We start from the raw sequence: 48,285 nt of genomic DNA on the forward strand, positions 1-48,285 counted from the left end.
GCCACGATCAGGGTGATCAGGCCGATCGGGATGGTGAAGATGCCGCTGATGATGGCGAAGGCGCCGTAGACGATCGAGCAGACGCTGACGCCGTGCGAGCGCAGGTACGCGACGGGATCGATGTCGGAGCCGTAGTCCGCGGTGGTCCGGGCCTCGAAGTGCAGGTGCGGGCCGGTCGAGTTGCCGGTCGAGCCGGAGAGGCCGATCTGCTGGCCGGGGGTGACCCGCTGGCCCACGGAGACGCCGATGGACGACAGGTGGCCGTACTGCGTGTAGGTGCCGTCGTTCATGCGGATGACGATGTTGTTGCCGTACGCGCCGCCCCAGCCGGCCTCGACCACGGTGCCGGAGCCGACGGCGACGACCGAACTGCCGGAGGCGGCGCGGAAGTCGACGCCCGAGTGGCTGCCGGAGGACCACAGGGCGCCGCCGGTCTTGTAGCCGGTGGTCACGGAGGAGCCGGCGATCGGGAGCCGGAAGGAGTTCAGGCGCTTGCGCTCGGCCTCGCGGGCGGCGCGCTCCTTGGCCTCGCGGGCCGCCTTGGCGCGGGCCTCGGCCTTGCGCTTCGCCTCGGCCTCGGCCTTCGCCTTCGCCCGTGCCTTGGCGGCGGCCTCCTGGGCCTCCTGCTCCTGGGCGGCGGCCTGGTCGGCTATCTCGTCGGCGATCGACCCCATGGAGACGATCTGGGTGAGACCGGTGTCCTCGACGGGAGTGGCCTCGGCGTCGGCGGCGAGCGCCGGGGAGGCGAAGCTTCCGATGACGCCGGTGGTGGCGAGGGCAGCGACGCCCGCGAGGTTCGCGCTGCGGCGCGTCAGGCGGCTCGGGGCACGGTGCTTCCCGGTGGCACGGGTGAACGCCATGAAGAGGCTGGTCCTTTCCTTCCTTCTCGCCTACCGGGTTAGCTGACGGGTTCGGAGCAGGAAGGTCTCCTACGGGCCCCTCCGCGCGGGCGAAGGCGTCCGATTCACCCCAGGGACTGCGTGGGTCCCCGGCTCCCCAGGCTCGCGCCTGACGGGGACTCGGCGATGACTGTCCGATGCCGCGGGTGCGGCGATCTTCTGGCGAACAGCCGGATCGACGCTAGGCAGCTCATCTGTCATTCACCAAACGGACAGCCCATTTTGTAGCGCATGCCACAGGGCAGAATGGCCACCTTCCCCGCAAAACAGACAAAGCACGGAACCCCGGCAGACGATCAGAAGCCGGGGTTCCATTTGGGCACCATGTACCCATTTCAAGCCGTATGCCCGATAAGATACTTTCAATCAGCCCGTGACGACGGTCACTTCACCGATGCCGAGGGCCTTGACCGGCTCCTCGATCTGCGCCGCGTCACCGACGAGCACGGTGACCAGCCGGTCCACCGGGAAGGCGTTGACCACCGCCGCAGTGGCCTCCACCGTGCCCGTCTCCGCCAGCCGCACGTACAGCTGCGCCTGATAGTCGTCCGCAAGGTGCTGCTCGACCTGATCGGCCAGCGTGCCCGCCACGGACGCCGCCGTCTCGTACTTCAGCGGGGCGACGCCCACCAGGTTCTGCACGGCGACATCGCGCTCGGTGTCGGTGAGCCCCTCGGCCGCGAGGGTGCGGAGCACCTTCCACAGGTCCTCGAGCGCCGGGCCGGTGTTGGGGGTGTCCACGGAGCCGCTGATGGCGAGCATCGAGGCGCCCGAACCGTCCGGCGCGGAGCGCAGCACCTGGGCGAAGGACCGCACGCCGTAGGTATAGCCCTTCTCCTCGCGGAGCACGCGGTCGAGGCGGGAGGTCAGGGTGCCGCCGAGGCAGTACGTGCCCAGCACCTGGGCGGGCCAGACGCGGTCGTGGCGGTCCGCACCGATACGGCCGATGAGCAGTTGCGTCTGCACGGCGCCGGGGCGGTTGACGATGACCACCCGGCCGGTGTCGTCGGCGCTGACGGCCGGCACGGGCCGGGGCTCCGCGCTGTCGCCCGTCCAGGAGCCCAGCGTCTCGGCGAGGACGGCGTCCAGATCGACGCCGGTGAGGTCACCGACGACAACCGCTGTCGCAGTGGCGGGGCGCACATGCGCGTCGAAGAAGGCACGCACGGCCACCGAGTCGATCCGGGCCACCGTCTCCTCTGTGCCCTGTCGCGGGCGCGAGACACGCAGCTCGGCCGGGAAGAGCTCCTTGGACAGCTGCTTGGCGGCCCGGCGCCCCGGGTTGGCCGTCTCGTGCGGGATCTCGTCGAGGCGGTTGCGGACCAGCCGCTCGACCTCGCCGTCCGCGAAGGCGGGGGCGCGCAGCGCCTCGGCCAGCAGGCCGAGGGCCTTGGGCAGCCGGGAGACCGGAACCTCCAGGGAGACCCGGACACCGGGGTGGTCGGCGTGCGCGTCGAGGGTGGCACCACAGCGCTCCAGCTCGGCGGCGAACTCTTCCGCGGAGTGCTTGTCGGTGCCCTCGGAGAGCGCGCGCGCCATGATCGTGGCGACACCGTCGAGGCCCTCGGGCTCGGCGTCCAGCGGGGCGTCGAGGGAGATCTCGACGGCCACCACCTGCTGGCCGGGGCGGTGGCAGCGCAGCACCGTCAGGCCGTTGTCGAGCGTGCCGCGCTCGGGCGCCGGAAAGGCCCAGGGGCGGGGGTCGCCCGCCTTGGGCTGCGGGTGGAAGTCCATGGTCACGGCAGCGTCGCTCACTGGTCCGTCCCCTCGTGCTCGTATCCGTCGGCCGCTTCGGTCTCTTCGGCGATCGGTTCGTAGACCAGCACCGCCCTGTTCTCGGGGTGCAGCCTGGCCTTGGCGACCGCCTGCACCTCCTCCGCGGTGACCTCGAGCACCCGCTTGACAGCGGTGAGCGCCAGCTGCGGGTCGCCGAACAGCACCGCGTAGCGGCACAGTTCGTCCGCGCGGCCGGCCACGGTGCCGAGCCGGTCCAGCCATTCACGCTCCAGCTGGGCCTGTGCGCGCTCCATCTCCTCCGCCGTGGGGCCCTCGGCCGCGAAACGCGCCAGCTCCTCGTCGACGGCCGCCTCGATCTGCGGCACCTCGACGCCGCCGGACGTCTTGACGTCGAGCCAGCCCATCGACGGGGCGCCGGCCAGCCGCAGCAGACCGAATCCGGCCGCGACGGCCGTCCGGTCCCGGCGGACCAGGCGGTTGTGCAGCCGGGAGGACTCGCCGCCGCCGAGAACGGTCAGAGCCAGGTCGGCCGCGTCGCACTCGCGCGTGCCGTCGTGCGGGAGGCGGTAGGCGGCCATCAGGGCGCGGGCCGGAACCTCCTCGACGATCTCCTCGCGCAGCTGCGCGCCGATGTTCTCGGGCAGGCTGCCGTCCCGGGGCGGCTGCTTGCCGTCGTGGGACGGGATGGACCCGAAGTACTTCTCGATCCAGGCGAGCGTCTGCTCGGGGTCGATGTCACCGACGACCGACAGCACGGCGTTGTTGGGCGCGTAGTACGTACGGAAGAAGGTGCGGGCGTCCTCGAGGGTCGCCGCGTCCAGGTCGGCCATCGAGCCGATCGGGGTGTGGTGGTACGGGTGGCCCTCCGGGTAGGCGAGGGCGGTCAGCTTCTCGAAGGCCGTGCCGTACGGCACGTTGTCGTAGCGCTGGCGGCGCTCGTTCTTGACGACGTCGCGCTGGTTCTCCATCGACTCCTCGTCAAGGGCGGCCAGCAGCGATCCCATACGGTCGGCCTCCAGCCAGAGCGCCAGCTCCAGCTGATGCGTGGGCATCGTCTCGAAGTAGTTGGTCCGCTCGAAGCTGGTGGTGCCGTTCAGCGAGCCGCCGGCTCCCTGGACGAGCTCGAAGTGACCGTTTCCCTGCACCTGGCCCGAGCCCTGGAACATCAAGTGCTCGAAGAGGTGGGCGAGTCCTGTACGGCCCTTGACCTCGTGGCGTGAACCGACGTCGTACCAGAGGCAGACCGCGGCGACCGGGGTCAGGTGGTCCTCGGAGAGCACCACGCGCAGGCCGTTGGCCAGGCGGTGCTCGGTCGCTGACAGGCCGCCGGAACCGGCCTGCGCTGTGGCCGTGTGACCCATGGGCATGTACGTCCCTTCGATCGCGAAAACTGGATTTGCTCCCAGACCTGCCACTGTATGCAAGCGTGCTGACACCTGGCGAAGTTCCCGGGCCGCGATCTGCACTGTTCCCCCCTGGGGGCGGGTGGTATTCCGGGTCGCGGTCGGGGTTGTCAGCGGCACGGTCCACAATGGTCCGCGTCAGATGCCCAACCTGGTACGTGAAGGAGCAGCAGCCGCGATGGCCCGCCGCAGCACGAAGACCCCGCCGCCGGACGATTTCGAGGAGAGGATCCTCGACATCGACGTCGTGGACGAAATGCAGGGCTCCTTCCTCGAGTACGCGTACTCGGTGATCTACTCCAGGGCCCTGCCGGACGCACGCGACGGCATGAAGCCGGTGCACCGCCGCATCGTCTACCAGATGAACGAGATGGGGCTGCGTCCGGACCGCGGCTATGTGAAGTGCGCGCGCGTCGTCGGCGAGGTCATGGGCAAGCTGCACCCGCACGGCGACGCGTCGATCTACGACGCGCTCGTGCGCATGGCGCAGCCGTTCTCGATGCGTCTGCCGCTGGTCGACGGCCACGGCAACTTCGGCTCGCTGGGCAACGACGACCCGCCGGCCGCGATGCGGTACACCGAGTGCCGGATGGCGGACGCCACCAGCCTGATGACCGAGTCGATCGACGAGGACACGGTCGACTTCCAGTCGAACTACGACGGCCAGGAGCGCGAGCCCGTCGCCCTCCCCGCCGCCTATCCGAACCTCCTGGTCAACGGCGCTTCCGGCATCGCGGTCGGCATGGCGACGAACATGCCGCCGCACAATCTCGGCGAGGTCGTCGCAGCGGCACGCCACCTCATCAGACACCCGGGCGCCGACCTCGAGACGCTGATGCGCCATGTGCCGGGCCCCGACCTGCCGACGGGAGGCCGCATCGTCGGTCTCAGCGGCATCAGGGACGCGTACGAGTCCGGCCGGGGCACGTTCAAGATCCGCGCCACCGTGTCCGTGGAGAACGTGACCGCGCGCCGCAAGGGCCTCGTCGTCACGGAACTGCCCTTCACGGTCGGTCCGGAGAAGGTCGTCGCGAAGATCAAGGACCTCGTCGGCTCGAAGAAGCTCCAGGGCATCGCGGACGTCAAGGACCTCACCGACCGGCAGCACGGACTGCGTCTGGTGATCGAGATCAAGAACGGCTTCATCCCGGAGGCCGTACTGGAGCAGCTCTACAAGCTGACGCCGATGGAGGAGTCCTTCGGCATCAACAACGTCGCGCTGGTGGACGGGCAGCCGCTCACCCTCGGTCTGAAGGAACTGCTCGAGGTCTATCTCGACCACCGCTTCGACGTTGTCCGGCGGCGCAGCGAGTTCCGCCGCACCAAGCGGCGTGACCGGCTGCACCTGGTCGAGGGTTTGCTGGTGGCGCTCCTCGACATCGACGAGGTCATCCGCCTCATCCGCTCCAGCGACAACTCGGCGCAGGCCAAGGAGCGGTTGATCCAGCACTTCTCGCTCAGCGAGATCCAGACGCAGTACATCCTGGACACACCGCTGCGCCGGCTCACCAAGTTCGACCGGATCGAGCTGGAGAGCGAGCGCGACCGGCTTACCGGAGAGATCGACGAGCTGACGGGCATCCTCGAGTCGGACGCCGAGCTGCGCAAGCTGGTCTCCTCCGAACTGGCCGCGGTGGCCAAGAAGTTCGGCACCCCGAGGCGCACCGTCCTGCTGGAGTCCGCGGGCACCCCGGCCCCCGCGGCGTCGCTGCAGGTGGCCGACGACCCGTGCCGCGTGCTGATGTCCTCCACCGGCCTTCTCGCGCGTACGGCGACGGGCGAACCGCCGGCGGACGAGGGCGGCAGGCGCACCAAGCACGACCTGGTCGTCTCCGCGGTGCTCACTACGCAGCGTGGCGAGGTGGGCGCGGTGACCTCGAGCGGGCGGCTGCTGCGCCTCTCCGTGATCGATCTGCCCCAGCTCCCGGACACGGCGGCCGCACCCAACCTTTCCGGCGGCGCCCCGGTCGCCGAGTTCCTGTCGCTGGAGGCCGACGAGACCGTCGTCTGCCTCACCGGTCTCGACGAGTCGTCGCCGGGTCTCGCACTCGGCACACGGCAGGGCGTGGTCAAGCGGGTGGTACCTGACTACCCCTCCAACAAGGAGGAGCTGGAGGTCATCACCCTCAAGGAGGGCGACCGGATCGTCGGCGGCGTCGAGCTGCACACCGGTGAGGAGGACCTGGTCTTCATCACCTCCGACGCCCAGCTGCTGCGCTACCCGGCCTCGCAGGTGCGTCCGCAGGGCCGGCCGGCGGGCGGTATGGCGGGCATCAAGCTGGCCGAGGGTGCGGACGTCATCTCCTTCACCGCGGTGGATCCGGCGGGCGACGCGGTGGTCTTCACCATGGCCGGCTCGCACGGCACGCTGGACGACTCGGTGACCACGGTGAAGCTCACGCCGTTCGACCAGTATCCGCGCAAGGGCCGCGCCACGGGCGGTGTGCGCTGCCAGCGCTTCCTCAAGGGCGAGGACGTGCTGGTCCTGGCCTGGGCAGGCGCCGCCCCCGCCCGGGCCGCGCAGAAGAACGGCGCCCCGGCCGAGCTCCCGGAGCTCGATCCGCGGCGCGACGGCTCGGGCACCCCTCTCGCGTCGCCGGTGGCGGTGCTCGCGGGACCGGGGAGCTAGTAGCCGTAGCTGTCGCTGTCGCTGTCGCTGTCGAAGGAGTCTTCGGACGGGTCGTCCGAAGGCTCCTTCGGTACGTACCGCAGGACACCCCACAGACTGTGCTCCTCAGGGACGTCGTCCGGGCCCCTGAGGCGCGCCGCGTCGAGTTCGCCCAGCAGCGCGTCGGCGTCGAGGCCGGACCCGATGAGCACCAGCTGGGTCCGCCGCTGCGTGTCGCCGGGGGGCCACGGCTGCGGGTAGAAGCGCAGGAATCGGCCGACGGAGTGCACCGCGTACCGGTTGCGCGGATCGAGCGCTCCGAAGTCGACGAATCCCTTGATGCGATAGAGCCCTTCGGGGCGTGAGTCGAGGAAGTCCAGCAGCCGGCGCGGATGGAGGGGCTCGCCGGCACTGAACGAGGCGGACTCGTAGGCGGCGTGCAGATGCCCGTCGTGGCTGCCGTCCCCGCCGGGATCGTGGCCTTCGTGATCGTCGTAGAGGTCCTCGAAGGACAGTTGTCCCACACGCTCCGTCCGCGGGCGCGGTTCGAAGAACAACTCCGCGTCCACCCGCCCGTACGACGCCGGGATCACGGCGGCCCGGTCGGTGAGGGCGGTGATCTGCTCGCGCAGCCTGCGCTCCGTCGCCTCGCCGACCCGGTCCGCCTTGTTCAGCACGACGAGGTCGGCGACGGCGAGGTGCCTGTCGATCTCCGGGTGCCGTTCACGGGTCCGCTCGAACTCCGCCGCGTCGACGACCTCGACCAGGCCGCCGTACACGATGCGATCGTTGTCGCTGGCGAGGAGCATCCGGACGAGCTCCTGGGGCTCGGCGAGACCGCTCGCCTCGATGACGATCACATCGAGCCCGGCGGCGGGCCGTGTGAGCTTGTCCAGGAACACGTCGAGTTCGCTCGCGTCGACGGCGCAGCACAGACAGCCGTTGCCCAGGGACACCGTGGAGTCGCCGAGCTGTCCGGCGACGGTCATGGCGTCGATCTCGATCGATCCGAAGTCGTTGACGATCGCGCCGATCCTGGTCCCCCGGCTGGTGCGCAGCAGATGGTTGAGCAGGGTCGTCTTGCCGGATCCCAGAAAGCCCGCGAGGACGACGACGGGGATCTGCGGCTTGCTCAAGGCGGTACCTCCGGGGGCTCACACGGGCGTGGCCCCAGGATATGGGCCGGTCAGAAGGGAGCCGGGAGCGGCTGCGGCGGGGGCGCACCCACGTAACGGGCCGCCGGTCGGATGATCTTGGAGTCCTCCGCCTGCTCCAGGATGTTGGCGCTCCAGCCCACGACGCGCGCGGCGCAGAACGTCGGCGTGAACATCTCGCGCGGCAGCCCGCAGAGCTCCATGACGACTCCCGCGTAGAACTCGACGTTCGTGTGCAGCTCACGTCCTGGCTTCAGCTCCGCGAGGATCGCCTCGACGCGTGACTCCACCTCGACGGCGAAGTCGACGAGTGGTCCCCCGAAGCTCTGTGCGATCCCGCGCAGCATCCGCGAGCGCGGGTCCTCCGTGCGGTAGACGGGGTGACCGAATCCCATGATCCGCTCCCCCGCGAGAACGCGTTCCCTGATCCACGGGTCGATGCGGTCGGGTGTGCCGATGGCGTCGAGCGTGTCGAGGGCCCGGCTCGGCGCACCACCGTGCAGCGGACCGGACAGCGCGCCGACGGCTCCCGTGAGGCACGCGACGACATCGGCTCCTGTGGAGGTGATCACCCGGGCGGTGAAGGTGGAGGCGTTGAACCCGTGGTCGACGGTGGAGATCAGATACTGCTCGACGGCGCGGGCGCGGGCCGGCTCCGGCTCCTGACCGGTCAGCATGTAGAGGTAGTTGGCGGCGTACGGCAGGTCCTGGCGCGGCTCGACCGGCTCGAGCCCCTGCCCGAGGCGGTGCAGCGCGGTGAGCAGGGTCGGTACGGCGGCGCAGGCGGCGAGTGCGTCCGCCCGGCGGCGCTCGGGGTCGAGGTCGTACACGGGGAGCATGCCCGCCGAGGCGCCCAGCAGGGACAGCGCCGTGCGGAGTCCGGCGAGCGGGCCGGAGGCGGAGCCGGCGCGCGCGATGGCCGGCAGTGCCGCCTTCACCTCCCCGGCGAGCCCGCGCAGCGAGGCGGTGTGTGCGACGAAGGCCGCACGCTCGGCGGCGTCCGGGAGCCTGCCGTGGAACATCAGGTGCCAGACGTCCTCGAAGGTGCCGCGCTCCGCCAGTTCGACGGCCGAGTACTGGCGGTAGTGGTAGAAGCCCTCACGTCCGCGGACGTCCCCGAGCGTGGTGTCGGTGACGACTACGCCGGCGAGTCCGCGCGGTACGGCCGGGTGTGCGGTGGGTGCGCTGATCGGCATGGTGCTGCCCTCCCTCTTTCCTGCTTGCACTGTCCATGCTTGACTGGATCACTGTCAATATTGATTGAATCAACATGGATAGGGTCTCTGTCATGACGGATCGCCCACCCGCCGAGAGCCGGCCCACCGAACCGCGCCTCACGACCCGCGAGGCGGCCGAGCGTCTCGGGGTGAAGCCCGAGACGGTGTACGCGTACGTGAGTCGTGGCCAGCTGACCAGTCGGCGCGGTGCCAACGGCCGTGGCAGCACCTTCGACGCCGCCGAGGTCGACGCTCTCGCGCGCAAGGGCAGGCGGGACGCCCAGCCCGCCGGCGACCTGGTGTTCCGCACCGGCATCACGCTCATCGAGCAGGACCGCTATTACTACCGCGGGGTCGACGCCGTCGAACTCGCCGACCGGTACATGTACGAAGAGGTCGTGGGGTGGCTGCTGACGGGCCGTCTCGAGCCCGGCCGTCGGTTCGTCACCCCGCGCGAGCCCCTCGAGGCGGCCCGCGACGCGGTCCGCGCGCTGCCCGGACACGCCTCGACGATGGACCGGCTGCGCGTCGCCGTCGTCGCCGCCTCCGTGACCGACCCGCTGCGTTTCGATCTCGACCCGGAGATGGTGGTGGGCACCGGCACCTGCCTCATCTCGACTCTCGTCGACGCAACGCCCGTGGTGGGTCGCAACCACCGGGGCGAGGGCCCGCTCGCCTGGCGGCTGTGGCCCCGTCTCACCGACCGGCCGGCCGACGAGGCGGTGCTCCGAGTCCTGGACAAGGCGCTGTGCCTGCTCATCGACCACGACCTCGCCGCGTCCACGCTGGCCGCCCGGGTCGCCGCGTCCGCCCGAGCACACCCCTACGCCGTTGTCTCCGCCGGGCTCGGAGCGCTGGAAGGGCCGCTGCACGGCGCCGCGAGCGGGCTCGCCCACCGGATGCTGACCGAGGTGCTCGAGCGGGGCGGCGCCGCACCCGTCGTGGCGGACCATCTGCGGGCGGGCCGCCGGGTGCCGGGGCTCGGCCACCGCCTCTACGCCGGCCGGGACCCGCGCGCCGAGGCGCTGTTCGCGGCCCTCGAGGACGTGCCGCAGGCACAGCCGGCCCTCGCGGCCGCCCGGGACGTGGTCGACACGACCGCCCGTCACACCACGCTGCACGCCAATGTGGACCTGGCGCTCGCCGTGCTGTCGGTGGCGTCGGGGATGCCCGCCGATGCCGGGGAAACGGTCTTCGCGGTGGCGCGCACCGCGGGCTGGATCGCGCACGCACTGGAGGAGTACGCGGAGCGGCCGCTGCGCATGCGCCCCAGCGGCCAGTACAACGGCCCCCGCCCGCCCCGGCCGCTGCCCTGAGGCGCGCCGACCGAGAGGGTTCGGCCCGCGGCCGTCACGTCCGCAGCCACACCGCGGTGTCACGCGGCAGTCGGCCGCCGGCGTCCAAGGGACCGCTGGCGAGCAGCACACGGGCGGGCGCCGGCAGTTCGGCGGGCTGCACGGCAAGGTTGACGACGCAGACCAGACCGTCGGTACGGGCGAAGGCCAGCACCCCGGGCGCGGCCGGCAGCCAGTGCAGCGGCCCGTCGCCGAAGCCGGGCAGGGCGCGGCGCAGCCGCAGGGCCTCCCGGTACAGCGCCAGCATCGAGCCGGGGTCGCCGGCCTGCCGGTCCGCCGCGTACGCCGACCAGCCCTCGGGCTGCGGCAGCCACGGTTCGGTCCGTGAACCGAAGCCGCAGTAGGGGGCGTCGGCGTTCCACGGCAAGGGGACCCGGCAGCCGTCCCGGCCCGGGTCCGTGCCGCCGGACCGGGAGTACATCGGATCCTGTATCCGCTCCGGCGGGATCTCGGCCTCGGGAAGCCCGAGTTCCTCGCCCTGGTACAGGTAGACCGACCCGGGCAGCGCCAGCGTGAGCAGGGCCGCTGCCCTGGCCCGGCGGGTGCCGAGCGCCAGGTCGGTCGGAGTGCCGAACGCCTTGGCGGCGAAGTCGAAGCCGGTGTCCTCACGTCCGTAACGGGTGACCGTGCGGGTGACGTCGTGGTTGCACAGCACCCAGGTCGCGGGGGCGCCGACCGGCGCGTGCTCGGCGAGGGTCTCGTCGATGGTGCGGCGCAGCCGCTCGGCGTTCCAGGGGCTGCTGAGGAAGTTGAAGTTGAAGGCGGTGTGGAGCTCGTCGGGGCGGAGGTAGCGGGCGAAGCGCTCGGAGTCCGGCAGCCACACCTCCCCGACGAAGATCCCGCCGTACTCGTCGGCCACCGCCCGCCAGGAGCGGTAGATGTCGTGGAGCTCGTCCCGGTCGATGTAGGGGTGCGGGCCCACGCTCTCAACGAAGTCGGGCAGCTCGGGGTCCTTGGCCGGCAGCGCCGCGGAGTCGATCCGTACGCCCGCGACACCCCGCTCGAACCAGAAGCGCAGCACCTCCTCGTGCTCCCGACGGACGTGCGGGTGGGCCCAGTTGAGGTCGGGCTGCTCGGGTGTGAAGAGGTGGAGGTACCACTCGCCGTCCTCGACCCGGGTCCAGGTGCTGCCGGAGAACTGGGAGGGCCAGTCGTTGGGCGGCAGTTCCCCGTTCTCGCCGCGGCCGGGGCGGAAGTGGAACAGCTCGCGCTCCGGGGCACCCGGTCCGGCCGCGAGCGCGGCCCTGAACCAGGCGTGCTGGTCGGACACATGGTTGGGCACGATGTCGACGATGGTGCGGATGCCCAGCCCGCGGGCCTCCGCGATCAGCTTCTCCGCCTCCGCCAGCGTCCCGAAGGCCGGGTCGATGGTGCGGTAGTCGGCGACGTCGTAGCCGCCGTCGGCCAGTGGCGAGAGGTACCACGGGGTGAACCAGATCGCGTCGACGCCCAGTTCCGCCAGGTACGGCAGTCTCGCCCGTACGCCCGCGAGGTCTCCGGTGCCGTCGCCGTCGCCGTCGGCGAAGCTGCGGGGGTACACCTGGTAGATGACGGCGTGGCGCCACCAGTCGTCGGTGGGGTGCGGATGACGGGCCGGGTGAAGGGCTGCCACGTGACGGTCCTTTCGGGCGGGTGGGACTCCACCGCCGACCCGGAAGCGGGGCGTCCGGTACGGGCCGGCGGCGGAGACGTGATGGACGGGCGGCCCGGCGGTGCGTACTCAGCCCTTGAGGCCGCCTGCCGTGAGTCCGCTCATGATGTTGCGCTGGAAGATCAGGAAGATCAGGAGCGTCGGCACGGACGCGATGGTGAGCGCGGCGATGAGAACGTTCTCCGGCACTCCGGCGGAGAGCGAGTAGATGCCGACGTTGAGGGTCTGTTTTGTCGGGTCTGGCAGGGTGAGCATCGGCCAGAGGAAGTCCTTCCAGACGCCGACCACCGCGAAGATCGAGACGACACCCAGGATCGGCCGGGAGATCGGCAGGACCACCGACCACAGGATGCGCATCGGCGAGGCGCCGTCGATCGAGGCGGCGTCGAGGAGCTCCCGCGGGATCGAGTCGAAGAACCTCTTGAGCAGGAAGATGTTGAAGGCGTTGGTGACGGACGGGAGCCAGATGGCCCAGGGCGAGTTGAGCAGGTTCCGCTCGACGACCGGCACGTCCAGCACCGTCAGGTACTGCGGTACGACGAGCACCGTGGCCGGGATCATCAGCGTGGCCAGCATCATCGCCAGGATGGCTTTGCCGAGGACGGGACGCAGTCTGGAGAGCGAGTAGGCGGCGGCCACGTCGAAGACGAGTTGGAAGGCGAGCGCGCCGAAGGCGTAGTAGAGCGTGTTGAACAGCAGCCGGGACAGGTCCATGACGTCCCAGGCCCGCGAGTAGTTCTGCGGCTGGAGCGACTCGGGGACGAGGGTGGGGGGCGACTGGACGATCTCCTGGGTGGTCTTGAGACCTCCGGTGACCATCCAGTAGAGCGGGCCGAGGAAGACCAGCGTGAACAACCCCACGACCAGGACGAAGGTCACCCAGTACAGGATCTTGCCGCGGGGCCTGGCCAGTTGGGCAGGTGAGATGAGCGTGCGTGTGGACATGTGTCGTCTCCCAGCGCCCTAATCGTCGTCGCTGCCGCGGTTGAGCCGCACGTACGCGGCCGAGAACCCGGCGAGCAGCACGAGCAGGACCAGTCCGAGCGCGGCCGCGCTGCCGTAGTTGTTGAAGTTGAAGGCGTACTGGTAGATGAGGTAGACGACGGTCGTGGTCGAGCCCTCCGGGCCGGCGCCGTTGGTGAGCAGGAACGGCTCGGTGAAGACCTGCATCGTCGCGATGATCTGCATCAGCAGCATCACCGACAGGATCAGCCGGGTCTGTGGAACGGTGACGTGCCAGATCTTGCGCAACAGGCCCGCCCCGTCGAGCTCCGCCGCCTCGTAGAGCTCACCGGGGATGCTCTGCAGTGCTGCGAGGTAGATCAGCGTGGCGCCGCCCATGTTCATCCAGGTGGCGGCGATGACCACGGAGAGCATCGCGGTGTCCGGGTCCTGGAGCCACTGCTGCTGCGGCAGGTGCAGGAAGGCCAGGAACTCGTTGAGCAGTCCGTGCCCCGGGTCGTACAGGTACTTGAAGAGGAGGACGGAGGCGACGGGCGGCAGCATCACCGGCAGGTAGACCAGCAGGCGGAGATAGCCCTGGGCGTGACGGAACTCGTTCAGCACGAGGGCCACGGCGAACGGCACGGCGAAGCCGAGCAGCAGCGCGAGCGCCGTGAAGAGGAGGGTGTTCTCCCACGCCTGCCAGAAGGCCGGGTCGTTGAAGACGGTGGTGAGGTTGGACCAGCCGGCCCAGGTGGTCCGCCCGTCCTCGGTCTTCTGGAAGGCCAGGAGGAACTCCCTGACCATGGGGTACCACGAGAAGAACGAGAAGCAGAGCACGGCGCCCATCAGGAAGCCGTGAGCGGTGAGATTGCGGCGCAGGGCCCGCTTGAGGGACCCGCCCGGCGGTCTGCCGCCGTGTTCTCCGGGCCGGGTACGGCGGGGCTCGGCCGCCTTGGCGGTCGACAGGGTGGGGGCCGACATCGTCGCTCCTTGCTGCTGTCGGGGCCGGACACTTTGGCCCCGCGTCGGCTACTGGTTGGCCAGGATCTGGTTGACCTGGGACTCGGCGGTTGCGAGGAGCTCGGTCACGTCCGCGTCCTTGTTGGTGAGGATTCCGGACATCACGTTGTCGAGGACCTTGTAGATCTCCTGGGCCTTCGGCGGCTCTGCCTTGCCCTTGACCGGGTTGTCCATGAATGCCTTGAAGTTCTCCACCGGCATCGTGGCGTGCTGGGTGCGGGCAGCGTCGTCCTCGGCCTTGGTGTCGTTCAGCCAGAAGTTCGGCTGCGGAAGACCGACGGGCAGCTTGTCCGCCTTCCTCCGCTCCCAGTCGAACTGGCCTTTGCCGGCGGTGAGCGTCTGGAAGTTCAGCCAGGCGACGGCGGCCTTGATCTTGTCGGACGAGATGCCCTTCTTGACCATGTAGCTGTTGCCGCCGAAGAGGGTCGCCTTCCCACCGGGGATCGGCCCCATGCCGAAGTTCTCGTACCGGGCGCCGAGTTGCTGGACCATGTAGGTCACGTCGTCGGGGGCGGCGAGGAACATACCCAGCTTGTCGGACGCGATCTGCTTCTGCAGGTCGCCCCATTTCAGCAGCTGCGTCTTGCCCATGCTGTCGTCCTCCCAACGCATGGCGTGGAGGTTCTCGGCGACCTGCCTGCCGAGCTCGTCGTTGAACGCGGCCTTCTCCCCGCTCGCGTCGACGATGTCCCCACCCAGGCTGTACATCTGGGCGGTGAAGTGCCAGCCGCCGGTGTTGGCGGCGCTGTACTCGCCGAAGCCGGCGATTCCCTCACCGAGGGCGGCGATCTTCTTCGCCGCGGACCGCACGCCTTCCCAGGTCGTGGGCGGGGTGTCCGGGTCGAGGCCGGCCTGCTGGAACAGCTTGCGGTTGATCAGCAGGCCCATGGTGTATCTGCTGGTCGGCAGACCGTAGAGCTTGCCCTCGTGCTTCAGGGAGTTCAGCACGTCGGGGTCGATGTCTCCGAGCGCGGGGACCGATCTCTTGTCGACGTAGGCGCTGATGTCGGCGGCTCCGTCGTTGTCGAGCACCTGCTTCAGATCGGTGAAGTACGTGTAGAACACGTCCGGTTGCGACTTGGCCTTCAACATCGCGGTGAAGCGGGGAGGTTCCAGACACTGGCCAGGGGTGGAGCGGCCCTCGATCCTGATGTTGGGGTACGTCCTGTTGAACTCCTTGACGTCCTCGTTCCACTCCTTGCGCTCGGCCGCCTTGGCAGTCGGCGGCATGCAGTCGATCGTGAGCGTCAGCTTCGTCTTCGGATCCAGAGGCGCCGACGGGTCGGACGAACCACTGCTGGACTCGGGCTCGTTGTCGCTGCTGCTGCTCGTGCCGCAGGCGGCCAGGGCGGTCAGGGCGAGCACGGAGACGACTGCGGTCGCTGTGGTGCGACCGGCACGGCGGAACCAGGCACTTCGCATCGAAGGTCCCCTTCGGCATGAGCATGGAGGACCCGCGGCAGACATGCTGCGGGGCGCGGCACACTCAACCACCGTCGATAGATGCCCGCAAGATGTCGCGCAGATTCCGCAAAAGTTTGGCAGTCACTTGTCAGGGGCTGGAACGCAGAAAAGGGCGAGCGCCACGCACCACGCCCCTGGCGACCGACTACCTCGGCGCCTGGCCCGTCGAGCCCCGCACCACCAGCTCCGGCTCGAACAGCAGCTCACCGGGGGGCACCTCGCCACCCTGGATCTGAGCGGCCAGCAGCTCGACCGCCGCCCGCCCCATGGCCTCGATCGGCTGCCGCACGGTCGTCAGCGGCGGCTCCGTGCAGTTCATGAAGGCCGAGTCGTCGAAGCCCACCACAGAGATGTCGGCGGGCACGGCGAGCCCCCGGCGCCGGGCCGCCCGCACCGCGCCGAGCGCCAGCGGGTCGCTGGCGCAGATGATCCCGGTGACCCCCTTGTCCAGCAGCCGCGCCGTCGCCGCCTGACCGCCCTCCAGGGAGAACATCGAGCGCTCCACGAACTCGTCGGGCAGGCCGCCGCCCGAAGCCCCGGCCACGGCGCGCGCGGCCGCGAGCTTGCGCCGGGAAGGCACATGGTCGCCGGGCCCGAGGACAAGGCCGATGCGTTCGTGCCCGAGCGAGGCGAGGTGCCGCCACGCCTGCTCCACGGCGACGGCGTCGTCGCACGAGATGCAGGGGAAGTCGAGGCCCTCGATGGAGGCGTTGACGAGGACGACCGGGATCCTGCGCTCGGCCAGCAGACGGTAGTGGTCGTGCGGCGCGTCCGCCTGCGCGAAGAGGCCGCCGGCGAACACGACACCGGACACCTGCTGCTGCAGCAGCAACTCGACGTAGTCGGCCTCGGAGACGCCGCCCTTCGTCTGGGTACACAGCACCGGAGTGAGGCCCTGCTGGGCCAGCGCTCCGCCGATCACCTCGGCGAAGGCGGGGAAGATCGGGTTCTGCAGCTCGGGCAGCACCAGCCCGACCAGGCGCGCGCGTTCGCCCCGCAGCTGCGTGGGACGCTCGTAACCGAGAACGTCCAGCGCCGTCAGCACGGACTGCCGGGTGGCTTCGGAGACCCCCGGCTTGCCGTTGAGGACCCGGCTGACCGTGGCCTCGCTGACTCCTACCTTCTTCGCCACCTGAGCAAGTCGTCGCGTCATGCGCGCAAGGTTAGCGCAAGCCCTGCAAGCCGCTTGCGTCAGTGTCCTCTGACCGTCCCGCACCCGCCGACTACGGATTGATGTTGATATGCCCCTCCGGAACCCATGCATCGGTACCGGCGGCATCCTTCGCTCCGGTCGGGAAAACGAAAGCTGGCCGCAAGGCCCGCAAGCGGTTTGCGCCCTCGCGGAAATTTCGTAAAGCGGACCGCTCCGCTTACCGTTCCTAGGCATGAGTCCCGTACCGACCGCCCGCGCCCGGCGACGGCGGTTCGGCTGGCCGCAGCGGGTGTTCTCCCAGGTCCTGCTGATGCAGCTGACGATCGTCACCGGTGTCACAGCCCTGGTCACGGGCCTGTTCCTCGCCCCGCTCAGCGCCCAGCTCGACGACCAGGCGATGCGCCGCGCCCTCGCAATCGCGGAGACCACCGCGTCCCCGGAGCTCGCGGAGGAGCTGACCGGCTCCCGCCCGACCGCCGACGGCCCCGTGCAGGCCGACGCCGAACGGATCAGGCAGGCCACCGGCGCCGAGTACGTCGTCGTCATGGACGGCCGCGGCGTGCGCTGGTCCCACACCTCCCCGGCCCAGATCGGCCGTATCGTCTCCACCGACCCCAGCGAGGCGCTGGCCGGGCGGGACGTGATGGAGATCGACAGCGGCACCCTCGGCCGCTCGGCGCGCGGCAAGGTACCGCTGCGCGACACGGACGGCCGGATCGTCGGCGCGGTGTCCGTGGGCATCGAGTACGACAGCGTGCGGGCACGGCTGCTGGCGGCGATCCCGGAGCTGCTCGCCTACGCGGGCGGCGCGCTGGCCGTCGGCGCCCTCGCCGCCTACCTCATCTCCCGCAGACTCCAGCGGCAGACCCATGACCTCGCCTTCTCCGACATCTCCGCCCTGCTCGCCGAGCGCGAGGCGATGCTCCACGGCATCAGGGAAGGCGTCGTGGCCCTCGACGCGGCCGGACGCATCCGACTGATGAACGACGAGGCCCAGCGGCTGCTCGGGGTCGGTCCGGAGGCCACCGGACAGGCGCTGGACGAGGTGCTCGGCGAGGGACGCACCACGGATGTGCTGGCGGGCCGGGTGAGCGGCGACGACCTGCTGACGGTACGGGGCAGCCGGGTACTGATCGCCAACCGGATGCCGACCGACGACGGCGGTGCCGTCGCCACGCTGCGCGACCGCACCGAGCTGGAACAGCTCGGCCGGGAACTGGACTCCACCCGCGGGCTGATCGACGCCCTGCGCGCACAGGACCACGAGCACGCCAACCGCCTGCACACGCTGCTCGGACTGCTGGAGCTGGAGATGCACCAGGAGGCGGTCGAATTCGTCACCGAAGTCGTCGGGGTGCACCGAGCGACTGCGGAGCAGGTCACCGAGAAGATCCACGACCCGCTGCTCGCGGCGCTGCTCGTCGGCAAGGCGACGGTCGCCGCGGAGCGCGGCGTTTCGCTGCGCCTGGCGCCGGGGACGCTGCTGCCCGACCGCCTGGTGGATCCGCGCGGGCTGGTGACGGTGGTCGGCAACCTGGTGGACAACGCCCTGGACGCCGCCGCCGGCACGCAGGACCCGACGATCGAGATCGAGCTGCACGCGCAGGGACGCACGGTGACCTTGCGTGTGGCGGACAGCGGCCCCGGGGTACCGGCCGAACAGCGCGAGTTGATCTTCACGGACGGATGGACCACCAAGGAGCTGCCGGCTCACGGCAAACGCGGCCTGGGCCTGCCGCTGGTGCGCAGGTTCGCCGAACGGCAGGGGGGCAGCGCGGCGGTGCGCGAGTCCGCGGCCCAAGGCGCCGAGTTCTCCGTCGTACTGCCCGACGCCCTGACGGAGACCGGGGCGGTGGCGACGCACAGTCACGGCCACGGCCTCGAGCAGGATGGACGAGAGGACGGAGTGGTGGAGGCGGACGACGTACGAGAGACACGGCAGTCACGATGATCGACGTACTCGTCGTGGACGACGACATCAGGGTCGCGGAGATCAACGCGGCCTATGTCGCCAAGGTGCCCGGTTTCCGGGTCGTGGCGCAGGCCCATTCGGCCGCAGAGGCGCTCGCCCGGATCGCGGAGGTTTCGGTCGATCTGATCCTGCTCGACCACTACCTGCCGGACGAGAACGGCCTGTCGGTCGTGCGTGAGCTGCGCAGGCTCGGCCACCAGACAGACGTGATCATGGTGACGGCGGCGAGGGACGTGGCGACCGTCCAGGCGGCGATGCGCCACGGCGCACTCCAATACCTGGTCAAGCCGTTCAACTTCGCCGGACTGCGCGCCAAGCTGGAGGCGTACGCAACGCTGCGCCGCACCCTCGACAGCGGGGGTGAGGCCGAACAGGCCGAGGTGGACCGGATCTTCGGCACGCTGTCGGCCGGCTCCGTGGCCCCTGAGCTGCCCAAGGGGCATTCGCCGACCACGGCCGAGGTCGTACGGCAGGTGCTGCTGGCTGCCGAGGGGCCGCTCTCGGCGCAGGAGATCGCGGAACGCGCGGGGGTGAGCCGGCAGACCGCGCAGCGCTACCTGAAGCTTCTGGAACGGACGAACAGGGTGCGGCTGACTCTGAGGTACGGCGAGACGGGCCGCCCGGAACACCGCTACGTGTGGTCGGCGAGCGTCTGACGCGCCCGGTACGCCACGGGCGCCGGGGGCGGGGCGTCGGCTCGCACCGCACGTTCCGGTCACACCGCGCCGGCTCCGGTCAGCGACCGCACCTCCGTCTCGGCGTGCTTCGCCGCGTCCGGCGGCTCCGCCGAGGTGACCGTGCCGATCCAGCCGGCCAGGAAGCCCAGCGGGATCGAGACCAGCCCCGGGTTCTCCAACGGGAAGACATCGAAGTCCACACCAGGGAACAGGGCGCGTTCGCCGCCTGAGACGACGGGCGAAAGGATCACCAGCAGCACAGCCGGGACGAGTCCTCCGTAGACCGACCAGACCGCGCCGCGGGTGGTGAAGTTCCGCCAGAACAGCGAGTAGAGCAGGACGGGCAGATTGGCGGAGGCAGCGACCGCGAAGGCCAGCCCCACCAGGAACGCCACGTTCAGGTCGCGGGCCAGCAGACCGAGCGCGATCGCGACCGCCCCGATTCCGACCGCTGCGCCCCGCGCGACCGCGACCTCGCTGTACTCCTTCCGGCCGGAGCCCGCATCGCCGTCTGCCCTGCCCGGCTCCATGCCGCCGACGGGCGCCGGAGCGGAACGCCGACGCCGCAGCGAGGCGTAGAGATCGTGGGCGACCGAGGCCGAGGAGGCCAGCGTGATCCCCGCGACGACGGCCAGGATCGTCGCGAACGCCACGGCGGCGACGACCGCGAAGAGCACCGTGCCCCCGGTCGAACCCGCACCCCCGCCGAGGTCGAGGGCGAGCAGGGGCACCGCGGTGTTCCCCGAGGCGTTGGAGGAACGGACTTCGTCGGTGCCGAGCACGGCGGCCGCTCCGAAACCGAGCACAATGGTCATCAGGTAGAAGCTGCCGATGAGACCGATGGCCCAGACGACCGAGCGGCGGGCAGCCCGCGCGGTCGGCACCGTGTAGAAGCGGGACAGGATGTGCGGCAGTCCTGCCGTGCCGAGCACCAGTGCCAGGCCGAGGCTGATGAAGTCCAGGCGTGCGGTCCAGTCCCCGCCGTAGCGCAGCCCCGGTGAAAGGAAGTCCTTGCCGTGGCCGCTGTGCGCGGCAGCGGCGTTGAGCAACTGGTTGAAGTCGCCGTGGAATCGCGCGAGCACCAGCAAGGTCAGGGTGATGGCGCCCGCCATCAGCAGCACGGCTTTCACGATCTGGATCCAGGTGGTGGCTCGCATCCCCCCCAACGAAACGTAGATCACCATCAGGGCGCCCACTCCGATGACGGTCCACGAGCGCGCGGCCTCGCTCGTCCCGCCCAGCAGCAGCGCGACCAGGCTCCCGGCCCCGACCATCTGCGCCACCAGGTAGAGAACGGACACGGTGACCGAGGAAGTTCCCGCGGCGATCCGCACGGGCCGCTCGCTCATCCGCGCCGCGACGACGTCGGCCAGAGTGAACCGGCCGCAGTTGCGGACCAGTTCGGCGACCAGGAACAGCACGACCAGCCAGGCGACCAGGAAGCCGACGGAATACAGCATTCCGTCGTAGCCGTAGAGCGCGATGAGCCCCGAGATGCCGAGGAACGAGGCGGCCGACATGTAGTCGCCGGCGATGGCGAACCCGTTCTCCATCGGCGAGAACAGCCGCCCGCCCGCGTAGAACTCCTCGGCGGAACCATGCCTGTTGCGGCTCACCCACGTGGTGATACCGAGTGTGACCGCGATGAACGCGCAGAACAGCAGCAGTGCGAGCGCCTGATGGTCCCCGTTCATCGCCCGGCCCCCCTGGTCATCTCCTGGGTGTCCCATCGCAGGTCGAGCGCCGCCCGGTCCCGGCGCAGCCTGGCATGGCGCGCATAGGCCCAGGTCAGCAGGAACGTGGTGAGGAACTGGGCGAGACCCGCGACCATCGCCACGTTCACCGCTCCGGCCACCGGCCTGGCCATCAGAGCCGGTGCGGTCGTGGCGGCGACGACATACGCCAAGTACCAGACGAGGAAGGCGACGGACATGGGAACGACGAACCGCCGGTAGCGGGCTCGCACCTCCTGGAAGGCGTCGCTGCGCTGCACCTGGAGGTAGATGTCCCCGGCGCCCGGCCCGGCGCCGGGTAGGTCTCCGGAGGCGGGCGGAGCGCCGGAAGCAGGGGCTCCGGTGCTGTCCCGGTCGCTCCAGCCGGAGGCCAGAGCGTCGTACCACGGGTCCTCGAGCCGCATGGGGACCGCGTCCCGGCCTGCCTGCTTCTCCACGCTCAACTCTCCTTGCCGACGAACCGTTTCGGCCGCCTGCCCAAGGATGGACAGAGTGGGAAGATCCCGGACTCTTCTCTCGGTGGTCTTCACCCCATCAGGTGACGCTCGCTCCCGGAGGCTGCACGAGACCCTCGCGATAGGCATAACGGACCGCCTGGGCCCGGTCGTGGAGGCCCGCCTTCGCGAACAGGTTGTTGATGTGGGTCTTCACGGTGGCCGTGGAGATGCCCAGCCGCCGGGCGATGTCCGCATTGCCGAGGCCCTCCGCGATCAGGGTGAGCACCTCGCCCTCGCGGGCGGTCAGCCCGTCGGGCAGCCGGGGACCGGCAGGCAGCGGCTCCGCGGTGACCTGCTCGAGCAACCGCTGCTGGACAACCGGGGACAGCCCCGCGCGACCGGCGACGACGTCCTGGATCGCCCGCACGATCTCGTCCCCGTCGGCGTCCTTGGTGAGGTAGCCGCGTGCGCCCGCCCGCAGCGCCGGAAAGAGCGAGTCGTCGTCCGCGTAGGTGGTGAGTACGACGACCTGGGTGGCGGGGTGCTCAGCGCGGATCCGCCGCGTCGCCTCCACGCCGTCGACCCTGGGCATCCGCAAGTCCATCAGGACGACGTCGGGGGTCAGTTCGGCCACGAGCGCGATGGCCTCCGCACCGTCCTTGGCCGAGCCGACGACCTCTATGCCCGGCAGCAGCCCGAGCAGCATCACGATGCCCTCGCGCACCACCGCCTGGTCGTCGGCGACGATCACCCGGGCAACATGTCCGGTCATGCCGGCACCCGCAGTCGCACCACGAACCCCTCCCCCTCCGGCCCCGCGTCCAGGGTGCCGCCGGCCAACTCCGCCCGCTCGCGCATCCCCAGCAGACCGTACCCGGCTCCGGAAACCTTGAGCTCACCAGTCTTTCCGCGTGCCCCGAAATCCCGTACCTCCAGGCAGACTTCGCCCTCCAGGTAGGCGAGCACCATGCGCACCTCGGCTCCCGGCGCGTGCTTGCGCACATTGGTCAGAGCTTCCTGGGCCACTCTCCGCACGGCTTGCGAAGCCTCGGCGGGAAGCGGCCGCCGCTGCCCGGTGACCTCGGTCCGCGCGGCGTCGGCGGCTGTCAGCTCGCGCAGATAGTCCTCGACCGGCGCCATCTCTCCGCGCAGGGCCGACAGAGCCTGCCTCGTCTCGGCGAGTCCTTCTCTGGCCATGCCGCGCGCCGCCACCACCCGCTCCAGGATCTGGTCGCGGAAGGGCCCTTCGGGACCGCGCTCGATCTGCAGCCTCGCCGCCTCCAGGTGCACCATCTGAGCGGACAGGCTGTGCGCGAGCACATCGTGGATCTCACGGGCGATACGGGCCCGCTCGGCGAGCGCGGCGGAAACCGCCTCGGCCTCGCGAGCGGCCCGCTCCTGGGCGAGGAGCCGGAAGCCGGCGCCCCGCGCCTCCGCGTCCAGGCGCAGGGCGTAGCCCCCGAGCAGGACCGAGGCGAGCGTGGCAACAGCTCCCCAGTCGCTCCCGTCGGCCGTCGCGAAGCCCGGGGCCATGACCGTCACGACCGCAAAGGCCGCAGCGAGCGGCAGACGTTCCATGGACATGACGCACGCACCGATCCACAGCACCATCGCCGCCACGGGTACGTCCGCGAGGCAGGCTCCCCAGCCGACGGCCGCGAAGACGGCGACCAGCGCCATCGAGGGCAGCAGGCGGTGGGCGAGTGTCGTCAGGTGATAGCGGGCGCCTGCGGCCGCGCAGGCCGCGAAGGCCAGCGGGGGCAGCACGGCGCCCCAGCCGTGGAAGACGTCGGACGAGTACGCACTGATGACGGCCCACAGGGACAGGGCGGCGAGCAGGGCCATGTCGAGCGCCATCCGGGCTCGGGGGATGCCGAGGCGCGACAGCGCCTCCTGGCTGGGCCACTGGGCCCACTTGCCTCCACGCACGTCCGTCCCCCTCCGTCACGGCCGATGCTACGGAGGAGGCCGGCGCCACGGATCGGACCGGGGGTGGAGTCGTCGCCTCCACCCCCGGCTGGGCACCGCCTGAACGGCCGGGACGGTCAGGCGTCGATGCGCGAGCGGTCCAGGGTGGCCGCGGAGCTGGTGATGAACTCCTTGCGGGGCGCCACCTCGTTGCCCATGAGCAGGTCGAAGACCTGCTCCGAGGACTCCAGGTCACCGATGTTGATCCGGCGCAGGGTGCGGTGGCGGGGGTCCATCGTGGTCTCCGCCAGCTGGTCCGCGTCCATCTCGCCGAGGCCCTTGTAGCGCTGGATGGAGTCCTTGAAACGGATCCCCTTGCGCTGGTACTCCAGAAGCGTCTGCCGCAGCTCGCTGTCCGAGTAGGTGTAGACGTACTTCTCCTGGCCCTTCTTCGGCTGGATCAGCTCGATCCGGTGCAGCGGCGGCACGGCCGCGAACACCCGGCCGGCCTCCACCATCGGGCGCATGTAGCGCTGGAAGAGCGTGAGCAGCAGACAGCGGATGTGCGCACCGTCGACATCGGCGTCGACCAGCAGCACGATCTTGCCGTAGCGGGCGGCGTCAATGTCGAACGTCCGGCCCGAGCCCGCCCCTATGACCTGGATGATCGCTCCGCACTCGGCGTTCTTGAGCATGTCGGAGACGGACGACTTCTGGACGTTGAGGATCTTGCCCCGGATCGGCAGAAGTGCCTGGAACTCGCTGTTGCGGGCGAGCTTGGCGGTGCCGAGCGCCGAGTCGCCCTCGACGATGAAGAGCTCGCTGCGCTCCACGTCGTCACTGCGGCAGTCGGCGAGCTTGGCGGGCAGCGACGAGGACTCCAGGGCCGTCTTCCTGCGCTGCGCCTCCTTGTGCTGCCGGGCCGCGATGCGCGTACGGGCGGCCGCCACGGCCTTTTCGAGCACCGCTCGGGCCTGGGCCTTGGCGTCCCGCTTGGTGGACGTCAGGAACGCCTTGAGCTCCTTGGCCACCACGTTGGCGACGATCCTGTTGGCCGCCGACGTGCCCAGGACCTCCTTGGTCTGGCCCTCGAACTGCGGCTCGGCGAGACGGACGGTGACGACCGCGGTCAGGCCCTCCAGGGCGTCGTCCTTGACGATGTCGTCCTCGGCGACACGCAGCAGCTTGGCGGAGCGCAGCACCTCGTTCATCGTCTTGGTCACGGACCGTTCGAAGCCGGTGACGTGCGTGCCGCCCTTGGGCGTGGCGATGATGTTGACGAACGACTTGAGCGTGGTGTCGTAGCCGGTGCCCCAGCGCAGGGCGATGTCGACGCCGAGCTCGCGGGTGACCTCTGTGGGGGTCATGTGACCGCGGTCGTCGAGGACCGGGACGGTCTCCTTGAACGTGCCGTGGCCGGTGAGCCGCTGTACGTCGCAGACGGCCTTGTCCTGGGCCAGGTACTCGCAGAACTCGCTGATGCCTCCGTCGAAACGGAAGGTCTCCACGTTCTTGCCGTCGCCGCCCTCGTCGGACAGACCACGCTCGTCGTGGACGACGATGGTCAGGCCCGGCACGAGGAAGGCGGTCTGGCGCGCGCGCTGGTGCAGGGTGTCCAGGGAGAGCTTGGCGTCCTTGAGGAAGATCTGGCGGTCGGCCCAGTAGCGCACCCTCGTGCCGGTCCGGCCCTTGGGCACCCGCTTGCCCTTGCGGAGCCCGTTCGCCGGGTCGAAGGGGGCGTCCGGTCCCGACTCGGTGAAGATGCCGGGGACACCCCGCCGGAAACTGATCATGTGCGTCGCGCTGCCGCGGTCCACTTCCACGTCCAGGCGGGCGGACAGCGCGTTCACAACGGAGGCGCCGACGCCGTGCAGACCGCCGGAGGCCGCGTAGGAGCCGCCGCCGAACTTGCCGCCGGCGTGCAGCTTGGTCATCACCACCTCGATGCCCGAGAGCCCCGTCTTGGGCTCCACGTCCACGGGGATGCCGCGGCCGTTGTCCCTGACCTCGACGGAGCCGTCCTCGTGGAGGATCACCTCGATGTGGTCGCAGTGGCCTCCGAGGGCCTCGTCGACCGAGTTGTCGATGATTTCCCAGAGGCAGTGCATCAGGCCGCGGCTGTCGGTGGACCCGATGTACATGCCAGGGCGTTTACGGACGGCCTCGAGCCCCTCCAGAACGAGCAGGTGCCGCGCGGTGTAGTTGGAGCCGTCACGCTCTGCAGTCAGCAGCGCTGTGGAAGGCACGGACGTTTCGGCGGTCACGCGGTTCGCTCCTCGCTGAATTTCAGATGTGGCCAAGTGGGGTAGAGGCCGGGCGTCGGTCGCCGGTCAGAGCGTACCGAGGCCTGGTAGAGCCGATGTAGCGCCACCCACCTGATGCCTCATGCTAGTCCAGTGTCGTATGCATGTTCGATCCCTCGATTGGGTGACGTGCACATCACGTTCCCTTCGAGGCATGAACCATTTAGGCTCCGGGCACGTCCTCATGAACAACCGGCAACCCAGCCGGGAGGGCCAAACGAGACAAGCAACGCGAAATCCGTAGAGCGAAGCAATACGGCTCATTCGCCGCCAACCGGCAGCAGACAGCCACCTCGGGAAGAAGTTTCGAGGAAAAGCCACGAGCGGGAACGTTTTCGGCCTGGTTGGATGTTGACCCTGGTACGACAGCTCGTCGAGCTAGAGAAGAGGCGACGTGACTACTGTTCTGACCCCCGCGAGCCCGCTGACGGCCGCTGACCGCTGCGACCGCTGCGGCGCCCAGGCTTATCTGCGCGTCGTACTGATCAGCGGTGGTGAACTGCTCTTCTGCGCCCACCACGGGCGCAAGTTCGAGCCGGAACTCAAGAAGATCGCCGCGGAAATACAGGATGAGACGGACCGCCTGACGGCCGTGCCGGCCGACGCCGGTGAAGAGGATCACTGACACCTCACATCCCGACGAGCCAAGGGCCGGTTCCGGATCGGCCGACGGGCGGCCTCCCCTGAACACCAGGGGAAGCCGCCCGCTCTCGTTCGGTCACCGCCCCGGCGGTGCCCTCTGCCCAGCCGGTCAGTCCGCCTTGGCCAGCGGCGGGTCCAAGGCGGAGACCCTCGTGTAGACCCCCGGCCCGTCAGGCAGCCCACAGCCGCTCCCCCAGGACACCAGGCCGATCAGTCGGCCCTTGGCGATCAGCGGGCCTCCACTGTCCCCCTGACAGGCGTCGTGACCGCCCCGGGGGTCGCCGGCGCACAACATGGTGGCCTTCAGATACCTGCTGCCCTGCCCGCCGGGATACGCCTTCGCGCATGTCTCGTCGGGCAACACCGATACCGGCGCCGCCCGTAGCGACGGCGAGTAGCTGCCGTCACCCTTCGTATCGCCCCAGCCGTAGACCGTGGCGGCGGTCCCCACCTCGATCGCGGCGTCCTTTGCTTCCGCCACCGGCAGCACATGGATCTTGGGCAGCGCCTTGGACAGGGTCAGCAGTGCCATGTCGGGACTGTTGGCGACGGGGTCGTAGTCGGGTGCGATCCAGGTGGCCCGCACAGGGACCTCCTGGCCTCCCTCACCGGCCAGTTCCGAGCGGCCGACGATGACCCTGAGGTCGGTCACGGCGGCGGGCTCCTTGCCCAGGACGGCGGTGCTCAGGCAGTGGGCAGCCGTCATCACCTTGGTCGGCGCGACGACCACACCGCCGCAGAACTGTCCTCCGCGCGTTGGGCCGAACCGGTCAACGCTGGACAGGGCGACGACCCAAGGGCTGTCCTCGGCACGCACCTCGTATCCGCCGATGACCACGCTGTCCGCGGCGGCGGGAAGAGACATCGCCAGTGGTGGCCCGACCACTGCTGCGATCAGGGCCAGCACCCTGGCCGGGCCTCGGGCGGTAGGGCGACGCATACGGCCTCCTGACTCTGCGTGAATCCAGTCAACTCAGAGTCGACCAGCCTGCCACCGTACGCACCCGCTCCACTGGACGAAGGGCCCGACCTGCAGGGTGAAGAGCCGGCCCCACATGGCGAAGGGCCCGACTCCCTCGGGGGAGCCGGGCCCTTCGAACGCCGTGCGCCTGGGTGCTGCCCGGACTCTGCCGGGCGGCGGGCGACCTAGTCGAGGTAGTCGCGCAGCACCTGCGAACGCGAGGGGTGACGAAGCTTCGACATGGTCTTGGACTCGATCTGACGAATACGCTCACGCGTCACGCCGTAGACCTTGCCGATCTCGTCCAGCGTCTTCGGCTGCCCGTCCGTGAGACCGAAGCGCATCGACACGACGCCCGCCTCACGCTCGGACAGGGTGTCGAGCACCGAGTGGAGCTGCTCCTGCAGCAGCGTGAAGCTCACCGCATCGGCCGGGACGACCGCCTCGGAGTCCTCGATGAGGTCACCGAACTCGCTGTCGCCGTCCTCGCCGAGCGGGGTGTGCAGCGAGATCGGCTCGCGGCCGTACTTCTGGACCTCGATGACCTTCTCGGGGGTCATGTCGAGCTCCTTGGCCAGCTCCTCCGGGGTGGGCTCACGGCCCAGGTCCTGGAGCATCTGGCGCTGGACGCGCGCGAGCTTGTTGATGACCTCGACCATGTGCACCGGGATACGGATGGTGCGGGCCTGGTCGGCCATGGCACGGGTAATCGCCTGACGGATCCACCAGGTGGCGTACGTGGAGAACTTGTAGCCCTTGGTGTAGTCGAACTTCTCGACCGCGCGGATCAGACCGAGGTTGCCCTCCTGGATCAGGTCCAGGAAGAGCATGCCGCGACCGGTGTAGCGCTTGGCCAGCGAGACGACCAGTCGGAGGTTGGCCTCGAGCAGGTGGTTCTTGGCGCGGCGGCCGTCCTCGGCGATGATCTCCAGCTCGCGCTTGAGCTTCGGCGCCAGCTTGTCCGAGTTCGCCAGCTTGTCCTCGGCGAAGAGGCCGGCCTCGATGCGCTTGGCGAGCTCGACCTCCTGCTCGGCGTTGAGCAGCGGGACCTTGCCGATCTGCTTCAGGTAGTCCTTGACCGGGTCGGCGGTGGCACCCGCGACGGCGACCTGCTGCGCGGGAGCGTCGTCCTCGTCGTCGTCGGAGAGAACGAAGCCCTTGTTCTCGCCTTCGGTCTCCTCTTCGTCGCCCTTGCCGCCCGGCTGGACCTCGTCGAGCAGCTCTTCGCCCTCGACGGCCTCGTCGGAGTCCTTCTTGGCGGTGGTCTTCTTGGCCGCCGTCTTCTTGGCGGTGGTCTTCTTGGCCGCCGTCTTCTTGGCGGTGGTCTTCTTCGCGGCCGCCTTCTTGGGGGCGGTCTCGGAGGACTCGTCGGCCGGGACCTCGACGGTCTCGGCCGTCGGGGCCGCGGTGGCGGCGACGGTCTTGGCCGTGGCGGTCTTGGCCGCGACGGTCTTGGTGGCGGTGCGCTTTGCCGGGCTCTTCGCTGCGACGCTCTTGCGGGCGCGCTTCGGCGACTCCGCTGCACTGACCATCAGCGTCACACCCTCTTCCTCGAGGATCTGGTTGAGGCTGCGCAGAACATTCTTCCACTGGGTTGGCGGAATCTGGTCAGCCTCGAAGGCCCGACGCACGTCATCGCCGGCGATCTGCCCATCAGCCTTTCCCCGCTCGATGAGCGCCATCACAGACTCGGACTCGGCGATCTCCGGCGGGAGCGTACGGGATGTGCTGGCCGACACGAACAACCTCTCGGAACGATGGAAACGGCTTCCGGCCCCACCCATGATCGGGCCGGAGCCGACGACCACCGGGTTGCGGATGTACCGGTGGCGCGGGCGGAACCCAGGAGCTCTCACAGCGCCCTTTGCGGCGGCTGTATTCCCTCCTCGGCTGTCACCTCTTAGGTCATCGCGCTGTTTCGAGGAGCGTTACGCCCAATCCACGTGGCCCGAGTCACACCCCAAATGCCATGAATCAGTCATACAGGCGGTTTCCCCCACAACATGTCGCCGAATCCCGTCGGAATCCGGCGACATGCGACCGTAACGCCTGCGCACTCCCCGACCGCCGCCGCGGTCAGTGCTCACGCGGCGCGGGAACCACTCGCTCCACTTCCGGGTGAACCGTGAGCAGCTGCCGCATGGCGGATTCCGCGGCGTGAGCGTCCCCGGAGGCGAGGGCGTCGGCGATGCGGGCGTGGTGCGCCAGGGAGGCCTCGGTGGGGCGGTCACAGCCCGTGGCCGGACCGCCGGAGACCTGGAGGGCCGCCGAGACGATCCCCGACAGATGCTCCAGCATGCGGTTGCCGGCGAGCTGGATGAGCAGGGAGTGGAATTCGGCGTCGGCTCGCGAAAAGGTGAGCCCGTCACCCTGGGCGAGGGCGTGGCCCATGATCTCGACCATGTCGCCGAGACGCTGCTGGACGTCCTCGCGCCCGTGCCCGGCAGCGAGCCGGGCGGCGAGCGGCTCGATCGTCCAGCGCAGCTCGCTCAGCTCGCGGCGCTGGTCCTCCCGCTGCGGGCCGAAGGCGCGCCATTCGATGATGTCGGGGTCGAGCAGATTCCAGTCACTGACGGGCCGGACGCGGGTTCCGACGTTGGGCCGGGCACTGACCAGGCCCTTGGCCTCGAGAACGCGCAGCGACTCGCGGACGACGGTGCGGGAGACCTCGAAGCGCTGGCCGATCTCCTCGGGGACGAGCGGGCGATCTGCGCCCAAGTCGCCGGAGACGATCATCTGGCCGAGCTGCTGGACGAGTTGACCGTGCAGGCCGCGGCCCCGACTGCCTGTCGCGCGGCGGCCGACCCGGCCCAACTCGCCGTCGGAGCCGTCCCACGAGGGGGGGCCGACGCGGTCGGAGACGGGCGGCTCCGCGAAGCCGTATCGATCGAGTTCGCCCGGGCCGGCGAGACCGGACTCGGTGGGGCGGGCGGAGGTCATCATGGTGTGCGCAAGGGTACTCACGCATCCTTTGTCGGCCTGGCTTCCGAGCCCCTTGAGGTCTTTGGTGAAAAGCACACGAAAGGGTGATCGGCACCCGCCCCACAATTGACGCCTTATCGGAAGGAATCAGGCATTCCCCAAGAGGTGGTGGGCAGTTCGAGTTCAGTTGAACCGCCGCGATCACCGACAGCGCCGACGAGGGGCACGTATGGACACATACGCGCAGATCACAGCCGTCGACGGCAACGCCGTTGCCGCACCGAGAGGTTGGGCAGGCAGTCGCCGGGGGCCCGCGGGAGAATGATCCGCTTGTCCGGGCAGCGCCAACCCGGGTTGCCTCAGCAGCCTGCCGGGGGCCCGCCACCGAACGGGCTGTCGTACGACAAGCACCCCTGTACGAGCACGCCATCCTCACCGGCACCGCGGGCGCAGCAGGCATGCGAGAGGGACCCCGGTGGCCCGGCGGATCCACCCTGGCACGGCAAGTGGGACACAGGGCGGCCCAACCGATCGCGGTGGCAGGCCAGTTCTCAGCGGCCGCACCCAAGTCCCGGCTGGACACGAGAGGCAGGGCATGGACATCAACGGCCGCGGTGGCGGCGTCGAGCCAGTTCATCGCCCCGGAATGCGGGCCCATCGGTCGCGGCACTCAGCGTCCACTGCGGGCCGGCGGGCGGCGGGCGACCCGGGGGGCCGCCACGTCGCCGAGGAGGGTGCCGAGCAGGATCGTCGACGGCGGACAGGCGCTCCCCGCGGCAGGTGCGGGTGAGTCCGACGGCCTGGAGCATCGCTTCTCTCGCCTCTCTCGCAGAAGGGTGAGACCGCTCAGCGACAGCAGGGGTACCGCAGTACGATAACGCGACATTTCAGACTTTTTATGCATAGCTCGCAGTCCCGGGTGTCAGCCCGGCCCGCTCGACGCGCCCACGGTCGTTCCGCTCCGCGTTCCAAATCCGTCGTACGGCGCGGAACAGCAGCCCCGCGCCCGCTGCTCGATCAGACCTCGGGGCGCAGCATCGGCGGGTTCAGCACCGTGGCGCCGCCGGCCCTGAAGAGCTGGGCAGGGCGCCCGCCCTGACGGGTCGTCGTCCCGCCTGCCGGCACCAGGAAGCCAGGAGTGCCGGTTACCTTGCGGTGGAAGTTACGAGGGTCGAGAGCGACACCCCACACCGCCTCGTACACGCGCCGCAGCTCCCCCACCGTGAACTCCGGCGGGCAGAATGCGGTGGCCAGCGACGAGTACTCGATCTTGGAACGGGCGCGCTCCACTCCGTCGGCCAGGATCAGCGCGTGATCGAAGGCGAGCGGTGCCTGCTGCTCGTCTTCGCGCGGGAACGCGCCGCCCTGGGCGAGGAGCTCCTCGACGGGAGCCCAGCGGGCGCTGTTGGCGTCGCCGCCCGCACGGGGCGCCGGAAGGTCGGGCGCGAGCACGAGGTGCGCCACGCTCACCACCCGCATCCGGGGGTCGCGCTTGGGGTCGCCGTACGTGGCGAGCTGCTCCAGGTGAGCGCCGTTCCCGGGCGCCGGTGACGCGGGGTCGTGCGCGCACAGCCCCGTCTCCTCCGCGAGCTCGCGCGCCGCTGCCGCCGCCAGGTCCTCGTCGCCCCTGACGAAGCCTCCGGGCAGCGCCCACCGCCCCTGGAACGGTGGCTCACCGCGCCGCACGACGAGCGCACAGAGCGCATGCCGACGCACGGTGAGCACGACCAGGTCGACAGTGACGGCGAAGGGCGGGAAGGCCGACGGGTCGTAGGGCGACATGCCGCGATCATAGTCGTCTGCCTGACGATAAACACACCCGTCGCCACCTGCGACATCGGATTCCTCGATCGGCTGCGACGGCCCGCCGCCGTCGGTTCACACCCCCAACTGCAGCCCCTCGGCCGCCTGCTCGACCACCCCGAGACCCAGTCGGCCGATCCGCACCGCGAACGGTCCGCCCGCCACGGAGAGCCCCGAGAGACGGAGCGCGCCCAGCGGAGCACACCGCAATGGACGCAGGGCTACCGTCCGTGCCGGCGCATCGGGCCGGACGCCGGCGAGCGCGACGAGCAGCTGGATGCCCGCAGCGGCCGCCAGGGCGGCCGGCCTGCAGGCCGCCGGATGCGGCACCGGGACGCTGCCGGCCGTGCGCTGATGCCCCGCGAACATCTCCGGCAGCCGGTGTCCGAAGGCCGTCGAGGCGTCGACGAGTCCACGGAGCAGGGAGGAGGCTTCTTTCTCGTGTCCCGCGGCGGCGAGGCCCGTCACGGCGACGACCGTCTCGTGGACCCGTACGACTCCCGAGCGGTGGCCGAACGGATTGTGTCCCGGCTCGTTGCTGCCCAGACTGCGCAGTCCCCAGCCGCAGTCCAGCGCGGGCCCGCCCAACAGTCTGGCCAGCTGCTCCGTCTGTGCCTTGTCCAGCAGTCCGGGTGCCATGCGTCCTCCGCCGGTCAGTCCCGTGTCGAGCAGATGAGCCGCGGCGCTCCCCAGCGGGAGCACCGGCCGGCCGTCGGGCCCTCTGCCGGCAGCCGGACGTCCACCGGTCAGGTCGTCGATCCAGAGGTCGTCTCGGAAGCGCCGCCTCATGCCCCCCGCCCAGGCGCGCCACTCGTCGGCGCCCGGCCGGCCTGCAGCTTCGAGAAGGTCGGCGCCGAGCAGTGCGGCCCTGTGGGCATGGGCCTGGGTCTCTGTCCGCAGAAACCTCGAGCCGGGCGCCGGCAGCAGTCCGTCGTCACCGGCTGTCCGCCGCAGCCAGTGGAGACAGCGCTCCGCCGTGGGCAGCAGCTCGGCCAGGTCCCGCTCAGACAGACCCCAGCGCCATGCCTCTGCCAAAACCACGGGAAAGGCGAGGGTCGCCTCCGTGCCCGCGCAACTCGGGGGAAGATGGGGGCCCGCATCTCGGGAGGGGCCGGGCAGACGGCCGAACTCCTCTCCACTGCCGGTGTGTTGCGTGCGGGCGAGGATGCGAAGGGTGGATGCGGCGAGCCGGGTGGAGACCGGGAGCGCCATGCGCACGGCCCACAGAGCCTCGGCCGGTACCTGCCCGCAACGCCAGGGCACTCCGGCGGCAGGGATCGCGTCCCCCGGATACGCCGGGTCCCTGCACAGCAGGCCCCGGAGGTCGCCAAGACTGGTCTCGAGCAGAGCCGCCGACCGGTCGTCGTCGCCTTCCGCCCGGGCGTCCGGCAGGAAACCGCGGGATCCCCGGCCGACGGATCGCACCAGACGGTCGGAGCGGTCGCCGCGCTCGGAGCACACCCGGAGCTCGAGGGTGACCGCAGCACCCGGTGCCAGCTCCAGCTCCCACCGGAGCAGCCCCGCGGAGGCAAGAGTGTCGTGCGGCGGCGGCTGCGCCGTGATGATCGTCTGGGCACTGCCTCCGCCGTGACCGGCCGACCATCGCATGCCGTTCTCATGGACGTGCGCCGGCAGTTCGGGTCCCGGGCGGCCTGCCGCGACGGCCGCGAGATCTGCGAGATCGGTGCCGAGGGCGATCTCCACCGGGAGCCTGAGGTGTCTGACAGCGGAGCTGCGCAGCGTGATCCGTTCCGTTCCCTCGGCGTCGCGCGAACGCTCCACGGCGACCTCGGGATCGGGGCCGGCTCCGGACGGAGCGCGCACCACGGACGCGAATGATGCGAGTCCGGTCGACACGGATCTGCCCTGGACCGCCATCGGTTCCCGTCCGGCGATCCGCAGCCGGCAACGAGCCAGCAGCCGTCGTCCCGACCGGTAGACGCCCTCCAGTCCGCTGCCCGTGAGCTGCCCGTCCTCCGGCGAGATCGCCAGGCTGGGCAGAGCGACGCAGACGATCGCGCGGTGCATGGGCGGAAGACCGGGCAACGACGCGGACGCGGGCGGCATCGGCCCCCTCCGGGTCTGAGACCGCCTGTCGTCCGAGGCGGTGTGACGGCGAGATGCGCTGATGGCCATGAGTGGTCTGCTGTGCCTTCCGTGCACTCCGGACAGCCGTTGTGGGAACGACGGCACGGGTCGTACGACTCCGCCACGACCTTGAACGCTGTCGAAGCTGCCCTGGTCACGGCCTTCATCGTCCGCTCCTGGTGCCACGCTGCCCGCTGCGCCGTCGGGCGCGTGTCCGGGCCCGGGCGGCCGCTGTGCCGTTGCGGGGCCGGACAGGGGCACCGCTGCCGCGGGTCCGGGTGGAGGTCGTGCCCGGCTCGGCGGCGGACGTGTCGGCGGGACCGCTTCGGCGGCGCCGCGTCCGGGTCCGGGCACCGTCGGAGCAGGCCGGCGGCTCCTCAGGCCGGTCGTCCCGCTGCTTGCGCAGGCAGCGGCGCACGGTCTCCGGGTCCAGGCCCTCGTTGCACGCCTGGTGCAGGAGACGTGCGAAGACGTACTCGGGGTCGGCCCGCAGCGCAAGCCCCAGGGCTACGCGCGCCCCCGGCTCGTCGCCCATGGACCAGGAGACCCATCCGGCGAGGGTGAGGGGCGCGGCGGCGTGCTCCGCGTACGGGCCGACGCATCGGCGTGACAGGGCGCGCCAGAGCCTCAGCGCCGGTGCGGCTTCAGGTCCCTCCATCCATTGCGCCGCGCGGTCCCTGGTCTCCCGGTCCTGCAGGCCGAGGATCACCGCTGCGGCTTCCTCGTCCGCGACGAGCTTGTCGTCGGCTGCGTCGGGCCCGAGATCCTGGTCCCTGTGAGGTGTTCGTGCCAGACGGTCCAGCAGGCGGCCGGCCAGCGTCACGGTCTCTTCGGCGACTTCCAGCCGTCCCTGCACGTCGAGAATTCTGGGGGTCAGCGCGGCGCCCGCCTCATCGAGGGCCTTGATCTGATCCTCTGCGGCCGGGGCCGGTTTCGGTGCGTACCGCCCCTCCATCTCCCGGAGGCTTCCGCGGACCCGGATACCCGCATAGGCGGCGGCGGCGGCCATCACGGAGGTGCCCGACAGGGCGAGCGGCGTCCCGTCGGGCGGGCAGCAGCGCGTATCGGGACAGCAGTAGCTCCAGAAGCGACCGTTCGAGATGCACAGCGCCTCGTAGACGGGGACGTCGAGTGCGCCGCAGGCCGTGCGCAGTCGCTGTGCGAGCGGGCGCAGGCGCTCCATCACCCGCAGGCCCGTCTCGCCCTCGGCGGGATCCTGACAGAGAAAGACCACGATGCCGTCGGGACGTGGTCCGCGGCGCTCGCTGCCCTGGATCAGACACTCCGCGAGCTGCGAGGCGACGGGCGACCATTCGCGGGGCGAGCGGGGGATACCGAGCCGCAGCCGGCCGCCGAAGCGTCCGTTGCTGCCGTGCAGGGCGACGAGCACGATCGAATCAGTCGGATGGAATCCCAGCATGTACGGCAGCGCGTCGGCCAGTTCGGCGGGTCCGCGGAGCGTGATCTGCTGGTCGGTGCCGGGGCCGGTGAGGTCGTGGTGCTTGTTCATGCGACGACGGTCCCGCGACGGCAAGGACTCCGCGACCCCCTGTGGATAAGTTGTCCACAGGCTCGTGGGCTCGTTCGCGCTTTGTCGGTGCCATCGGGTTGCATGGTGGCATGACCAACGCAGACCGCGCGGAGCTCAGGGCTTCCGCCGATTCCGTACTGGCCCGGCTCGTCTCCGACACGTCGGGCCGGGCCCGGCTCCGCGAGGACCAGTGGCGGGCCATCGAGGCGCTTGTCGCGGACAAGCGCCGGGCGCTGGTCGTGCAGCGGACGGGATGGGGCAAGTCCGCGGTGTACTTCGTCGCCACGTCCCTGCTGCGGGCGCGCGGCAGCGGCCCCACCGTGATCGTCTCTCCCCTTCTCGCGCTGATGCGCAACCAGGTGGAGGCGGCTGCCCGCGCGGGCATTCGCGCGCGCACGATCAATTCCTCCAACACGGAGGAGTGGGAGACGATCCAGGCCGAGGTCGCGTCGGGTGAGGTGGACGTGCTGTTGGTGAGCCCGGAGCGGCTCAACAACCCTGACTTCCGCGACGAGGTGCTGCCCCGCCTGGCGGCGGCGACCGGGCTGCTGGTGGTGGACGAGGCCCACTGCATCTCCGACTGGGGCCATGACTTCCGCCCGGACTACCGCAGGTTGCGCACGATGCTCGCCGACCTGCCGGAGGGCGTCCCCGTCCTCGCCACCACCGCCACCGCCAATGCGCGGGTCACCGCCGACGTGGCCGACCAGCTGGGCACCGGGGCGGGTACGGACGCTCTCGTGCTGCGCGGGCCGCTGGACCGGGAGAGCCTCAGCCTCGGAGTGCTGCAGCTTCCGGATGCCGCCACCCGTCTCGCCTGGCTCGCCGACCATCTGGGAGAGCTCCCCGGCTCCGGCATCATCTACACGCTGACGGTCGCCGCGGCCGAGGAGGTCACCGCGTATCTGCGCCAGTGCGGGCACGCCGTGATCTCGTACACCGGCCGCACGGAGAACGCGGACAGGCAGCAGGCCGAGGAGGACCTGCTCGCCAACCGCGTCAAGGCGCTGGTGGCGACGTCCGCGCTGGGCATGGGTTTCGACAAGCCGGATCTCGGGTTCGTCGTGCACCTCGGCTCGCCCTCGTCCCCCATCGCCTACTACCAGCAGGTGGGCCGTGCGGGTCGCGGTGTGGAGCATGCGGAGGTCCTGCTGCTGCCCGGGAAGGAGGACGAGGCGATCTGGCAGTACTTCGCCTCGGTCGCGTTCCCTCCCGAGGAGCTCGTGCGACGGACCCTGGACGTGCTGGCGCAGGCGGACAGGCCGCTGTCCCTGCCGGCCCTGGAGCCTTTGGTGGAGCTGCGGCGCACGCGGCTCGAGACCATGCTCAAGGTGCTCGACGTGGATGGCGCGGTCCGACGGGTGAAGGGCGGCTGGACGACCACGGGACAATCCTGGTCGTACGACTCAGACCGGTACGCCTGGGTTGCCCGCCAGCGTGCGTCCGAGCAGCAGGCAATGCGCGAGTATGCGCGCTCGACCGAGTGCCGCATGGAGTTCCTGCGGCGCCAGTTGGACGACGAGGAGGCGGCCCGATGCGGTCGCTGCGACAACTGCGCCGGGGCACGGTTCAGCGACAAGGTGTCCGCCGCGGCTCTGGACGCCGCTCGCGGGGAGCTGGGCAGGCCGGGCGTCGACGTCGACCCCCGCAAGATGTGGCCGACCGGGCTGCCCGCTGTCGGCGTCAGCCTCAAGGGCCGTATCCCGGAAGGTGAGCTGGCCTTCACGGGGCGGGCGCTGGGGCGGCTTTCGGACATCGGATGGGGCAATCGGCTCCGTCCGCTGCTCGCTCCGCAGGCGGCCGACGGCCCGGTGCCCGACGACATGGCGGGTGCCGTGGTGACGGTGCTCGCCGACTGGGCCAAGGGGCCTGGCGGGTGGGCGTCCGGCGCCGTGGACGCACCGCCGCGGCCCGCGGGCGTGGTCACGGTCGCCTCCCGCAGTCGGCCCCGCCTGATCGGCTCCCTCGGCAGCCGCATCGCGGAGGTCGGCCGGATGCCTCTGCTCGGTTCCGTCGAGTACGTGCCCGAGGCGCTGGACGCCCGGATCTCCCGTACGAACAGCGCCCAGCGGGTGCGGGCACTGCATGAGACGCTCGTGGTGCCGCCTCACCTTGTGGAGGCCCTGGCCGCAGCAGGCGGACCTGTACTGCTTGTCGACGACTACTCGGACAGTGGCTGGACTCTGGCCGTGGCGTCACGGCTGCTGCGCAGGGCGGGTGCGGAGGGCGTGTTTCCGCTGGTCCTTGCCGTCCAGTCCTGACCCGGAGGGGTCGGGCGGGACGAGCCGGGGAAGGGATATGAGCGTCATACCCGCCGATTCCCGCCGGTGACGCCGAATTGCTCGTTGCCGCATCCCCATGCGGCAGGAAGAATTGGACTGCTCCCCGCACGGCCCGTCTTCGGTGTCGAGGGCCATGCCGTGGCGCGCCCTCACCCGACCCTGCCCGCATTGTGGGCGCGTATGCGAAGGGAGGACCGTGACCTTCGGATTCGCTTCGTCCGCAGCCACTTCGATCACCGCATCGGCCAACTCCGCCAACCGCCTTGCCCGGTTGCTCGAGCCGGCCGAGTGGGCAGCGGCCGGAATCCCGCTGCTGCGCAACCCGCGCGAAGTGGTCAGTGGACTGCATGCCCGCCATCGACCCGCACTGGCGACGGCTGTTGTCGCCGTGCTCGACCACGAGGAACGACTCACGGCCAGCGCGTCGTTCTCCCGGCGCTCCGCCGCTGTGGACGGCTGGGAGTTCCGTAACGCACTGCTCGCGCATCTGCGCCGTGTGATCCCGCACGACCTCCGGCTGCGTGCGCCGGTGCGCACCGCCGTGCTGCTCTACTGCCGTGACGGCGACGAGCGGTGGACGGAGGAGGACGGGGCGTGGATGTGGGGGCTCAGGGACGCCTGCACCCTGCACGGGCTGCGCTGCGGCGCGTACATCACGCTGACGCGTGGCGGTTGGCAGGTGCTGGGCGAGGGCCGCGGCGGCCGTCAGCCCAACTCCACGTCGGCGCCAGGCCGTTTGGGTGACACCGGCGCCGACGCGGACCCGATGCCCCTGCGCACGGCCGGGGGCGCCGTGGACGCGCTCCGTCGAACGGCGGCTCGCTGAAGGTCATCCGCCGGCTGCCCGCGGACCGGGCAGCCGGGTCGCGACCGGACCCTGGGGTCCGTACACGTCGTGCCGGTCAGACGACCGCGCCGAGCGCGGTGTTGATCTCCTGGGGGTCACCGCACACGATGAGGAGCGCCGCAGCCTTCTCCAGGGCGGCAGGCAGCGCGCGGGTGGCGGTGCCGTCCGGGCCACCGTTCAGCGCGACGACCACCACGGGGCGCTTCGCGGCGCGACCTGCCGAGGCGGCGCCCGCGTAGAAGACGTCGTCGCGGGCGTCGTGCTGTGCCCAGTAGGCGTTTTCACCGAAGGACAGTTCGTGCGCGGCCCACGGGTGCTGGTCACCGGTGGTGAGCACCAGGACGTCGCCCGGGGCTCGGCCGGAGTCGAGCAGCAGGTCGACCGCCTCGTCGGCGGCATCCAGCGCACCGCTCACGGGAGCGGGGATCAGCTGGATCTGCGGCGCGGAACGGTTCTCCGGACGGGCCGGCTGCGGCTTCGCGGCGGCACCGGACGTGCGCTGCGCGGGCGGTGCGGGCCTGACCGGGCCGGGACCCGGGCTTCCGGGACGCGGGGAGGCCGCGGACCGCGGACCGGGTACGGGACGGGGGGTCGGCGCGGTGCGGCCTGCGGCCGGAGTGACGCGGGGACCCTGGGCGCTCTCGTGAATCTGAGGCTCCTCGGGAATGAGAGGCATGAGTGGATGTCTATCAAATGCCGGTGCGGAAGGCATCGGCGGGTGGGCACAAAAGTGCGACCGGACCGTGGGCAGGGCGAGTTCAGAAGTCGAAGCCGAGCTGGCCCCCGCTTTCCAGTTCGGCCGCCACCGGCGAGACGCGGACCTTTTTGAGGTGCCGCCACCGGGGCAGCGAGTCGAGATACGCCCACGAGAGCCGGTGGTACGGAGTAGGCCCCAGCTCCCGCAGGGCTGCCTTGTGCACGGGTGAGGGATAGCCGGCGTTCTCGGCGAAGCCGAAGACGGTGAAGTCCTCCGGCAGTTGCGCCATCATCGCGTCCCTGCGCACCTTGGCGATCACCGAGGCCGCGGCCACGGCCACGCAGGACTGGTCGCCCTTGATGACCGTACGCACCTGCCAGGGCACTCCCAGGTAGTCGTGCTTGCCGTCGAGGATGATGGCGTCCGGACGCACCGGAAGGCCGTCCAGCGCCCGTACCGCAGCGAGCCGAAGCGCCGCCGTCATACCCAGGTCGTCGATCTCCTCGGGGGAGGCGTGGCCGAGCGCATGGGCCGTGACCCAGCCCTCGAGCAGTCCCGCCAGCTCCTCACGGCGCCTGGGGGTGATCAGCTTGGAATCGGTCAGGCCCACGGGCGGCCTGCGAAGTCCGGTGATCGCCGCGCACACGGTCACCGGCCCAGCCCACGCGCCGCGGCCGACTTCGTCGATGCCGGCGACGATCCTGGCGCCTGTGGTGGCTCTGATCGAGCGCTCGACTGTGTGGGTGGGTGGTTCGTAGGGCATGGCGCCAGCAAGGGTACGCCGCGCAGGGCTCCGGGTGACAACCGGATCCGTGTCACGGTCCGCCCGGCGCCTGCCGGGAACCGTACGGCCGGAGCAGCGGGACCATGACCCGGTCGATCATCTCCGCGATGTCCTTGTCGGGCCATTCGCTTCCGCACACCTTCGAGCGATACATCAGCAGGCCGGGGACCACATCGAGGACGAGCTCGCACACGGCGTCCGCCCGCACGTCTCCACGCTGGACACCGCGGTGCACCACCTCTCGGAAGAGCTGAGTGGACGGCTCGACGACCCGGTCGACGATCACACCGTGGAACCGTTCGGCGGTGGCGGCGTCGCATTCGTAAAGCACCGATCGAAGCGCCACCCCACTGCGGGAGAACATCGCGTCGCGCACCCGCCGGCACAGCTGGAAGAGGTCCTCCCGGACGCACCCGTGATCGACGGCCTCGTCCAGCGTCGGCAGCCCGGCCTCGAGCGCGTCGGCGACCAGATCCTCCTTGGAAGGCCAGCGCCGATAGACGGCCGCCTTCCCCGTCTGCGCCCCGGCGGCGACACCTTCCATGGTGAGCCCGCTCCAGCCGACCGTACTCAACTGCTCCAGGGCGGCGTCAAGGATCGCGCGCTCCAGCACGGGCCCTCGGCGGCGCAGCGGGACCGGTGGAGCCTGCTCGGTACCGGTCCAGCGCGAAGTGGCCATCGTCATATCTCCGTTGGGGACGGGAAGCTCAGTGAACGCTTGCGTTCACTGAGGGGGACTCTCTACGGTTGACGAAAAAGTGAACGCCTACGTTCACTAACTCGGCGGTGGGGGACTCATAGTGACAACCTCTCAGTTAACAGCACCCGTCCGGCCCGGTGCGGCCCGCAGGCAGGGACGCCCCGGCATCGCGCTCGCCGTGATCGCCGCTCTGCAGCTCATGGTGGTCCTCGACACCACGATTGTGAATATCGCGCTCCCGCACATCCAGGGAGCACTCGAGTTCACCACCACCCAGCTCTCCTGGGTGGTCAACGCCTACACACTCACCTTCGGCGGGCTGCTGCTGCTGGGCGGCAGGGCCGGTGACATCCTCGGGCGCCGCCGGGTGTTCGTCTTCGGGGTTCTGCTCTTCACCTTCGCCTCATTGCTGTGCGGGGTCGCCCAGGAGCCGTGGCAGATGCTCGCGGCCCGCGCACTTCAGGGCGTGGGTGGGGCGATCGCCTCGCCCACGGCGTTGGCCCTGATCACCACGACCTTCCGCGAGGGACCGGAGCGCAACCGCGCCTTCGGAATCTTCGCGGCCGTGTCCGCCAGCGGCGCGGCGATCGGGCTACTCGCCGGCGGCATGCTCACCGAGTGGCTGGACTGGCGCTGGGTGTTCTATGTCAACCTGCCCATCGGCCTCCTCATCGCCGCTCTCGCGCCCGTGTTCATCAACGAGTCCGAACGTAATCCGGGCCGGTTCGACGTGGCGGGCGCCCTCACCTCGACCGTGGGTATGGCGTCCCTGGTCTACGGATTCATCCGGGCCTCCGAGGACGGTTGGAGCGACGCGCTCACCCTCGGGGCATTCGCCGCGGCACTCGTCCTGCTCACCGCGTTCGTACTGACCGAACGCAAGGCGCGCGATCCGATCACACCGCTGCGGATGTTCGCCGACCGGAACCGGTCCGGCACATATCTGATCATGATGAGCCTCGCGGCGGCGATGTTCGGCATGTTCTTCTTCATCGTCCTGTTCGTGCAGAACGTGCTGGACTACAGCCCCATCGCCTCCGGCCTCGCCTTCCTCCCTGTCACGGTCATGATCGTCGCCGCGGCAGGACTCTCGTCGAAGCTGTTGCCGGTGCTCGGCCCCAAGCCGTTCCTCGCCGCGGGTGCGGTGCTCACGGGCAGCGGCATGGCCTGGCTGACCGCGATCTCGCCGGACAGCTCATACGTGGGCGGCGTGCTGGGCCCGATGCTGCTCTTCGGTTTCGGCATGGGGCTGGTGTTCGTGACGGCGACGCTGACCGCGGTGTCGGGCGTGGCGCAGCACGAGTCGGGTGCGGCGTCGAGCCTGCTCAACGCCACGCAGATGGTCGGCGGTTCCCTGGGCCTGTCGATCCTGATGACCCTCTTCGGAACGGCGAGCCGCAACGAGGCGGAGCGGCAACTCCCGTCGTTCCTCGCCGAATCGACCCCTGCGCAGCAGGAGGCCTTCGCCAAGACCCACGAGCTGCCTCCGCCCTGGGGACACCAGGTTCTCGCCGAAGGCATCGCCACCGCATTCTGGGCCGGGGTGGGCCTGGTCACGCTCGCTGTGCTGACCGCTCTCTTCGTGGTCCGGGTGCGCAAGAGTGATCTGGAGGCACTCAGCGGTACTGCGGGTCCCGGCGGTCACGCCGCCTGAGCCGAGGGGTACAGGCCGTGACCGGGGGCCGGCCTGTACCCGCTCCTCCCCCTCCGTCGCAGTCTGCCGCCCGCCTGACCGCCGAGGCCGGAGCACGCTCCCGCTGCGTTCCGCCCGCCGGAGGCCGGTGCAGCCCCTGCCGCGCCCGCCGAAGCCGGCCGAGCCGCAGTCAGCCGAGCCGGTCGGATCCCGGCAGCCAGTCCGGCAGTTCCTCGGTCCGCTCCAGCCAGTGGGCCGGCGGCTGCCCGGCCTTGCCCGCGGCGACCACTCCACAGGCGATGGCACACGTCGTATCGACGTCACCGCCGACCTGCGCGGTCGTCCAGAAGGTCTGCTCGAAGTCCCCGAGCGAGCGTGCCGCGGACCACAGCGCGAACGGCACCGTGTCATGGGCGCTGGTGCGCCGTCCGCTGCCCAGTACCGCCGCGACCGTACCGGCGTCGTTGTAGTCGAGCATGTCGCGTGCCCTGCGCAGACCTGCCCCCACCGCACTGCGCGGCACCAGGGCGATCACGCCGTCCAGCAGGTCCTCCGGCCCGGGCGGGCCGGCGGGGTTCGCCACCAGTGCCGCCGCCGCAGCCACGGCCATCGAGCCGACCACGGCCTCCCGGTGCTGATGGGTCGGATACGAGGAGATCTCGGCCTGGTGCGTGGCCTGCTCCGGGTCGTCCGCGTACCAGGCGCCGAGGGGCGCGATCCGCATGGCGGAGCCGTTGCCCCAGGAACCCTGGCCCTTGAACAGCTGAGCTGCCAGCTCCCGCCAGTCGCCCCCCTCCCGGATGAGACGGAGCAGCCGGTTGACGGCGGGACCGTAGCCGCGGTCGAAGTCGTGGTGTTCGGCGAAGGACCGGGCGAGGGCGTCCTGGTCCACACGGTGGTGCTCGACGAGCACAGCCAGGACCGAACAGGCCATTTCGGTGTCGTCCGTCCACTGCCACAGGGACGGCGGCAGCTCGCGCCGCTTCAGCAGCGGATAGTTGGAGGGAACGAAGAACTGGGAGCCAAGGGCGTCTCCCACGGACAGGCCGCGCAGGCTGTCCAGAGCGCGTGCGAAGCGCCGGGCGCGAGAGGAATCAGCGGTCATCTTCCTGCCACTCTATCCGGTGATGCCGTACGGCTCCGGAGTCCGCCACTGCTCGAAGGGCCGGTCCAGGGTGTACCGCCCGTCGTCGCCGAGCTGCAGTATGCGGGTCTCGCCGTTGCCCGGGTTGGAGAGCGACTCGAACTCGGCGACGGACCAGTGAAACCAGCGCATGCAGAACAACCGCATGGTCAGCCCGTGCGTGACCAGGAGCACGTTCGGCGGGTGATCCGGCGCGACGAAGCTCCGGTGCAGGCTCTCCAGAAACGCCCCGACCCGGTCGTACACATCGGCACCCGACTCTCCCTGGGCGAAGCGGTAGAAGAAGTGGCCGTACGCGTCGCGGTACGCCTTCTGCAGACGTACGTCCTCCCGGTCCTGCCAGTTTCCCCAGTCCTGCTCCCTGAGCCTCGGCTCCTCCCTGATCCGCACGAGCTCCGAGTCCAGACCGAAGGCTTGGAACGTCTGGTGGGTGCGGCGATAGGGCGAGACGTACACGCTCACACGCTCGTGTCCGAACAGCTCCCGCAGCCGCTCACCGGTCTTCGTCGCCTGAGCCAGACCGACCGCGGTCAGCGGGAGCGCATGGTCGGGCTCGCGTTCGTACACCGTGTCGTCGGCGTTGCCCACCGACTCTCCGTGCCGGACGAGGACGATGCGTCGCGGTCGTGGCATACCTCGACCCTAGAGGGAGCTCTGATCAGTCGAGCAGCCGGCCCGAGTCCATCCGGCGCACGCGGCCGTCGAAGCGCCGTCGCAGCAAGCGGTCGTGGGAGACCACCACCAGCGCGCCGGTCCAGCGGGACAGGGCTTCCTCCAGCTCCTCCACCAGGCCGAGCGCCAGATGGTTGGCGGGCTCGTCGAGCAGCAGCAGGTCCGCCGGCCGGGCCAGCAAGCGGGCCAGCGCCAGCCGTCGGCGCTGACCGGCGGAGAGAGATCCCACGGCGATGTGAAGGTCCCTCTCCCGGAAGAGCCCGTAGGACAGGAGCAGTTCCGCGCATTCCTCATCGGTGAGCGCGAGTCCCCGGCCGAAGGCCGGGAGCACCGGCTCCGCCGGCCGGTTCACCGGGATCTCCTGTGCCAGGAAACCGATCCTGCCTTTGCGCGTCACGGATCCGGCGTCCGGCTCGACCAGCCCCGCCATCACCCGCAGAAGAGTCGACTTCCCCGCGCCGTTGCCGCCGTGGATCAGCAGCTTCTCACCGGCTTCGACGGAAAGATCGGCGACCTCGAGCCTGTCCCCCACCCGTACGCCGGACAGAGTGACCAGCTCACCTGCCGCCGCCCCCGACACCGGTCCCGCTGTGAACCGCAGCGGCTCCGGAGGCTTTGCGACCGGCTCCTCGCGGAGCCTGCGCAGCCGCTCCTGCGCATTGCGGATCCGCCCCGACACCGAGGCCTGGACCCTGCCGCCGGCCCGGTCGTACGCCATCTTGTTGTTGTCCTTGATGGCGCGGCCCACAGCAACGCCATGGGCAGTGGTCGCGGCGAATTCCTCGAGGCGCGCCGTCTCCTCGCACCACTCCGCGTACGCCTGCTCCCAGCGGCGGCGAGCGGCCGCCTGCTCCGTGCGGAATCCTTCGTAGCCGCCGCCGTAGCGCGCGACGGTGCGGCGATCGGCGTCCACCTCGATGACTGCCGTGGTGACCCGCTCGAGGAAGGTGCGGTCGTGCGAGACGGCGACCACCGTGCCGGAGTGGTGGAGCAGCGCGCTCTCCAGCCAGTCCAGCGCTGCCTCGTCCAGGTGGTTTGTCGGCTCGTCGAGCAGCATCACCTCGGGTGCTGCGGCTACCAGACAGGCGATACCGAGCCTGGCCTGCTCACCCCCGGAAAGACTGCCCAGCGTGCGCTCGCGGTCGATGTGGGCGATGCCCAGCCCGTGCAGCGCCTTGTCGATCCGTGCGTCCGCCTCGTATCCGCCACGGAGCTCGAAGACGGTGAGCAGATCTCCGTACTCCTCGAGATCACCGTCCTCCGGCGAACCGAGTCGCGCCTCGAGCTCGCGCAGCCCCGCCTCCATCGAGCGCAGCTCCGCGAGGGCGTCGTCGATGGCGTCGCCGACGGTGCTGCCGGGCGGAAGCTGCGGGGTCTGGGCCAAGTGGCCCGCCCCGTGCTCCGCGACGGTGATCACCTCACCCTCGTCCGGCCTGTCGATGCCGGCCAGGAGGCGCAGCAGCGTGGACTTTCCGGCGCCGTTCTCCCCGACGATGCCGACCCGCTCCCCGGGGCGCACGGTGAGCGACGCACCGTCGAGCAGCAGGCGGTCGCCACGGGACAGGGTCACGCCGCGCATGGAGATCTGAGTGGGCAAGTACACCTCCGAGACGAGCTAACGCAACAGTTGTCGCGTTACGCAGAGTGTGACACACTCGAACCCCCTAACGCAACAGGAGTAGCAATTGAGCGGCAGATCCTCAGCCCCGGGCACGCTCCGCCCCGGCGGCCGCACAGCCCGCACTCGAGCCGCCGTCCGCGACGCCGTCCTCACGGGCCTGGGCGAGTACGGCTATCCCGGCCTCACCGTCGAATACGTCGCGGAGCATTCCGGCGTGCACAAGACGACCCTCTACCGGCGCTGGGGCGGTATCGAGGGGCTCGTCGCCGACGCGCTCGACCTGGCGGGCGAGGACGACTGGACCCCGCCCGACACGGGAACGCTCGAAGGCGACCTGCGGGCGCTGGCACGCGAGGCGGCCCAGTCGTTCGCCGATCCCGCACGGGCTGCCGCGCCCACCGCGATCATCGCCGCGGCCTTCCAGTCGCCGCGCGCGGCCGACGCTCTCCACGCCTTCTACTCGGAGCGGTTCCTTCGCTGCGAGGCCATCGTGCGCCGCGCCGTCGCCCGCGGAGAGGCGCAGCCGGGGACCGACGCCGGCGCGGTGGTACGGGCCGTCTCGGCCCCCATGTACTTCAGGTTGTTCATCACCCGCGAGCCGATCGACGAGACGCTCGCGGACCAGGCGGCCGATGCCGCTCTCGCTGCCGTGCGGGCGGGCGCCTTCGACGCCGCTCCCGGCGGCTGATCACACCGTCCAGGAAGGTTCGAGCTCCACGACGTCCCCGGCCAGCGCCGCGACATCGGCCTCCGTCTGCGCACGCAGCAGCAGGCGCTCGACGCGCTCGGTGCGGTACTTCCCGTGCTCCGCCGCCGACCGCCACATGGACATCACCAGGAACTCGTTGCCGGGGGCCTGCCCGAACACACCGCGCACCATTCCCGGCGAGCCGGCCATGGCCGGGTTCCACACCTTCTCCTGCATCAGGGCGTAGTGCTCGACCCGATCCTCACGGACCCGGCAGTGCGCCACCCTGAGCACGTCGGCGTCCGTGAAGCGCGGTTCGAACCCCGTCTTGACGTCAAAGCGGTAGTCGAACAGCTTGGCCTGGACGTCCTTGTACGTGCCCGACTGCCCGGCCGCGAGCCGGTCGTGGGAGCGCGCCATGAACGAGTCGTAGAAGGCGCGGGTCTCCCAGAAGCCGAAGATGTGGGCGACGTTCGGCCGTATTCTGCTCCACCCTCCGCCCTGCCCCCGGAACCCCGGCTCACCCAGCAGCCCCGCCCATTTCCGCTGCCCGCGCTCGAACCCTCGGCGGTCGACCACCGTGCAGCGAATCCACTTGACCAGCACGGCGCCATGGTACGGCGCGGAACGTGGCCCGGGTCACTCTCCGCATGAGTGCATCCGTCCGTGACCCGGTGCGCCCCTCGAAATCGGGCACGGACATCCTCATGCGCGGCGACGAGTCCGGGCTCGGAACACCCGAGGAGGACATGACCGGCGTCGCAGCCCTTTACGGCATCGAAGTGCCTCGCGCACCCGGCGCAGTGAGTTGTTCATCAACCCCCTGATGTCGGTCTGCGTCGTCTTCGAACTCACAGGGATCGCACGGCGCTGTCTCTATCTGGACCGTATCGAGAACACGCACCTGATCCGCTGATCCGCCAGGTCAGCAGCGAGATCGAGGCATTCCGCGACGAGGTGGTGCGCCGGCGGCCGCCTCGCCGCATCCCCCACTGAGCGGATACGGTCAACGCACGCAGGATTTCCGGCAGTTACGGGGAAGGACGAAGCGCGTGAGCAGCCTCAACAAGGGCGTCCGCAAGGCCGAGGTGGCCCTCAGGTGGGACCCGAGCCCGCTGGGCGAGTCGCCCCATGACCTCGACATAGTGGCCGCGACATATCCCACGGAGGCTCCGCACGGCGAACCGGCGTACGTCGTGCACTTCGACAGCCGCTCGCCCGACGGCACGATCACCCTGACCAGGGAGAGCAAGACGGGACAGGGTTTCGGCGCGGACGAAATCATGACGCTGGAGTTCGACCGGCTGGCAGCCGGGTACGGAAGGGTGGTCGTGGGCGTCGTGATCCAGCAGCGCGATGGTCGCACGGTGTTCGGCGACGTCTCGAACGTCTCGGTGCGGGTCCTGGAGGGACATGTGGAGATCGGCAAGACCGACTTCGCCAATGTCTCCGGCGCCACTGCGGCCACGATCGGGGAGTTCGTCCGCGGCGAGTCGGGGGACTGGGTGTTCAGCGAGTCGCTCGTCGGCCATGACGCGGACCCACAGTCGTTCGTCGCGGTGATGGGCGGCCGCGGGCGCTGACACCCGGGCGCCCGGCCGAACCGGTGAGGGCGGAAAGCCTGTCGGCTTTCC

37 protein-coding genes, 2 pseudogenes and 1 riboswitch are annotated in these 48,285 nt (G+C 70.3%); of the genes and pseudogenes, 11 read left to right on the forward strand and 28 right to left on the reverse strand.

The annotated features are described in order from the left end of the window. Positions 1-80 precede the first annotated feature (80 nt). From ABZ070_RS08585 to ABZ070_RS08595, 3 genes and pseudogenes are all read right to left on the reverse strand, one after another. Positions 81-860, reverse strand: a pseudogene (locus ABZ070_RS08585) (M23 family metallopeptidase); the annotation flags it as partial. 13 nt (positions 861-873) lie between these two features. Continuing rightward, positions 874-1,035, reverse strand: a riboswitch (cyclic di-AMP (ydaO/yuaA leader). A gap of 230 nt (positions 1,036-1,265) precedes the next feature. Beyond that, entirely contained in the window at positions 1,266-2,633 is a 1,368-nt protein-coding gene (locus ABZ070_RS08590; protein ID WP_356631445.1) for a pitrilysin family protein, read from the reverse strand. 17 nt (positions 2,634-2,650) lie between these two features. After that, positions 2,651-4,003, reverse strand: coding sequence for a pitrilysin family protein (locus ABZ070_RS08595; RefSeq protein WP_356631375.1), 1,353 nt, complete (start codon positions 4,001-4,003; stop codon positions 2,651-2,653). 214 nt (positions 4,004-4,217) lie between these two features. On the opposite strand from ABZ070_RS08595, the gene ABZ070_RS08600 reads away from it, so the two are divergent. After that, the gene (locus ABZ070_RS08600; protein WP_356631377.1) at positions 4,218-6,668 is read left to right on the forward strand and encodes a DNA topoisomerase IV subunit A; all 2,451 of its coding nucleotides are present in this window, start codon (positions 4,218-4,220) and stop codon (positions 6,666-6,668) included. Here ABZ070_RS08600 and ABZ070_RS08605 read toward each other — a convergent pair. Further along, positions 6,665-7,783: a GTP-binding protein gene (locus ABZ070_RS08605; RefSeq protein ID WP_356631379.1), complete on the reverse strand. Its 1,119-nt coding sequence runs from the start codon at positions 7,781-7,783 to the stop codon at positions 6,665-6,667. The two genes, ABZ070_RS08600 and ABZ070_RS08605, sit on opposite strands and share 4 nt — an antisense overlap. Positions 7,784-7,833: 50 nt before the next feature. Then, on the reverse strand, positions 7,834-8,997 hold the full coding sequence (locus ABZ070_RS08610) for a citrate synthase/methylcitrate synthase (RefSeq protein WP_356631381.1): 1,164 nt from the start codon (positions 8,995-8,997) through the stop codon (positions 7,834-7,836). Positions 8,998-9,089: 92 nt separating this feature from the next. On the opposite strand from ABZ070_RS08610, the gene ABZ070_RS08615 reads away from it, so the two are divergent. Further along, entirely contained in the window at positions 9,090-10,334 is a 1,245-nt protein-coding gene (locus ABZ070_RS08615) for a citrate synthase (RefSeq protein WP_356631383.1), read from the forward strand. 34 nt (positions 10,335-10,368) lie between these two features. On the opposite strand, the gene ABZ070_RS08620 is transcribed toward ABZ070_RS08615, so the two are convergent. From ABZ070_RS08620 to ABZ070_RS08640, 5 genes are all read right to left on the reverse strand, one after another. Further along, the gene (locus ABZ070_RS08620; protein WP_356631385.1) at positions 10,369-11,985 is read right to left on the reverse strand and encodes a glycoside hydrolase family 13 protein; all 1,617 of its coding nucleotides are present in this window, start codon (positions 11,983-11,985) and stop codon (positions 10,369-10,371) included. 108 nt (positions 11,986-12,093) lie between these two features. Further along, positions 12,094-12,969, reverse strand: coding sequence for a carbohydrate ABC transporter permease (locus tag ABZ070_RS08625; RefSeq protein WP_356631387.1), 876 nt, complete (start codon positions 12,967-12,969; stop codon positions 12,094-12,096). 18 nt (positions 12,970-12,987) lie between these two features. Continuing rightward, complete coding sequence (locus ABZ070_RS08630) at positions 12,988-13,950, reverse strand: sugar ABC transporter permease (protein WP_356631389.1); 963 nt, start codon at positions 13,948-13,950, stop codon at positions 12,988-12,990. 48 nt (positions 13,951-13,998) lie between these two features. Beyond that, positions 13,999-15,411, reverse strand: a complete 1,413-nt coding sequence (locus ABZ070_RS08635; RefSeq protein WP_356631391.1) for an extracellular solute-binding protein — start codon at positions 15,409-15,411, stop codon at positions 13,999-14,001. Between the two features lie 187 nt (positions 15,412-15,598). Continuing rightward, a complete protein-coding gene (locus ABZ070_RS08640; RefSeq protein WP_356631393.1) occupies positions 15,599-16,606 on the reverse strand; it encodes a LacI family DNA-binding transcriptional regulator in 1,008 nt (335 codons plus the stop codon). A gap of 232 nt (positions 16,607-16,838) precedes the next feature. Between ABZ070_RS08640 and ABZ070_RS08645 the strand changes: the two genes are divergently transcribed. Both ABZ070_RS08645 and ABZ070_RS08650 read left to right on the forward strand, forming a co-directional pair. After that, complete coding sequence (locus ABZ070_RS08645; RefSeq protein WP_356631395.1) at positions 16,839-18,557, forward strand: sensor histidine kinase; 1,719 nt, start codon at positions 16,839-16,841, stop codon at positions 18,555-18,557. Further along, positions 18,554-19,234 (forward strand): response regulator, encoded by a 681-nt coding sequence (locus ABZ070_RS08650; RefSeq protein WP_356631397.1) that lies wholly within the window; start codon positions 18,554-18,556, stop codon positions 19,232-19,234. The genes ABZ070_RS08645 and ABZ070_RS08650 overlap by 4 nt, the downstream gene beginning before the upstream one ends. A 59-nt stretch (positions 19,235-19,293) precedes the next feature. On the opposite strand, the gene ABZ070_RS08655 is transcribed toward ABZ070_RS08650, so the two are convergent. The 5 genes from ABZ070_RS08655 to ABZ070_RS08675 all read right to left on the reverse strand — a co-directional run bounded on the left by ABZ070_RS08655 (position 19,294) and on the right by ABZ070_RS08675 (position 25,597). After that, positions 19,294-20,949, reverse strand: a complete 1,656-nt coding sequence (locus tag ABZ070_RS08655; protein ID WP_356631399.1) for a cation acetate symporter — start codon at positions 20,947-20,949, stop codon at positions 19,294-19,296. Then, positions 20,946-21,392: a DUF485 domain-containing protein gene (locus ABZ070_RS08660; RefSeq protein WP_356631447.1), complete on the reverse strand. Its 447-nt coding sequence runs from the start codon at positions 21,390-21,392 to the stop codon at positions 20,946-20,948. Before ABZ070_RS08660 ends, ABZ070_RS08655 begins: the two co-directional genes overlap by 4 nt. Positions 21,393-21,522: 130 nt before the next feature. Continuing rightward, positions 21,523-22,197: a response regulator transcription factor gene (locus ABZ070_RS08665; RefSeq protein ID WP_356631401.1), complete on the reverse strand. Its 675-nt coding sequence runs from the start codon at positions 22,195-22,197 to the stop codon at positions 21,523-21,525. Beyond that, on the reverse strand, positions 22,194-23,354 hold the full coding sequence (locus tag ABZ070_RS08670; RefSeq protein WP_356631403.1) for a sensor histidine kinase: 1,161 nt from the start codon (positions 23,352-23,354) through the stop codon (positions 22,194-22,196). Before ABZ070_RS08670 ends, ABZ070_RS08665 begins: the two co-directional genes overlap by 4 nt. A gap of 116 nt (positions 23,355-23,470) precedes the next feature. Continuing rightward, the gene (locus ABZ070_RS08675) at positions 23,471-25,597 is read right to left on the reverse strand and encodes a DNA topoisomerase IV subunit B (RefSeq protein ID WP_356631405.1); all 2,127 of its coding nucleotides are present in this window, start codon (positions 25,595-25,597) and stop codon (positions 23,471-23,473) included. 433 nt (positions 25,598-26,030) lie between these two features. Here ABZ070_RS08675 and ABZ070_RS08680 point away from each other — a divergent pair, with 433 nt between their 5' ends. Continuing rightward, positions 26,031-26,261 carry a hypothetical protein gene (locus ABZ070_RS08680; RefSeq protein WP_356631407.1) on the forward strand — a complete coding sequence of 77 codons (231 nt, stop codon included), beginning with the start codon at positions 26,031-26,033 and terminating at the stop codon, positions 26,259-26,261. Positions 26,262-26,387: 126 nt separating this feature from the next. Here ABZ070_RS08680 and ABZ070_RS08685 read toward each other — a convergent pair whose 3' ends face one another. The 6 genes from ABZ070_RS08685 to ABZ070_RS08710 all read right to left on the reverse strand — a co-directional run bounded on the left by ABZ070_RS08685 (position 26,388) and on the right by ABZ070_RS08710 (position 35,562). Then, on the reverse strand, positions 26,388-27,218 hold the full coding sequence (locus ABZ070_RS08685) for a serine protease (protein WP_356631409.1): 831 nt from the start codon (positions 27,216-27,218) through the stop codon (positions 26,388-26,390). 206 nt (positions 27,219-27,424) lie between these two features. Further along, positions 27,425-28,978 (reverse strand): RNA polymerase sigma factor, encoded by a 1,554-nt coding sequence (locus tag ABZ070_RS08690; RefSeq protein ID WP_356631411.1) that lies wholly within the window; start codon positions 28,976-28,978, stop codon positions 27,425-27,427. A 337-nt stretch (positions 28,979-29,315) separates the two neighbouring features. Beyond that, positions 29,316-30,203, reverse strand: a complete 888-nt coding sequence (locus ABZ070_RS08695) for a FadR/GntR family transcriptional regulator (protein WP_356631413.1) — start codon at positions 30,201-30,203, stop codon at positions 29,316-29,318. A gap of 975 nt (positions 30,204-31,178) precedes the next feature. Next, positions 31,179-31,943 (reverse strand): NUDIX domain-containing protein, encoded by a 765-nt coding sequence (locus ABZ070_RS08700; RefSeq protein WP_356631415.1) that lies wholly within the window; start codon positions 31,941-31,943, stop codon positions 31,179-31,181. A gap of 96 nt (positions 31,944-32,039) precedes the next feature. Continuing rightward, positions 32,040-33,992 carry a glycogen debranching N-terminal domain-containing protein gene (locus ABZ070_RS08705; protein WP_356631417.1) on the reverse strand — a complete coding sequence of 651 codons (1,953 nt, stop codon included), beginning with the start codon at positions 33,990-33,992 and terminating at the stop codon, positions 32,040-32,042. 223 nt (positions 33,993-34,215) lie between these two features. After that, positions 34,216-35,562 (reverse strand): DUF4192 domain-containing protein, encoded by a 1,347-nt coding sequence (locus tag ABZ070_RS08710; protein ID WP_356631419.1) that lies wholly within the window; start codon positions 35,560-35,562, stop codon positions 34,216-34,218. Between the two features lie 110 nt (positions 35,563-35,672). Between ABZ070_RS08710 and ABZ070_RS08715 the strand changes: the two genes are divergently transcribed. Further along, positions 35,673-37,844 carry a RecQ family ATP-dependent DNA helicase gene (locus tag ABZ070_RS08715; protein ID WP_356631421.1) on the forward strand — a complete coding sequence of 724 codons (2,172 nt, stop codon included), beginning with the start codon at positions 35,673-35,675 and terminating at the stop codon, positions 37,842-37,844. Between the two features lie 217 nt (positions 37,845-38,061). Beyond that, a complete protein-coding gene (locus ABZ070_RS08720) occupies positions 38,062-38,691 on the forward strand; it encodes a hypothetical protein (protein WP_356631423.1) in 630 nt (209 codons plus the stop codon). Positions 38,692-38,767: 76 nt separating this feature from the next. On the opposite strand, the gene ABZ070_RS08725 is transcribed toward ABZ070_RS08720, so the two are convergent. From ABZ070_RS08725 to ABZ070_RS08735, 3 genes are all read right to left on the reverse strand, one after another. Then, positions 38,768-39,388, reverse strand: coding sequence for a hypothetical protein (locus tag ABZ070_RS08725; protein WP_356631425.1), 621 nt, complete (start codon positions 39,386-39,388; stop codon positions 38,768-38,770). A gap of 82 nt (positions 39,389-39,470) precedes the next feature. After that, positions 39,471-40,172 (reverse strand): ribonuclease HII, encoded by a 702-nt coding sequence (locus ABZ070_RS08730; protein ID WP_356631427.1) that lies wholly within the window; start codon positions 40,170-40,172, stop codon positions 39,471-39,473. A 52-nt stretch (positions 40,173-40,224) separates the two neighbouring features. Continuing rightward, the gene (locus ABZ070_RS08735; protein ID WP_356631429.1) at positions 40,225-40,872 is read right to left on the reverse strand and encodes a TetR/AcrR family transcriptional regulator; all 648 of its coding nucleotides are present in this window, start codon (positions 40,870-40,872) and stop codon (positions 40,225-40,227) included. Between the two features lie 121 nt (positions 40,873-40,993). Between ABZ070_RS08735 and ABZ070_RS08740 the strand changes: the two genes are divergently transcribed. Then, positions 40,994-42,547 (forward strand): MFS transporter, encoded by a 1,554-nt coding sequence (locus ABZ070_RS08740; RefSeq protein WP_356631431.1) that lies wholly within the window; start codon positions 40,994-40,996, stop codon positions 42,545-42,547. Positions 42,548-42,716: 169 nt separating this feature from the next. Here ABZ070_RS08740 and ABZ070_RS08745 read toward each other — a convergent pair whose 3' ends face one another. The 3 genes from ABZ070_RS08745 to ABZ070_RS08755 are packed head-to-tail and all read right to left on the reverse strand — an operon-like array spanning position 42,717 to position 45,939. Next, positions 42,717-43,631 carry an ADP-ribosylglycohydrolase family protein gene (locus tag ABZ070_RS08745; protein ID WP_356631433.1) on the reverse strand — a complete coding sequence of 305 codons (915 nt, stop codon included), beginning with the start codon at positions 43,629-43,631 and terminating at the stop codon, positions 42,717-42,719. A 12-nt stretch (positions 43,632-43,643) separates the two neighbouring features. Then, positions 43,644-44,303 carry a histidine phosphatase family protein gene (locus tag ABZ070_RS08750; RefSeq protein WP_356631435.1) on the reverse strand — a complete coding sequence of 220 codons (660 nt, stop codon included), beginning with the start codon at positions 44,301-44,303 and terminating at the stop codon, positions 43,644-43,646. A gap of 25 nt (positions 44,304-44,328) precedes the next feature. Further along, positions 44,329-45,939 carry an ABC-F family ATP-binding cassette domain-containing protein gene (locus ABZ070_RS08755; RefSeq protein WP_356631437.1) on the reverse strand — a complete coding sequence of 537 codons (1,611 nt, stop codon included), beginning with the start codon at positions 45,937-45,939 and terminating at the stop codon, positions 44,329-44,331. Between the two features lie 88 nt (positions 45,940-46,027). Here ABZ070_RS08755 and ABZ070_RS08760 point away from each other — a divergent pair, with 88 nt between their 5' ends. Then, the gene (locus ABZ070_RS08760; RefSeq protein WP_356631439.1) at positions 46,028-46,651 is read left to right on the forward strand and encodes a TetR/AcrR family transcriptional regulator C-terminal ligand-binding domain-containing protein; all 624 of its coding nucleotides are present in this window, start codon (positions 46,028-46,030) and stop codon (positions 46,649-46,651) included. Here the strand turns inward: ABZ070_RS08760 and ABZ070_RS08765 are convergent, their stop codons facing one another. Next, entirely contained in the window at positions 46,652-47,257 is a 606-nt protein-coding gene (locus ABZ070_RS08765; RefSeq protein ID WP_356631441.1) for a YdbC family protein, read from the reverse strand. It abuts the gene before it with no gap. An 86-nt stretch (positions 47,258-47,343) separates the two neighbouring features. Here ABZ070_RS08765 and ABZ070_RS08770 point away from each other — a divergent pair. Further along, positions 47,344-47,647 (forward strand): annotated as a pseudogene (locus ABZ070_RS08770) (hypothetical protein); the annotation flags it as partial. 56 nt (positions 47,648-47,703) lie between these two features. Next, positions 47,704-48,234, forward strand: a complete 531-nt coding sequence (locus ABZ070_RS08775; protein WP_356631443.1) for a TerD family protein — start codon at positions 47,704-47,706, stop codon at positions 48,232-48,234. Positions 48,235-48,285 lie beyond the last annotated feature (51 nt).

This window comes from Streptomyces sp. NPDC006283 (assembly GCF_040613325.1).
Taxonomy (GTDB): domain Bacteria; phylum Actinomycetota; class Actinomycetes; order Streptomycetales; family Streptomycetaceae; genus Streptomyces.

What these genes read in the sequence shown, in the direction of transcription:
- ABZ070_RS08590 (WP_356631445.1), bottom strand. Translation starts at nt 2,633, where the DNA reads ATGGACTTCCACCCGCAGCCCAAGGCGGGCGACCCCCGCCCCTGGGCC.
- ABZ070_RS08595 (WP_356631375.1), bottom strand. Translation starts at nt 4,003, where the DNA reads ATGCCCATGGGTCACACGGCCACAGCGCAGGCCGGTTCCGGCGGCCTG.
- ABZ070_RS08600 (WP_356631377.1), top strand. Translation starts at nt 4,218, where the DNA reads ATGGCCCGCCGCAGCACGAAGACCCCGCCGCCGGACGATTTCGAGGAG.
- ABZ070_RS08610 (WP_356631381.1), bottom strand. Translation starts at nt 8,997, where the DNA reads ATGCCGATCAGCGCACCCACCGCACACCCGGCCGTACCGCGCGGACTC.
- ABZ070_RS08615 (WP_356631383.1), top strand. Translation starts at nt 9,090, where the DNA reads ATGACGGATCGCCCACCCGCCGAGAGCCGGCCCACCGAACCGCGCCTC.
- ABZ070_RS08625 (WP_356631387.1), bottom strand. Translation starts at nt 12,969, where the DNA reads ATGTCCACACGCACGCTCATCTCACCTGCCCAACTGGCCAGGCCCCGC.
- ABZ070_RS08630 (WP_356631389.1), bottom strand. Translation starts at nt 13,950, where the DNA reads ATGTCGGCCCCCACCCTGTCGACCGCCAAGGCGGCCGAGCCCCGCCGT.
- ABZ070_RS08635 (WP_356631391.1), bottom strand. Translation starts at nt 15,411, where the DNA reads ATGCGAAGTGCCTGGTTCCGCCGTGCCGGTCGCACCACAGCGACCGCA.
- ABZ070_RS08640 (WP_356631393.1), bottom strand. Translation starts at nt 16,606, where the DNA reads ATGACGCGACGACTTGCTCAGGTGGCGAAGAAGGTAGGAGTCAGCGAG.
- ABZ070_RS08645 (WP_356631395.1), top strand. Translation starts at nt 16,839, where the DNA reads ATGAGTCCCGTACCGACCGCCCGCGCCCGGCGACGGCGGTTCGGCTGG.
- ABZ070_RS08650 (WP_356631397.1), top strand. Translation starts at nt 18,554, where the DNA reads ATGATCGACGTACTCGTCGTGGACGACGACATCAGGGTCGCGGAGATC.
- ABZ070_RS08655 (WP_356631399.1), bottom strand. Translation starts at nt 20,949, where the DNA reads ATGAACGGGGACCATCAGGCGCTCGCACTGCTGCTGTTCTGCGCGTTC.
- ABZ070_RS08660 (WP_356631447.1), bottom strand. Translation starts at nt 21,392, where the DNA reads ATGCGGCTCGAGGACCCGTGGTACGACGCTCTGGCCTCCGGCTGGAGC.
- ABZ070_RS08665 (WP_356631401.1), bottom strand. Translation starts at nt 22,197, where the DNA reads ATGACCGGACATGTTGCCCGGGTGATCGTCGCCGACGACCAGGCGGTG.
- ABZ070_RS08685 (WP_356631409.1), bottom strand. Translation starts at nt 27,218, where the DNA reads ATGCGTCGCCCTACCGCCCGAGGCCCGGCCAGGGTGCTGGCCCTGATC.
- ABZ070_RS08700 (WP_356631415.1), bottom strand. Translation starts at nt 31,943, where the DNA reads ATGTCGCCCTACGACCCGTCGGCCTTCCCGCCCTTCGCCGTCACTGTC.
- ABZ070_RS08705 (WP_356631417.1), bottom strand. Translation starts at nt 33,992, where the DNA reads ATGCACCGCGCGATCGTCTGCGTCGCTCTGCCCAGCCTGGCGATCTCG.
- ABZ070_RS08710 (WP_356631419.1), bottom strand. Translation starts at nt 35,562, where the DNA reads ATGAACAAGCACCACGACCTCACCGGCCCCGGCACCGACCAGCAGATC.
- ABZ070_RS08715 (WP_356631421.1), top strand. Translation starts at nt 35,673, where the DNA reads ATGACCAACGCAGACCGCGCGGAGCTCAGGGCTTCCGCCGATTCCGTA.
- ABZ070_RS08725 (WP_356631425.1), bottom strand. Translation starts at nt 39,388, where the DNA reads ATGCCTCTCATTCCCGAGGAGCCTCAGATTCACGAGAGCGCCCAGGGT.
- ABZ070_RS08730 (WP_356631427.1), bottom strand. Translation starts at nt 40,172, where the DNA reads ATGCCCTACGAACCACCCACCCACACAGTCGAGCGCTCGATCAGAGCC.
- ABZ070_RS08735 (WP_356631429.1), bottom strand. Translation starts at nt 40,872, where the DNA reads ATGGCCACTTCGCGCTGGACCGGTACCGAGCAGGCTCCACCGGTCCCG.
- ABZ070_RS08745 (WP_356631433.1), bottom strand. Translation starts at nt 43,631, where the DNA reads ATGACCGCTGATTCCTCTCGCGCCCGGCGCTTCGCACGCGCTCTGGAC.
- ABZ070_RS08750 (WP_356631435.1), bottom strand. Translation starts at nt 44,303, where the DNA reads ATGCCACGACCGCGACGCATCGTCCTCGTCCGGCACGGAGAGTCGGTG.